Origin of the sequence: Siminovitchia sp. FSL W7-1587, assembly GCF_037963795.1 — a bacterium.
Taxonomy (GTDB): domain Bacteria; phylum Bacillota; class Bacilli; order Bacillales; family Bacillaceae_C; genus Siminovitchia; species Siminovitchia thermophila.
The window spans coordinates 4,318,005-4,375,675 of sequence record NZ_CP150169.1; the positions used below are offsets into that span (position 1 = coordinate 4,318,005).

57 protein-coding genes (1 of these 57 only partly in view) are annotated in these 57,671 nt (G+C 43.7%); 50 read left to right on the forward strand and 7 right to left on the reverse strand.

The annotated features are described in order from the left end of the window. The first annotated feature begins 210 nt into the window (after positions 1-210). Both NST31_RS20280 and NST31_RS20285 read left to right on the forward strand, forming a co-directional pair. A complete protein-coding gene (locus tag NST31_RS20280; protein ID WP_077111367.1) occupies positions 211-2,766 on the forward strand; it encodes a vitamin B12-dependent ribonucleotide reductase in 2,556 nt (851 codons plus the stop codon). A gap of 248 nt (positions 2,767-3,014) precedes the next feature. Further along, complete coding sequence (locus NST31_RS20285; RefSeq protein WP_339162906.1) at positions 3,015-3,899, forward strand: patatin-like phospholipase family protein; 885 nt, start codon at positions 3,015-3,017, stop codon at positions 3,897-3,899. A 21-nt stretch (positions 3,900-3,920) separates the two neighbouring features. On the opposite strand, the gene NST31_RS20290 is transcribed toward NST31_RS20285, so the two are convergent. Next, the gene (locus NST31_RS20290; protein WP_083717470.1) at positions 3,921-4,274 is read right to left on the reverse strand and encodes an SA1362 family protein; all 354 of its coding nucleotides are present in this window, start codon (positions 4,272-4,274) and stop codon (positions 3,921-3,923) included. Between the two features lie 569 nt (positions 4,275-4,843). Between NST31_RS20290 and NST31_RS20295 the strand changes: the two genes are divergently transcribed. The 4 genes from NST31_RS20295 to aroD all read left to right on the forward strand — a co-directional run bounded on the left by NST31_RS20295 (position 4,844) and on the right by aroD (position 8,527). Next, positions 4,844-5,326 carry a YqhR family membrane protein gene (locus tag NST31_RS20295; protein WP_077111363.1) on the forward strand — a complete coding sequence of 161 codons (483 nt, stop codon included), beginning with the start codon at positions 4,844-4,846 and terminating at the stop codon, positions 5,324-5,326. Between the two features lie 106 nt (positions 5,327-5,432). Next, entirely contained in the window at positions 5,433-6,494 is a 1,062-nt protein-coding gene (locus NST31_RS20300; protein ID WP_339162908.1) for a Xaa-Pro peptidase family protein, read from the forward strand. 21 nt (positions 6,495-6,515) lie between these two features. Continuing rightward, positions 6,516-7,073: an elongation factor P gene (gene efp / locus NST31_RS20305; protein WP_077111360.1), complete on the forward strand. Its 558-nt coding sequence runs from the start codon at positions 6,516-6,518 to the stop codon at positions 7,071-7,073. A gap of 701 nt (positions 7,074-7,774) precedes the next feature. Continuing rightward, positions 7,775-8,527: a type I 3-dehydroquinate dehydratase gene (gene aroD, locus NST31_RS20310; RefSeq protein WP_339162911.1), complete on the forward strand. Its 753-nt coding sequence runs from the start codon at positions 7,775-7,777 to the stop codon at positions 8,525-8,527. A gap of 386 nt (positions 8,528-8,913) precedes the next feature. Here aroD and NST31_RS20315 read toward each other — a convergent pair whose 3' ends face one another. Beyond that, positions 8,914-9,462: a shikimate kinase gene (locus NST31_RS20315; RefSeq protein WP_339162913.1), complete on the reverse strand. Its 549-nt coding sequence runs from the start codon at positions 9,460-9,462 to the stop codon at positions 8,914-8,916. 277 nt (positions 9,463-9,739) lie between these two features. On the opposite strand from NST31_RS20315, the gene spoIIIAA reads away from it, so the two are divergent. From spoIIIAA to NST31_RS20435, 24 genes are all read left to right on the forward strand, one after another. Beyond that, complete coding sequence (gene spoIIIAA, locus NST31_RS20320; protein ID WP_339162915.1) at positions 9,740-10,654, forward strand: stage III sporulation protein AA; 915 nt, start codon at positions 9,740-9,742, stop codon at positions 10,652-10,654. Next, the gene (gene spoIIIAB, locus NST31_RS20325) at positions 10,647-11,162 is read left to right on the forward strand and encodes a stage III sporulation protein SpoIIIAB (RefSeq protein ID WP_205178656.1); all 516 of its coding nucleotides are present in this window, start codon (positions 10,647-10,649) and stop codon (positions 11,160-11,162) included. The genes spoIIIAA and spoIIIAB overlap by 8 nt, the downstream gene beginning before the upstream one ends. Positions 11,163-11,177: 15 nt before the next feature. Beyond that, positions 11,178-11,381 (forward strand): stage III sporulation protein AC, encoded by a 204-nt coding sequence (gene spoIIIAC, locus NST31_RS20330; RefSeq protein ID WP_057983258.1) that lies wholly within the window; start codon positions 11,178-11,180, stop codon positions 11,379-11,381. 21 nt (positions 11,382-11,402) lie between these two features. Further along, the gene (spoIIIAD, locus tag NST31_RS20335) at positions 11,403-11,789 is read left to right on the forward strand and encodes a stage III sporulation protein AD (RefSeq protein WP_077111354.1); all 387 of its coding nucleotides are present in this window, start codon (positions 11,403-11,405) and stop codon (positions 11,787-11,789) included. A 27-nt stretch (positions 11,790-11,816) separates the two neighbouring features. Then, positions 11,817-13,004, forward strand: coding sequence for a stage III sporulation protein AE (gene spoIIIAE / locus NST31_RS20340; RefSeq protein ID WP_339162921.1), 1,188 nt, complete (start codon positions 11,817-11,819; stop codon positions 13,002-13,004). Between the two features lie 13 nt (positions 13,005-13,017). Continuing rightward, positions 13,018-13,626, forward strand: coding sequence for a stage III sporulation protein AF (gene spoIIIAF, locus NST31_RS20345; RefSeq protein WP_077111352.1), 609 nt, complete (start codon positions 13,018-13,020; stop codon positions 13,624-13,626). Between the two features lie 3 nt (positions 13,627-13,629). Next, positions 13,630-14,286 (forward strand): stage III sporulation protein AG, encoded by a 657-nt coding sequence (spoIIIAG, locus tag NST31_RS20350; protein WP_077111351.1) that lies wholly within the window; start codon positions 13,630-13,632, stop codon positions 14,284-14,286. After that, positions 14,287-14,814 carry a SpoIIIAH-like family protein gene (locus NST31_RS20355; RefSeq protein ID WP_339162924.1) on the forward strand — a complete coding sequence of 176 codons (528 nt, stop codon included), beginning with the start codon at positions 14,287-14,289 and terminating at the stop codon, positions 14,812-14,814. Between the two features lie 163 nt (positions 14,815-14,977). After that, complete coding sequence (gene accB, locus NST31_RS20360) at positions 14,978-15,496, forward strand: acetyl-CoA carboxylase biotin carboxyl carrier protein (RefSeq protein ID WP_077111349.1); 519 nt, start codon at positions 14,978-14,980, stop codon at positions 15,494-15,496. Between the two features lie 12 nt (positions 15,497-15,508). Beyond that, a complete protein-coding gene (gene accC / locus NST31_RS20365; RefSeq protein WP_339162925.1) occupies positions 15,509-16,864 on the forward strand; it encodes an acetyl-CoA carboxylase biotin carboxylase subunit in 1,356 nt (451 codons plus the stop codon). A 15-nt stretch (positions 16,865-16,879) separates the two neighbouring features. Beyond that, positions 16,880-17,296, forward strand: coding sequence for an Asp23/Gls24 family envelope stress response protein (locus NST31_RS20370; protein ID WP_077111346.1), 417 nt, complete (start codon positions 16,880-16,882; stop codon positions 17,294-17,296). An 823-nt stretch (positions 17,297-18,119) separates the two neighbouring features. After that, positions 18,120-18,524: a transcription antitermination factor NusB gene (nusB, locus tag NST31_RS20375; RefSeq protein WP_339162927.1), complete on the forward strand. Its 405-nt coding sequence runs from the start codon at positions 18,120-18,122 to the stop codon at positions 18,522-18,524. Beyond that, the gene (folD, locus tag NST31_RS20380; protein ID WP_339162928.1) at positions 18,521-19,375 is read left to right on the forward strand and encodes a bifunctional methylenetetrahydrofolate dehydrogenase/methenyltetrahydrofolate cyclohydrolase FolD; all 855 of its coding nucleotides are present in this window, start codon (positions 18,521-18,523) and stop codon (positions 19,373-19,375) included. Before nusB ends, folD begins: the two co-directional genes overlap by 4 nt. A 98-nt stretch (positions 19,376-19,473) precedes the next feature. Continuing rightward, positions 19,474-20,826, forward strand: coding sequence for an exodeoxyribonuclease VII large subunit (xseA, locus tag NST31_RS20385; protein WP_339162931.1), 1,353 nt, complete (start codon positions 19,474-19,476; stop codon positions 20,824-20,826). Next, on the forward strand, positions 20,823-21,053 hold the full coding sequence (gene xseB, locus NST31_RS20390; protein ID WP_077111341.1) for an exodeoxyribonuclease VII small subunit: 231 nt from the start codon (positions 20,823-20,825) through the stop codon (positions 21,051-21,053). Before xseA ends, xseB begins: the two co-directional genes overlap by 4 nt. Continuing rightward, positions 21,050-21,934: a polyprenyl synthetase family protein gene (locus NST31_RS20395; RefSeq protein ID WP_236016957.1), complete on the forward strand. Its 885-nt coding sequence runs from the start codon at positions 21,050-21,052 to the stop codon at positions 21,932-21,934. Before xseB ends, NST31_RS20395 begins: the two co-directional genes overlap by 4 nt. Positions 21,935-22,610: 676 nt before the next feature. Further along, positions 22,611-23,216, forward strand: coding sequence for a hypothetical protein (locus NST31_RS20400; RefSeq protein WP_077111339.1), 606 nt, complete (start codon positions 22,611-22,613; stop codon positions 23,214-23,216). 15 nt (positions 23,217-23,231) lie between these two features. Continuing rightward, positions 23,232-25,124 carry a 1-deoxy-D-xylulose-5-phosphate synthase gene (gene dxs, locus NST31_RS20405; protein ID WP_077111338.1) on the forward strand — a complete coding sequence of 631 codons (1,893 nt, stop codon included), beginning with the start codon at positions 23,232-23,234 and terminating at the stop codon, positions 25,122-25,124. A 3-nt stretch (positions 25,125-25,127) separates the two neighbouring features. Beyond that, a complete protein-coding gene (locus NST31_RS20410) occupies positions 25,128-25,955 on the forward strand; it encodes a TlyA family RNA methyltransferase (RefSeq protein WP_077111336.1) in 828 nt (275 codons plus the stop codon). 108 nt (positions 25,956-26,063) lie between these two features. Next, positions 26,064-26,513 (forward strand): transcriptional regulator ArgR, encoded by a 450-nt coding sequence (gene argR / locus NST31_RS20415; RefSeq protein ID WP_077111335.1) that lies wholly within the window; start codon positions 26,064-26,066, stop codon positions 26,511-26,513. Between the two features lie 13 nt (positions 26,514-26,526). After that, complete coding sequence (gene recN / locus NST31_RS20420; protein WP_339162934.1) at positions 26,527-28,200, forward strand: DNA repair protein RecN; 1,674 nt, start codon at positions 26,527-26,529, stop codon at positions 28,198-28,200. Positions 28,201-28,321: 121 nt separating this feature from the next. Continuing rightward, on the forward strand, positions 28,322-29,614 hold the full coding sequence (spoIVB, locus tag NST31_RS20425) for a SpoIVB peptidase (RefSeq protein WP_077111394.1): 1,293 nt from the start codon (positions 28,322-28,324) through the stop codon (positions 29,612-29,614). Positions 29,615-29,882: 268 nt separating this feature from the next. Beyond that, complete coding sequence (spo0A, locus tag NST31_RS20430; protein ID WP_077111333.1) at positions 29,883-30,671, forward strand: sporulation transcription factor Spo0A; 789 nt, start codon at positions 29,883-29,885, stop codon at positions 30,669-30,671. 64 nt (positions 30,672-30,735) lie between these two features. Beyond that, complete coding sequence (locus tag NST31_RS20435) at positions 30,736-31,467, forward strand: glycerophosphodiester phosphodiesterase (RefSeq protein WP_077111331.1); 732 nt, start codon at positions 30,736-30,738, stop codon at positions 31,465-31,467. A gap of 54 nt (positions 31,468-31,521) precedes the next feature. Here NST31_RS20435 and NST31_RS20440 read toward each other — a convergent pair whose 3' ends face one another. Further along, on the reverse strand, positions 31,522-31,758 hold the full coding sequence (locus tag NST31_RS20440) for a DUF2627 domain-containing protein (RefSeq protein WP_077111330.1): 237 nt from the start codon (positions 31,756-31,758) through the stop codon (positions 31,522-31,524). 172 nt (positions 31,759-31,930) lie between these two features. Here NST31_RS20440 and NST31_RS20445 point away from each other — a divergent pair, with 172 nt between their 5' ends. From NST31_RS20445 to NST31_RS20515, 15 genes are all read left to right on the forward strand, one after another. Continuing rightward, positions 31,931-33,028, forward strand: a complete 1,098-nt coding sequence (locus tag NST31_RS20445) for a Glu/Leu/Phe/Val dehydrogenase (RefSeq protein ID WP_077111329.1) — start codon at positions 31,931-31,933, stop codon at positions 33,026-33,028. Positions 33,029-33,091: 63 nt separating this feature from the next. Further along, on the forward strand, positions 33,092-34,516 hold the full coding sequence (lpdA, locus tag NST31_RS20450; RefSeq protein WP_077111328.1) for a dihydrolipoyl dehydrogenase: 1,425 nt from the start codon (positions 33,092-33,094) through the stop codon (positions 34,514-34,516). A gap of 21 nt (positions 34,517-34,537) precedes the next feature. Then, on the forward strand, positions 34,538-35,551 hold the full coding sequence (locus tag NST31_RS20455) for a thiamine pyrophosphate-dependent dehydrogenase E1 component subunit alpha (protein ID WP_339162937.1): 1,014 nt from the start codon (positions 34,538-34,540) through the stop codon (positions 35,549-35,551). After that, positions 35,548-36,531, forward strand: coding sequence for an alpha-ketoacid dehydrogenase subunit beta (locus tag NST31_RS20460; RefSeq protein ID WP_339162938.1), 984 nt, complete (start codon positions 35,548-35,550; stop codon positions 36,529-36,531). The genes NST31_RS20455 and NST31_RS20460 overlap by 4 nt, the downstream gene beginning before the upstream one ends. A 204-nt stretch (positions 36,532-36,735) precedes the next feature. After that, the gene (locus NST31_RS20465) at positions 36,736-37,989 is read left to right on the forward strand and encodes a dihydrolipoamide acetyltransferase family protein (protein WP_077111322.1); all 1,254 of its coding nucleotides are present in this window, start codon (positions 36,736-36,738) and stop codon (positions 37,987-37,989) included. A gap of 647 nt (positions 37,990-38,636) precedes the next feature. Continuing rightward, entirely contained in the window at positions 38,637-39,026 is a 390-nt protein-coding gene (locus NST31_RS20470; protein ID WP_339162940.1) for a MerR family transcriptional regulator, read from the forward strand. Beyond that, positions 39,023-40,543 (forward strand): long-chain-fatty-acid--CoA ligase, encoded by a 1,521-nt coding sequence (locus NST31_RS20475; RefSeq protein WP_339162941.1) that lies wholly within the window; start codon positions 39,023-39,025, stop codon positions 40,541-40,543. The genes NST31_RS20470 and NST31_RS20475 overlap by 4 nt, the downstream gene beginning before the upstream one ends. Before the next feature lie 27 nt (positions 40,544-40,570). After that, positions 40,571-42,241, forward strand: a complete 1,671-nt coding sequence (locus NST31_RS20480; protein WP_339162943.1) for an acyl-CoA dehydrogenase family protein — start codon at positions 40,571-40,573, stop codon at positions 42,239-42,241. Between the two features lie 218 nt (positions 42,242-42,459). Further along, complete coding sequence (locus tag NST31_RS20485) at positions 42,460-42,669, forward strand: helix-turn-helix transcriptional regulator (RefSeq protein ID WP_339162945.1); 210 nt, start codon at positions 42,460-42,462, stop codon at positions 42,667-42,669. 28 nt (positions 42,670-42,697) lie between these two features. Further along, positions 42,698-43,087, forward strand: a complete 390-nt coding sequence (locus NST31_RS20490; RefSeq protein WP_339162947.1) for a hypothetical protein — start codon at positions 42,698-42,700, stop codon at positions 43,085-43,087. Positions 43,088-43,380: 293 nt separating this feature from the next. After that, positions 43,381-45,234 (forward strand): methylmalonyl-CoA mutase family protein, encoded by a 1,854-nt coding sequence (locus NST31_RS20495; protein WP_339162949.1) that lies wholly within the window; start codon positions 43,381-43,383, stop codon positions 45,232-45,234. Further along, positions 45,227-47,398: a methylmalonyl-CoA mutase gene (gene scpA, locus NST31_RS20500; RefSeq protein ID WP_077111313.1), complete on the forward strand. Its 2,172-nt coding sequence runs from the start codon at positions 45,227-45,229 to the stop codon at positions 47,396-47,398. The genes NST31_RS20495 and scpA overlap by 8 nt, the downstream gene beginning before the upstream one ends. Continuing rightward, the gene (gene meaB, locus NST31_RS20505) at positions 47,370-48,413 is read left to right on the forward strand and encodes a methylmalonyl Co-A mutase-associated GTPase MeaB (RefSeq protein ID WP_083717466.1); all 1,044 of its coding nucleotides are present in this window, start codon (positions 47,370-47,372) and stop codon (positions 48,411-48,413) included. Before scpA ends, meaB begins: the two co-directional genes overlap by 29 nt. Positions 48,414-48,621: 208 nt before the next feature. Next, positions 48,622-49,059, forward strand: a complete 438-nt coding sequence (locus tag NST31_RS20510) for a BrxA/BrxB family bacilliredoxin (protein ID WP_077111309.1) — start codon at positions 48,622-48,624, stop codon at positions 49,057-49,059. A 387-nt stretch (positions 49,060-49,446) separates the two neighbouring features. Then, complete coding sequence (locus NST31_RS20515) at positions 49,447-49,932, forward strand: L,D-transpeptidase (RefSeq protein WP_339165633.1); 486 nt, start codon at positions 49,447-49,449, stop codon at positions 49,930-49,932. 37 nt (positions 49,933-49,969) lie between these two features. On the opposite strand, the gene prli42 is transcribed toward NST31_RS20515, so the two are convergent. Further along, positions 49,970-50,065, reverse strand: a complete 96-nt coding sequence (prli42, locus tag NST31_RS20520; protein WP_171973878.1) for a stressosome-associated protein Prli42 — start codon at positions 50,063-50,065, stop codon at positions 49,970-49,972. 120 nt (positions 50,066-50,185) lie between these two features. Here prli42 and mce point away from each other — a divergent pair, with 120 nt between their 5' ends. The 4 genes from mce to NST31_RS20540 are packed head-to-tail and all read left to right on the forward strand — an operon-like array spanning position 50,186 to position 54,524. Next, a complete protein-coding gene (gene mce / locus NST31_RS20525) occupies positions 50,186-50,599 on the forward strand; it encodes a methylmalonyl-CoA epimerase (RefSeq protein WP_339162952.1) in 414 nt (137 codons plus the stop codon). After that, complete coding sequence (locus NST31_RS20530; protein WP_339162954.1) at positions 50,600-52,150, forward strand: acyl-CoA carboxylase subunit beta; 1,551 nt, start codon at positions 50,600-50,602, stop codon at positions 52,148-52,150. A 28-nt stretch (positions 52,151-52,178) separates the two neighbouring features. Beyond that, positions 52,179-53,309, forward strand: a complete 1,131-nt coding sequence (locus tag NST31_RS20535) for a M20/M25/M40 family metallo-hydrolase (RefSeq protein ID WP_339162957.1) — start codon at positions 52,179-52,181, stop codon at positions 53,307-53,309. 12 nt (positions 53,310-53,321) lie between these two features. Further along, complete coding sequence (locus NST31_RS20540) at positions 53,322-54,524, forward strand: DNA polymerase IV (RefSeq protein ID WP_339162959.1); 1,203 nt, start codon at positions 53,322-53,324, stop codon at positions 54,522-54,524. On the opposite strand, the gene NST31_RS20545 is transcribed toward NST31_RS20540, so the two are convergent. After that, a complete protein-coding gene (locus NST31_RS20545) occupies positions 54,519-54,974 on the reverse strand; it encodes a YueI family protein (RefSeq protein ID WP_339162960.1) in 456 nt (151 codons plus the stop codon). The genes NST31_RS20540 and NST31_RS20545 overlap by 6 nt on opposite strands. Before the next feature lie 111 nt (positions 54,975-55,085). Between NST31_RS20545 and rnz the strand changes: the two genes are divergently transcribed. Beyond that, positions 55,086-56,021 (forward strand): ribonuclease Z, encoded by a 936-nt coding sequence (gene rnz / locus NST31_RS20550; RefSeq protein WP_339162962.1) that lies wholly within the window; start codon positions 55,086-55,088, stop codon positions 56,019-56,021. A gap of 5 nt (positions 56,022-56,026) precedes the next feature. On the opposite strand, the gene namA is transcribed toward rnz, so the two are convergent. Beyond that, on the reverse strand, positions 56,027-57,043 hold the full coding sequence (namA, locus tag NST31_RS20555) for an NADPH dehydrogenase NamA (RefSeq protein ID WP_339162965.1): 1,017 nt from the start codon (positions 57,041-57,043) through the stop codon (positions 56,027-56,029). Positions 57,044-57,110: 67 nt separating this feature from the next. Continuing rightward, a protein-coding gene (gene proC / locus NST31_RS20560) for a pyrroline-5-carboxylate reductase (protein ID WP_339162967.1) crosses the window boundary here: on the reverse strand, positions 57,111-57,671 show its 3' portion. The gene runs 267 nt beyond the window's last position; only the last 561 of its 828 coding nucleotides appear in the window; its start codon lies beyond the right edge, outside the window; it ends in the stop codon at positions 57,111-57,113.

Below are 57,671 nucleotides of genomic sequence, written 5' to 3' on the forward strand. Positions count from 1 at the left end.
TCTTTTATCTCCCGGAATCTCTTAATTTTAAATTTGACAAATGACGATTGTTTAGCTCCGAAACACAATATATAGTAGAGTTGTTTCAAAATAAAATCAATATATTGTGTTTAAGGATTGATTTTCTGGATAAATATATGGTAACGTATCTATGACAGATACATAAGTAAGGTAACTTACCCGAAATGTTTTTGAGAAGGAGTTGGCAAAATGTCTGTTGCATTTACGAAAAAACCGAATCTAAATATTGAAAGGCTTAATGAAGACATTCAATTATTTAAGCATGTTCATCCTATCACACCTGATATGCGAATTACCCACAAAGGGGTCTCAAGACTTGTCATGATTGACAGGTATGCATATAAAGATACCGAAAAAATCACTTTGAGTGAAGGTGACTTCGTCGTGTTGACGATTAAAGAAGACCCGAAGTTTCCGGCAAGGGGATTGGGCTTCATCCAATCCATTGATTGGGAAGAAAAGACAGCCGAAGTGATTGTCGAAGAGGAGTACCGAAGTGCCTTGGAGGATGAGGTAGAGAGAGAAACAGGCATCATTGTCCGTCCTCTTGATATTATAGAAAAACCATTGGAAGTTTTTTACGAGCAAATTGCAAAAAGAAATGCAACAGGTCTTGCCTCCGTCGAAAAAACGGAAGAGAAAAGACAAGAATGGTTCGAAAAATTTTATGAAGAGCTGGTTAATTTGCATTTCGTCCCTGCCGGACGAGTCTTATATGGAGCGGGCTCCGGTACGGATGTCACTTATTTTAACTGTTATGTGATGCCATTTGTCGCTGATTCGCGCGAAGGTATTTCCGAACATAGAAAACAAGTAATGGAAATTATGAGCCGCGGTGGGGGCGTCGGAACAAATGGATCGACATTGAGACCGCGCAATACGTTGGCTCGCGGAGTAAACGGAAAATCTTCCGGCTCTGTTTCTTGGCTGGATGATATTGCCAAACTGACACATCTCGTCGAACAGGGAGGATCTCGTCGGGGCGCGCAAATGATCATGCTTGCCTCTTGGCATCCTGATATTGTGGAATTTATCATCTCCAAAATGCAAAATCCGCGTATTCTGCGCTTTTTAATTGAAAACACCACGGACCCGGTCATCAAAAAGCACGCAAAAGATAAATTGAAATTCACCCCGCTTACACAAGCGGAGGAAGCTATGTATCAAGGTGTCCTCAACTATCGAAATATACCCGGCCATGGCGGTTTCAACGAAGAAATATTCCAAAACGCCGAAGAAAAATTAAGGGAAGGCGGAACATATTCAGTTCATAATCCTGAATTTTTAACAGGAGCCAATATTTCGGTATGTATTACAAAGGAGTTTATGGAAGCTGTAGAAAAGGACACCGAATATGAACTTTGTTTCCCAGATGTCGAGAATTACGAAGAGGAAGAAATGACCATTTACAATGAACAGTGGCACAAGGTGGGAGATGTTCGCGAGTGGAAAAGACTTGGCCACAAAGTGCGTGTTTACCGTAAAATGAAAGCCCGCGAACTGTGGAACCTTATCAATATTTGTGCGACGTATTCTGCGGAACCAGGCATTTTCTTTATTGACAATGCAAACGAAATGACGAATGCGCAAGCATACGGACAAAAAGTGGTAGCGACCAATCCTTGCGGTGAGCAGCCATTGGCTCCTTACTCCGTATGTAATTTGGCGGCTGTGAACCTAGCGCAAATGGCTGATAAAAAGAAAAAGGAAGTCGACTTTGAAAAATTAAGACAAACAGTAAAAGTCGGCGTGAGAATGCAGGATAACGTAATTGATGCAACACCATACTTCTTGGAAGAGAATAAAAAACAGGCACTTGGCGAGCGCCGGATCGGTCTTGGTGTCATGGGATTAGCAGATTTGCTCATCTATTGTGAAAAGGAATATGGCTCCAAGGAAGGAAATGAGCTTGTAGATCAAGTGTTTGAAGTCATTGCAACAACCGCCTATGAAGAGTCTATTGAATTGGCAAAAGAAAAGGGCAGCTTCCCGTTTTTAAGAGGAGAAACAGAGGCGGAGACAGCCAAGCTTCGCGAGGCATTTACCAACACCGGCTTTATGAAGGGAATGCCAGAAGAAATTCGTGAATCGATCAAAGAGCACGGCATTCGCAACTCGCACCTTCTGACTGTAGCTCCAACTGGCTCCACCGGAACAATGATTGGCTGCTCAACAGGGCTTGAACCATACTTCTCCTTTACGTATTACCGCAGCGGCCGCCTCGGAAAATTCATTGAAGTGAAGGCCGACATTGTGGAAGAGTATCTGAGGGAGCATCCGGAAGCAGATAAGGACAAATTGCCGCATTGGTTTATTACGGCAATGGATCTTTCCCCTGAAGCTCATGCGGATGTACAGTGCATCATCCAGCGTTGGATTGACAGCTCCATATCCAAAACGGTCAATGCGCCGAAAGGATATACCGTCGAGCAGGTCGAAAAAGTGTACGAGCGGTTGTATAAAGGCGGAGCCAAAGGTGGTACCGTATATGTTGATGGCAGCCGTGATTCACAGGTGCTCACATTAAAAGCAGAGGATAACAGCTTTGAGGAAAAGCAGGAAACCGAGCAGCCGGAACGCCCTGTCGTATTAGTTGATACCATTCAAGATGTCCGTTCGACGAGTGTGACGATCGGCTCCGAATTGGGGAATACATGTCCAGTCTGCCGCAAAGGACAGGTAAAAGAGATCGGCGGATGCAATACTTGTGATAATTGCAACGCTCAGTTAAAATGTGGACTATAACCAACATAGTCGGCTGACCCGTTTATTCGGGTCAGTTTTTTTTAGGGATTGTCATCAGTTTCCAACATTCCAACAATTTGTTCTAATTCCCGTTTTATCAAACATATATCAATATAAGTGAGACTTATGGGGCTTTTCGCACTGGTTGTTAGTTGAACCATCGGGCTTTTACAGCGGCTGATCTCCTTGTTGAAGTGGGCGGCTTCAGTTAAGGCGGATAAACAGCATTGAGAAAGGCGGGCAAAACAATGGAAATTGACGGGGTGTTTTCGGGAGGGGGCATAAAGGGTTTTGCTTTGCTTGGGGCACTTGAAATACTGGAGGAGAGGGGATTCACATTCAAGCGGCTTGCAGGAACAAGTGCGGGAGCGGTGATTTCCGCATTAGCGGCAGCCGGCTATTCCAGCAAGGAAATGATTGATTTGATGAAAAATGTAGATATGAAAATATTCCTTGATCGCAGAAAAACTCTCTTGCCTTTTCAAATGGCCAAGTGGCTGTTACTTTACTTTCGAATGGGTATTTACCGGGGCGATTTATTGGAGGACTGGCTCGGAAAAAAACTTGCACACAAAGGTGTCTATACGTTTAAAGATTTGCCTCCTGATTCATTGCGGGTCATTGCGTCTGATCTATCAGCGGGCAGATTGCTTGTCCTTCCGGATGACTTGGGAAAATATGGGGTTCCAAAAGAAACGTTTCCAGTGGCACGAGCCATTCGGATGAGCTGTGCGATCCCTTATTTTTTTGAACCCGTTAAACTCCGCTCATTATCCGGAACCAATATGATCGTGGATGGAGGCCTATTAAGCAATTTCCCCATTTGGCTGTTTCAAAAGGACGGGAAAAAACCAAAAAGACCGATCATCGGGGTAAAACTGAGCCATCATACAGAAGAACAGCCAGAAAGAAATATTCAAAACGGGCTGCAGCTCGTTGAAGCATTATTTACTACGATGAAAGATGCGCACGATGCAAAATATATTTCCCGGAAACATGAAAAAAACATTATTTTTATCCCCATGAACGAAACGTTTTCGATTGAATTTTCCATTGATAACCAAAAAAAAGAAGCCCTTATTGAAAAAGGGCGCGAGCGAGCCAGGATGTTTTTAACATCTTGGGTATACTAAGTATTCATCAGACAGCGTCGATTAAAAAATCGCTCTGTCTTTTTTCTTGCTTTTCTTTCCTTCAATAACGGTTAAATGGGCAGTAGATCTTCTACGCAACGGCCTGTTTCGCAAATGGCTTTTTGCCTTCATTTGGCTTTTACGCCGTTTTGCCCGTAATTTAGATTGCCTTGCCGCTTTGGCAAATGCATTTCTTTCTCTGCGGCTCGGTAACCGATTGCTCACAAGCCGAAAGATCAGCAAAACAATAGCAACCGTAATCGCGATAATGAACAGTTGCCTAAACAGACCTGCCGGGTTGGTGAATAAATAGGAACCGAGTCCCACGACAGCCAAGAGAAAGATTCCTCCTATAATCCAATTCCGTACATTCAAGAGCGCCACCTCCTTGGGAGTAATGGACATCTTTCCCAAAAAGCAATGCATTTATACATAATGAACAACAATTTACACTCATACTTATCTCACTTTTCTTTTCCACATCGGCAAATCTTTAAACGAAGGACCGAGATGTTTATTTGACAAAATCCCGACATTTTTAAAAAAACGCCAAGGGTAAATGGTAAAAACTTACATCAATGACCTAGTTTATGGTAAAACTGAGAGTTCCTGCAGGATTGCTTGTATCAATTCTTTTCCGGTGCGGATGTTCAGGGTGATCTGTTCAGCCCGCGGGAATTCGGAGAGCAAGGTTTAAAAGCCTGTGAGCCTTACGAATTCAGGGGCGTTATGGTTACAAAATTGACGACGCATATCTATTGTTGTTTTATGTTTCCGTAAAAGTAACGATGCTGGCAGATTGTGACATTTCTATTAAGAAAAGTGAGGCGTGGCAACTTTGTTCTTTACATATATTTTACTAAATAAAAGAAAATATAACCAGATAAATGATCCGCGTGAAAAGAATTGAAAAGTCAGGACATGATAGTAGTGGAGGTGTTTTTATGGAAAACGAAACGTATTATAATATATCCCTTTTGACATTGGCGATTGTGACAGGATTGACGGCCGGCATATTCGGATGTTTAATGGGTTACGCCTTATATTATTTGAACTTTACGGAAATTCGTCCAAACATCATTTTGACTCCCGTAGCCGGAGGATGGAAAAGCAACTGGGCAGAGATTATCATTGTTTCTATGGTGTATGGGCTCATCTCCATTGTTCCCGCGCTTATTTATTATGCTTTATTGAGAAAAAAGAAATCATTTGCATGGGGAATTTTATATGGCGCAGTACTGTTTGTCGTCGTTTTTTTTGTACTGCATCCGTTATATCCAAATGCAAAGTTACTCATAACATATGAGTTAAATACGGTTTTGACTGGACTGACCTCCTTTCTTTTATATGGGGTTTTCATCGGCTATTCGATCTCCTATGAGTACGAAGAATCGATTTATGTAAAAAAACTAAAAGGACATTCTTGAACAATGTTTTTTCTGGATTTATATGTTAAACTGATCACATGCTGAATAGGTGAGACGAGACTTCATAAAAGATCCATTCCAAAAAATCGGGACGGGAGAGATCGGGATGGCAAGATTAAAAAAAGTACAGCAATTATTACCGCAGTATGGAATTGACGGCATACTCATCATGAGTACATATAATCGCCGATACGTGACAAATTTTACCGGTTCGGCCGGTGCCGCGTTAATACTTTCAGACAATGCCTATTTTATTACAGACTTTCGTTACGTAGAACAGGCAAAATCTGAGACAAGCGGGTACGACATTATCCAGCACAACAGATCGCTTATTGAGGAAGTAGCCAATATCGTAAATGAGTCGAAAATCGGAAAGCTCGGCTTTGAAAAGGACCATATTACTTATTCAACGTGGGAAAAGCTTGATCAATCAATAGAGGCTGAGACGGTTCCTGTATCTAACATGATTGAACAACTCCGCATGGTCAAATCTGAAGAGGAAATCAATACGATCAAAGAAGCCGCAAAAATTGCGGACAATGCTTTTACTCATATTCTTAACTACATGAAACCAGGCGTGGCAGAGTTGGATATAGCCAATGAGCTGGAATTTTTCATGCGAAAAAATGGGGCTGCTTCATCGTCATTTGATATTATTGTCGCCTCAGGCAAACGATCCGCCTTGCCGCATGGAGTGGCAAGCGACAAATTGATTGAGAGCGGAGATTTCGTCACGTTGGATTTCGGCGCATTGTATCAAGGGTATGTTTCCGACATTACCCGCACAGTTGCAGTCGGAAATCCGTCTGAAAAATTAACGGAGATATATCAGATTGTGCTGGAGGCCCAAGTTCAGGCCGTGGATCAAATCAAACCTGGCATGACAGGACGGGATGCCGATGCGATTGCCCGTGATTACATACGTGAAAAAGGATATGGAGACAATTTTGGGCACTCGCTCGGCCACGGTATTGGCCTTGAAGTGCATGAAGGGCCTGGTTTGGGGAGCAGGTCTGAGACGACACTAGTTCCCGGGATGGTAGTAACGGTTGAGCCAGGCATCTACTTGCCGGAAATTGGCGGGGTCCGTATTGAGGATGACATAGTCATGACTCAATACGGGAATGAAACATTAACACATTCACCTAAAGAATTAATCATTTTATAACATGTATCAGGAGGAAGACATATGATTTCAGTAAACGACTTTCGAACAGGCTTGACAATTGAAGTAGATGGGGGAGTTTGGCGCGTCTTGGAATTTCAGCATGTTAAGCCGGGGAAAGGTGCTGCCTTTGTCCGTTCCAAATTAAGAAATTTACGGACAGGCGCAATTGCTGAAAAGACGTTTCGAGCCGGGGAAAAAGTCAACCGGGCCCAAATTGATAATAAAGCGATGCAATACTTGTATGCAAGCGGGGATCAGCATGTATTTATGGACCAGGAAACATATGAACAAATTGAATTATCGGCAGATCAAATTGAGCATGAATTAAATTTTCTGCTTGAAAATATGGAAGTTCACATCATCATGTATAACGGGGAAACACTCGGAGTCGATTTGCCAAATACTGTACAATTAAAAGTTGTTTCCACTGAACCCGGCATTAAAGGCGATACTGCTTCAGGGGGATCAAAACCGGCAACACTTGAAACCGGGCTCGTTGTTCAAGTTCCGTTTTTTATCAATGAAGGGGATACGTTAGTCATTAATACTTCAGATGGGTCATATGTTTCCAGGGCATAAATTTTCACAAAGAGACTGGGACATAAGCAAATACGACCGAACAATTCATTTATAATTGTTCGGTTTATTTGTGTGAAAAAATCCCTATCATGACTACGTAAAAATATTCCACTTTCCGCAGGTCTCTTCAGCTTCCTCGGAAAGCAAAGGTCGCTTTCCTGCGGGATCTTCAGCTCGAGCTATTCCCGCAGGAGTCTACATATGCTGACGACGCTAAAAGCTTGCGTATGATACACTGGGACCATTTATCCCGCATGTAAGGTGCCGTAACTCTCCCACTTCAAAATCTTGGGTGAATACAAAAGGTCTAAGTGGGAGAAAACGGCACCTAAATGCCCGATTGGTTCAACTAACGTTCAGTAGGAGCCCTACTGAATGAAGTTTCACTTTATCCCGCATGTAAGGTGCCGTAACTCCCACTTCAAAATCTTGAGTAAATATAAAAGGTGTAAGTGGAAGGAAACGGCACCTAAATGCCCGATTGGTTCAACTAACATTCAGCAGGAGCCCTCATGGAGAAAATCGCTTACACCGCTATGAATCCTCCTTACTCGCTTACATCTGATAACCATTCAAAGGTCACCCAACCTGCAGACGAAAGTTCATTCGTGCATGAAATAAATTTGGGAAGGAATTTCAGAGGAAAAGGTATATAATTGATGTATTCTTGCAGAACATAGAATCATAGAGGTGGTCTTACGTTGAACTCGTTATTTCAAGGAAAAGATATCCCCTATATATGTACGCCTCTGGTTGGACGTAATAGGGACGACATTATGGAAGAGCTTGAAAAAATCATTCCCAAAAATCCTGATTTAATTGAATGGAGGGCAGATTTTCTGACAAATATTCATGACACTGAATATGTCATCTCCTTATTGAAAGAAATTAAATTCAAGGCGGGTCTTCCCATCTTGTTTACGATCCGTTCAGAAAAAGAGGGGGGAGAGCCCATTCCGTTATCTGAACATGACAAAGTGGCTTTGCTATGCCAAGTAAGTAAAAGCCGGAATGTTGATATCATTGACTATGAAGTGTCTAATGAACCTGCATTTATACAGAAAATAAGAAAACAGACCAAAGACAACAACAAAAAGCTTATACTTTCTTACCATAATTTCGACTGCACTCCGGGTAATCAAGAAATCATCAAAAAGCTCTTTTTATGTGAATTTTACGGAGCCGACATGGCAAAAGCAGCGGTTATGCCGAACAATAAAGATGACGTCCTGAGACTTTTACAAGCGACGAAAGATGCTGACGATGTATTAACCATTCCGGTTATAACCATGTCGATGGGCGGCCTGGGGGCACTCAGCAGAGTAATTGGATGGGTGTACGGATCCGTTCTCACTTTTGGATTGGGCGTTCACAACTCCGCTCCCGGCCAGGTTCCAATTGAGCGTTTACAGCAAATGATCACAAAAATGAAAGAGTCAATGGGTTATCAATAACAATCTAACCCATTTGGAGTTCTTAGCTTGAGTAAAAATAGTTTTGAGTCGATAAACGGATTGCCTGTTTGCAACCCTGTATATTGGCTAAGTTGAAGGCAACTTCATGTTTCCATCAGGAAGGAGAAAAGGACAACACAAAAATAAGGGACCGGGACAAAACCCTGTAAAAATGAAACAAACCGCATGGAATCAAGTTTCAAAACCTTGATTTCACGCGGTTTTATTCTCAGATTTCACGAATATCAATCAGCTTTCAACTTATGTCCATCAGCATATTTAGTTATGGCTCAGCCCCTCGCTTTTTATTGTTGGGCAAGCGTACGATGTCAAATAGTTTTGATTTTAAGGCATGATAAGCACACGAATTCCAGTCTAATTCCAAATCATGGATGGATTTTCCAAGCCGATTGCAAACAATCAACGATATCATCCGCCACTTCTGCGGCTGATTTAGCATCTATTGTTACTTTTAAGTGGTGTGCCGCGTAAATTTTTTGGCGTTCGTCAAAAAGCTTTCGTATTTCGTCTAAGGTGCGACCTTGTAATACAGGCCGGGAGTCAATCAGCATGTGCAACCTTTTTTTCCACTCTTCCCACGGTATATCAAGATAAACAACCAGACAGTTTGATAGGCACGCTTTCCTGACCTCCTCATTTAAAAAAGCGCCTCCTCCGACCGAGATGATTTTCCATTTTTGTTTGCAATAAGAAATGACAGTTTCTTTTTCATATTTTCGAAATGTTGATTCTCCGTATTTGTTGAAGATTTCAGTCGTGGGCATGCCGAAGTCGCTTTCAATCACCTGGTCAATATCAACTAAGCTCCTGTTTAGCTTTTGGGCAAGTAGCTGCCCAACGGTTGTTTTTCCAACACCCATAAAACCAATCAATACGATGCTTTTTTCCCTTATATCCATATCTCTATTTATCACGATTAAACACTCTTTTCAATTTGTTGTTAAAAATGTATTATATCAGGAATGATCGCGAACGTCTCCAATCCACATAGTCGAATATATAAAAAATTCCTGAGCGGAAGAGAACTTTAAACAGCATTTCCGAAAGAATCATATTTATAATCCATACACAGTAAAGCTCCCATGCTATAAAAAAACGGGAGCTTTTTTGACGATTAATTATTGTCCAGTGTTCTATTCACTGCTTGGGCGAATACATATTAGTAGCGAAAGGCGGAGAAGGAGGATTGGGATGGATGCCATATTTCGTGTTTTGCCGACCCATATGAAAGATTTATTACAAGGGCTTTCCAAAAGTATTTTGGAAGAAACGGAAGAAATTCGGTTAAGAGTGAATCGGCCTATTGAAGTTTCATCCAGGGGAATCCCTCATTTTCTCCCATATCTATTTACCAAGAGTGATGCGGAACAACTCATTAGCAAACTGGCTAATCACTCTTTTTATACATTGGATGAAGAGCTCAAAAGAGGATATGTCACCATTGAAGGCGGACACCGGATCGGGCTTGCCGGGAAAACCATTTTGGAAAGCGGACACGTAAAAGCCTTGAGACATCTATCTTCCTTTAACATTCGAATAGCGCGAGAAAAAATCGGTTCTGCAAATCCGTTGCTCCCTTTTTTATTTGATGGAAATTGGAAGCATACGATGATTATCGGGCCTCCGCAATCGGGAAAAACGACTTTATTGAGAGATATTGCCCGGATCATATCTGAAGGGTGTCCTGAAAAGGGGATACGGGCGATGAAGGCGGGGATCGTGGATGAAAGATCGGAAATTGCAGGGTGTTTACAGGGAGTACCCCAGCTTCAGTTTGGCCCCCGAATTGATGTGCTGGATGCCTGTCCAAAAGCTGAAGGAATGATGATGATGATCAGGTCGCTCAGTCCCGATGTTTTGATCGTGGATGAAATTGGCAGACAGGAGGATAAAACAGCCATCATGGAAGCTGTGAATGCCGGTATTACTTTAATGATGACGACGCATGGCAATAACTTGGAAGATATAACAAAAAGACCGCTATTAAAAGACATTATTGATCAACAAGTGTTTGAAAGATTTCTTGAGTTATCTTCCAAAGGTGATCCCGGCAAGGTGTATTCAATCAAAGACATGCATGGACAGGCAGTGGGAGTCCATGTTTAAACTGATCGGGGCAGTGCTCATTATATGTGCGACAACTTGGGTGGGGATTGAATCTTCCAATCATTTTATCAGGCGCACGAAGCAGCTTCGGATGGTCAGGGAATCTTTGCAAGCACTTGATGCGGAGATCATGTACAATCATACGCCGCTTCTGGAAGCGAGCAGAAAACTGGGAGCGCAGCTCCCCCACCCTATCGGCACTTTCTTTACAACCTTTTCCGATCAATTGAAGGAACCTGAGGTTATGGTAAAAAACGCCTGGCGGGAAAGCTTGGATAAAATATGGGACCAAACAGACCTGAAACAAAGTGAATATGAAATACTCGTCCAATTTGGGGAAAATCTCGGAAAACATGACCGGTTTACTCAGCAAAAACATATACTTCTTACTCTGACCCATCTGGAAAGGGAAGAGTCGGATGCTCGTGAAAAACAAAAGCAATATGAAAAATTAATGAAGAGTCTCGGTTTTTTGTCGGGCCTGCTATTCATTATTTTGCTTTTGTAAGTGGGAGGAGATGTAATGGGCATTGAGGTGGATGTTATTTTTAAAATAGCGGGCGTTGGCATTGTCGTTGCTTTTCTGCACACCATTCTGGATCAGGTAGGGAAAAAGGAGTATGCGCAATGGGTGACCTTATTCGGTTTCATCTACATTTTGTTTATGGTTGTAACGATTGTTGACGGGCTTTTTCAAAAAATAAGATCAGTGTTTTTATTTCAATGATGGGAGGGGAAAGCCATCGCAATGCTGCAAATAGCTGGCCTCGCCCTGATTGCTACTTTTCTTGCCTTGATTATTAAAGAACAGAAGCCCACTTTCGCTTTTCTGCTGATCCTGTTTACGGGCTGTTCTATCTTTTTATATTTGGCAGACCAAATCTACAACATTATTATGCTGATTGAACATTTGGCTGCCAGCGCAAACGTCAATACCGTTTATGTCAAAACAATCTTAAAAATTATCGGCATTGCGTATTTAGCCGAATTTGCCGCCCATATTAGCAAGGACGCCGGAATGGGAGCCATGGCAGCGAAGGTGGAACTTGCCGGAAAAATTCTCATATTGGCGATGGCCGTACCCATTTTGACTGTATTAATAGACACTGTGATCAACTTATTGCCAGTCAGATAAAAATCTGTTCCAATCGGGGTGAAAAGGATGCGGCGAACACTACTGATTTCTTTCTTTTGCATTTTTTTATTTTCGGGACCAGCCGTTTCCCAGGCCCAAGACGAGGATCCAAAAAGCAACGATATATTATCAAATATCGTAAGAGAACAAATGGAGACACTTGGGCTGGATGATTTGAAAAGCCACTGGGAACAGATTATGGACGAATATGGCGGATATTTGCCCGAAAGCCAGAGGGGAACCCTTATCGAGTTTTTGCAGGGGGACAAGTCCTTTTCGATCAAAGGGTGGTTCACGGGGATAGTTGCATTTGCGTTTCAAGAGCTGACGATGAATGGGAAGCTGCTTGGGACACTGTTATTGTTAACGATTTTTAGCGCGTTTCTCCAATCGCTTCACCACGCATTTGAAAAAAGTGCTGTATCAAAAGTCGCCTACTCTGTTATTTTCATGGTGCTCATCATATTGGCCTTGAACAGCTTCCGGGTGGCAGTCGATTATGCCATTGGGGCGATAGATTCCATGACTCAATTTATTTTTGCGCTGATTCCACTTGTTCTTGGTTTAATTGCTTCGTCTGGAGGCGTCACTTCATCTGCTTTATTTCATCCATTATTGGTTTTTTTAATCAATACAAGCGGCTTGCTTGTCAAAAATATCGTTCTTCCGCTTTTATTGTTGGCGTTAATTCTGCAGATTGCCAGTTCGCTGAATGAGCAATATAAAGTTACACAACTGGCGGGATTGTTAAAAAAAATCAGCATCGGTCTCCTTGGAATTTTTATGACTGTACTGCTTGGGGTTATTTCCCTGCAAGGAACAGCTTCAGCGGTTGCAGACGGGGTCGCGATCAGGACGGCAAAATTTGTAACAGGGAACTTTATACCGGTTGTGGGCAGGATGTTTACAGATGCAGCCGACACTGTATTAACAGCAAGCCTGCTATTAAAAAATGCCGTGGGTCTTGCCGGAGTGGCCATTGTTTTGATCATAGCGGCATTTCCGGCAGTCAAAATTTTAATGATTGTCTTTATATATAAATTGGCCGCGGCGTTGCTGCAGCCAATTAGCAACGGGCCAGTCATCTCATGCCTTGACGCAATCAGCAAAAGCATGTTGTACGTGTTTGCCTCTCTGGCAATCATCTCCTTCATGTTTTTTTTGGGCATCACCATCGTTATCACTTCCGGCAACATTACAATGTTTATCCGGTAGAGGAGGGGCGGCATTGGCATTTTTAACAGAGTGGATCACCAATATCGTCATTTTTATCATGCTTGCTATGATCGTCGATATGCTTCTGCCTGACTCGAGCATGAGGAAATATGTCAAGCTCGTAACCGGGCTGTTGCTTATAACGATCGTCATAACTCCTGTTTTCAAACTATTTTCTGCTGATGTGGAAGACCTCATTGCCGCCTTTTTTGATCCTCATGATGAAACCGGGGCCATTCTTCAAGAAAAAACAGAAGAGAAAAAAAAAGAAATAGAATCATCAAACGATGCATATATATTAAAGCAAATGGCTGTCCAAATGAAAGAATTAGTAGAGAAGGAGATGATCAACCGATATGGAATGGTCATAACGAACATCAATATTAAAAGCAAACCCGGCGCGGAAGACATGCCAGAAAACATCCAAAAAATTACGGTTCATCTGGAACCGGAAACAAAGACGGGAGAAATCAAAAAGGTACAGGAAGTAACGGTTGACCTCGAACAACAGTCGACAGACCGGCTTCCGGAATCAGCAGAAGACATGATAGCCATGCTGTCACAGTATTGGGATGTACCAGCGGAAAAAATAGAAGTTGCAGGCGAGGGGAGGAACCAATAATTTATGAAAAACGGTCCTCTTGATTGGTTGAAAAACATATTTGACGGAAATAAAAAAGATGGCCGTAATAAAAATAATAAGTTTTATTATGCGGCCATACTGATTCTGGCCGGTGTGGCGCTGATGATCATTTCTGATCTCGCAAAACCTGATAAAAATCATGAGCCGGCAGCCGTGTTAAAAGAGGAAGAAGCAAATGAGAAATATACAGAAACTTTCGGCTCCACTAAAGATGCCGAGGAGACAATCAAATTACTGGAAAAACAGTATGAAGACGAAATGAAGGAAGTGTTGAACGAGATTGTCGGAGTCCATGACGTCATGGTCTTTGTCAATATAGAAGCTACAAAGAAAAATGTCTATGAAAAAAACATGACACTGAAAAATCAAACAACAGTAGAGGAAGATAAAGAGGGAGGAACAAGGAAAGTAGAAGACCAGTCAACCGAAGACGAACTTGTCCTCATTCGGGAAGGTGATAAAGAAGTGCCACTTATTTCGGAGACGAAAAAGCCTGAGATTAAGGGCGTTTTGATTGTGGCGGGAGGAGCTGAAAAGTTGCAAGTGAAAAAATGGATTGTAGAGGCGGTAACAAGGGGACTGGATGTCCCCAGCCATAAAGTGGCTGTCATGCCGAAAAAGTCAAAGGGGGATTCGTAAATGTTGTTGAAAAAACAAACAGTTTGGTTGTTGACGATGCTGAGCCTTGTAGTGGTATTGTCTGTTTATTATGTAACATCCGATCCGGCAAAGGAAGATATCGCCGCCACTAAAAATAGCACCGAGGAAAAAGGGGAAGCGAGTAAACAAGACATGAAAGTACTTACTGAAGCGGCGGGGGATGAAGCATTTGAAGCCGCCCGGCTTGACATCCAGGATAAAAGAGGCAAAGAAATAGCCGACTTGACAAACAAGGTGGCATCCCCTGATTTATCTGCAGATGAGAAAAATGAGCTGGTGACAAAAATGAACGAGCTGACCGCACTTGATACAAAAGAGAAAACCTTGGAAAGCTTAATCAAGACACTTGGTTATGAAGATGCCTTAGTCAGAGCGGAAAATGATCAATTTTTAATTACTGTAAAAGCGAAAGAACATTCCCGAGCCGATGCGGCCCGCATTTTACAAATGGTCAGAGAAGAGCTCGGAACGAACACGGTAGCCACAGTAGAATTTCAGACGAAATGATAGAAAGACGGAGGGAATCAATCCTGTCCGTCTTTTTATTTTCCATACATATTGGTTTGTCGCAGTAAAAAGTTCGCGGCTTCTTTCTGTCTTTCATTGAATTTATGGCACCTGTTATATTATGATATTAAGAGCTATCCATAACTTTGAAGGAGTGTCGTACATGTTGAAGGTACAGGAAATACGTGAAATCATTAAGTTAGTAAATCAATCGGATATTGACGAGTTTGTTTATGAACATGACGGTTCAAAAATCAAGTTGAAGAAAAAAGGCTATAAAACTGTACAAGAGGCACAATCCCAGGCACCAGTCCAACCGCTTCCAGAACAGCAGATTATTCCAAGTGAAGCGCCACCTGTGCAGCCTGCACCTGTACAGACACAAACAGAAGCCGACTCGGTGCAGCCAGCTACTGCTCAGGAAGCCGACGATGAGAGCAACTTACATAAAATTACTTCTCCAATGGTCGGAACGTTTTACCAGGCTCCTTCACCTGACAGTGAACCTTACGTAAAAGTGGGATCCAGTGTAAATGAAAATACCGTTGTCTGCATCGTTGAAGCGATGAAACTCTTCAACGAAATTGAAGCAGAAGTCGAAGGGGAAATTGTACAAATATTAGTGAAAGATGGTGAACTCGTAGAATACGGCCAACCATTGTTTTTAGTGAAGCCTAGGTAAGGAGCGAATGAAATGATAAAGAAAGTATTAATTGCCAACAGGGGAGAAATTGCTGTCCGTGTCATCCGTGCCTGTATGGAAATGGGGATAGAAACGGTAGCGGTTTACTCGGAAGCGGATAAAGAGGCATTGCATGTACAATTGGCGGATGAGGCTTATTGTATTGGTCCGAAGGCGTCCAAAGACAGTTACTTGAACTCGGCAAATGTGGTGAGTGTCGCTAAACTGACGGGCTGTGACGCCATTCATCCCGGTTACGGATTTCTGGCGGAAAACGCAGACTTCGCTGAACTATGCCGTGAATGCAATATCACTTTTATCGGCCCGAGCCCGGAAGCTATTTCAAAAATGGGAACAAAAGATGTGGCCCGCGCGACAATGAAAGAAGCAGGCGTCCCGATTGTTCCCGGATCTGAAGGTATTGTGGAAAGCACGGAAGAGGCGATCAAGATCGCAGAACAAATTGGCTACCCGGTTATCATTAAGGCTACAGCTGGCGGAGGCGGAAAAGGAATCAGGCCCGCGCACAGCGAAGAAGAATTGATCAAGGGAATGGAAGTCACCCAACGCGAGGCGTTAACTGCTTTTGGAAATCCAGGAGTCTATATTGAAAAATATATCACCGATTTCCGGCATGTAGAAATACAAATCATGGCTGATAATCATGGAAATGTGATCCATTTGGGAGAAAGGGATTGTACAATCCAGCGCAGGCTGCAAAAGCTGCTGGAAGAAACGCCGTCCCCCGCACTCAATCAGGAATTGAGGGAAAAGATGGGGCAGGCTGCCATCAATGCCGCAAAAGCAGTTGATTATTCCGGAGCGGGAACAGTGGAGTTTATTTTTGACCATAGGGAAAATACATTTTACTTTATGGAAATGAATACAAGAATACAGGTTGAGCATCCTGTCACGGAAATGGTAACGGGTGTTGATTTAATTAAGGAACAAATCAATGTGGCGGCCAATCATGAGCTGTCGCTTACCCAGGAAGAAGTGGCGTTGAAAGGGTGGTCGATAGAGTGCCGAATTAACGCGGAAAATCCGGAAAAAAACTTCATGCCCTCAGCAGGTACAATTGACATGTATTTACCTCCAGGTGGTATGGGTGTCCGGGTGGATTCCGGAGTATATCCGGGCTATACGATCCCCCCTTACTACGATTCCATGATTGCAAAGGTGATCTCTTACGGAGCCACCCGGGAAGAAGCCATCGCGAGAATGAAAAGGGCGTTGGAAGAGTTTGTCATTGAAGGTGTTCATACGACCATTCCGTTCCATTTAAAGCTTTTGGAAAACGAAGCGTTTGTGAGCGGTGACTTCAATACGAAGTTTCTTGATCTGCATCCGATCATGAATGAAAAATAAACGGAGGTGTTACAAGTGGAAGAAAACGTAAATATGTTGGAAATGAATCAGGACGATGATCAGGCTCACGGAAAAATCGAAATTGCCCCTGAAGTAATAGAGGTAATTGCCGGGATTGCGGCTTCTGAAGTAGAAGGGGTCGCCCAAATGCGCGGCAGCTTTGCGACTGGTGTAGTGGAACGACTTGGCAAGAAAAACCACGGAAAAGGCATTCGTGTTGAACTGGCCGAAGATGGCATAAAGGTCGATGTGTATTGCTTGATGAAATTTGGCGTTTCCATCCCGACAGTAGCTCAAAAGGTTCAAGATAATATTAGGCAGGCACTTTTGAACATGACTGCTCTGGAAGTCGAAGAAGTGAACATTCACATCGTTGGAGTGACATTTGACAATCCTAAACAAGAGCCGGAACAAGATTATCAAAACCAATAAAAAGAGCCAGAGGTGAAATCCCTTTGGCTTTTTCGTTGTTGGGAAATAGAAAAAATAATTCGATATTTTCACGAGGCTAATGCTCGGTTTTGTCTGACATCACTTTTGAAAAACGTCGCATTTTTTACAGGAAATATGCATTGTTTATTGCCGCAATGAACATATTCATTACCCGTGTACAATTACAGCGAGCAACGGTTTCCTTAACACAAGCTTTTTTAACAAAAAAGGAAAGCTCCTCTGTTGTATGACTATGCCTACGAAAATGGGCGTTAAACCATTGTCAGCGTTTCGTCTTCTCTCCGCGAAAAAGCCCCCGCTTTTTTTGCGTGGTTTTCTTTTAAGAGGAAGTAAGTTCAGAGCATGACGATAAGCAATAAAAAAGTTCCTGCGACATCGCTTTTTTTCGTAGAAGCTTTGTTCAGCTTGGCGCAAAAGTCCCACAAAGCTTATTTTGAAGAGCAAATACAGACTATTTTGGCTCGTTCGTCCCCGCTTTAACTCAGCGATCACCCGCTGCTAGAAATTTTGCCTTATCCCGCTTTAATTGGCAGTAAGGCGGCCTCCTTTCAAGGCATCGAGGTAAAACGAGAAAAGGAATCGGGCTCCAACTTCCAAGCGCCCGATTGGCTCAGCTAGCAACCAGCGGGCAAAAAACAGGAAAAACAGCCGCTATTAGAAGTTTCGTGGCGTGTCCCAGCTTTACGTTGTTAAACGAAAAGCTTGTGCTTTTTCTCATGGAAGACGGCTTGATTTTCGCCCGTTGTGGTAAAATAAAAATAAATAAAATGGCCATTCGTTGAAAAAGGAGTTTTAGAAAAAGATGAAAAGAAGATTGGCGCGTGAAAAGGCGCTGCAGGCACTCTTTCAGATCGACATGAGCGGTGCCGATACAAAGGAAGCATTAAATCATGTTCTTGATGAAAGTCCCTCAGATGCATTTTTAGAGGAGCTTATATTTGGTACCGTTAAAAACATCGGGAACATCGATAAAGAAATCAGCAGACACTTGGAACGCTGGTCGATTGAGAGGCTGGCAAAGGTGGATTTAAACATTCTCAGGATCGGAACGTACGAACTGAAGTACTCTAATGTTCCTCCAAATGTAGCGATTAATGAGGCCGTTGAAGTGGCGAAAAAATTTGGGGATGAAAAATCGGGGCAATTTATTAATGGAATTTTATCAAAAATAAAAGGAGAGAAACTGGGGCGGGAGGAATCAACATGAATAATAAGACAATAAATGGAAAAGACATATCGAAGAAAATAAGGAGCGAATTGGAAGAAGAAGTGGCAGCCCTTATCGAAAAGGGCGTAAAGCCAGGGTTGGCAGTCATTTTAGTGGGGGATGACCCTGCATCCAAAACATATGTCAAATCCAAGCAAAAAAGCTGTCGAGAAATTGGCATGGAGTCCCTCTTAATCGAATTGCCTTCTGATACACCTGAAGAAACATTGTTGGCTGAAATTACAAAACTGAACGAAAATGATGCGATTCACGGCATTTTGGTACAACTGCCGCTCCCATCTTATATTTCAGAAATGAAGGTAATCGAAAAAATTTCACCGGAAAAAGATGTCGATGGATTTCACCCCATAAATATTGGCAGAATGATGACTGGCCAGGACACTTTCCTGCCTTGTACACCGTTTGGGGTAATGGAAATGTTAAAGCACACGGGAATTGATCCGGAAGGCAAACATGCTGTCATTATCGGCCGGAGCAATATTGTCGGAAAACCGATGGGACAGCTTTTACTCCGGGAAAATGCCACCGTGACTTACTGCCATTCCAGAACGGCAGATATGAAATCATTGACAAATCAAGCCGATATTCTCGTCGCCGCGGTCGGGAAGCCTAAAATGATCACAGCGGATTATATCAAAGAAGGAGCTGTTGTTATTGATGTCGGGATTAACAGGGATGAAAATGGCAAGCTATGTGGTGATGTCGATTTTGACGATGTAAAAGAAAAAGCCGCTTTCATTACACCCGTACCCGGAGGCGTTGGACCGATGACGATTACCATGTTGATGTACAATACCGTTAAATCAGCAAAAAGGACTTTAAATCGTTAGCAATCAACAAGCAGACATTGTAAAATGAACATATGGATTGCACGGAAAGCTGTCACATTCATAAGGACAGCTTTTTTGCTGAAATAGGGGTAGAAAAAATGGGAAAACCAACATATTTAACGATTAAAGCTCTAACGAAATATATAAAGCGCAAGTTTGATGCCGATCCACATCTTAAGGACATTCTCGTCAAGGGAGAAATATCCAATTTTAAAAGGCATTCGAGCGGTCATATGTATTTTACGTTAAAAGATGAGCACGCCCGCATTAATGCCGTCATGTTTTCCAGATTTGCTTCCAGCTTGAAATTCACACCGGAAAACGGCATGCATGTCCTTGTCAAAGGGAGCGTTACTGTCTATGAAATGAGTGGGCAGTATCAAATGTATGTAGCTGAAATGCAGCCGGACGGAATAGGGGAACTATATCTTGCTTATGAACAATTAAAAGAAAAGCTTGAAAAAGAAGGACTGTTTCATGAGGAGAAGAAAAAAACACTTCCCGCTTTTCCCGAGACGATCGGGGTCATTACATCTCCAACTGGAGCCGCAATCAGAGATATTATCACAACTTTGAAACGCCGCTACCCAATCGGAAAAATCATCGTGATTCCGGCAATGGTCCAAGGCGTAAATGCCTCGGGCTCCATTGCTCACGCCATTAGAAAAGCAAATGATAAAAATATTGCCGATGTACTTATTGTCGGACGTGGCGGAGGCTCTATAGAGGAATTGTGGGCTTTCAATGAAGAAATTGTGGCTAGGGAAATCGCGGCCTCGCATATTCCCATCATTTCAGCAGTAGGCCATGAAACGGACTTTACCATCGCAGATTTTGCGGCCGATGTAAGGGCGGCTACTCCGACAGCGGCCGCAGAACTCGCTGTCCCTCACATAAATGATTTGCTGGATCAGTTAATGCAGCGCAAAACAAGGCTATACCAAAGCATGTCGGCAATTGTTAAAACAGGAAAAAGCAAGCTGAATTATTTGGAACAATCATATTTGTTTAGAAATCCCGAAAGAATATATGAACAAAAATGGCTTCATTTGGACAGATTGACAGAGAAGCTACATCATGCCCAAAACCATATTCTCCTCAAAAAAAAGCATCGTTACGAAGATCTAAGCAATGGACTTTCCAGGTATCATCCACTGTCAATCGTGAAGTCTGGAAAGGAAAGAATTTTGCGGGCCGAACGAAGGCTTGCATTGGAATCCAAAGCTGTTTTTAAATCCAAAGCTGGTGAGTTTTCTGGAAAAGTGGCCACATTGGCAGCTTTAAACCCGTTAAATATATTGAGAAGAGGGTTTAATATAGCTTATACAGAGGAAGGGAAGCTGCTCAAAAGCATCCACCAATCGGAAAAGGGGGACAACTTGGCGATCCAGCTTGTGGATGGCAAGCTGTTTTGTACGATAAATGAGAAGGAAAAGGGGGCAAAAGAATGAGTGAGAAACTGACGTTTGAACAAGCTCTCGAAGAGCTGGAGGCTATTATCGTCCGATTGGAAGAAGGGGATATTCCCCTTGAAGAAGCTCTCGAAATGTATCAAAAAGGGATGGCATTATCTAAAATATGCCATGACAAATTAAAATTCGCGGAAGAAAAATTGACGAAAGTGTTGACGGAAGAAGGCGAAAAAGAGTTTCACATTCATGAGGAGGAGCAAGATTGACCACAGATTTGAACCAATTTATGGACACGCACAAGGAATTATTAAACGAACAGTTGTTATTGAAAATCTCGGAACTTGAAGCTCCTCCCAAACTGAAGGACGCGATGTCGTACTCTTTAAAAGCCGGGGGAAAAAGAATCAGGCCCCTTTTATTATTTGCTGTCATTAAGTCATTTGGCAAAGATCCGATACTTGGGCTTCCCGCCGCCTTGGCCCTGGAAATGATTCATACCTACTCTTTAATTCATGACGACCTTCCAAGCATGGATAACGATGATTTAAGGAGAGGGTTGCCAACCAATCATAAAGTGTATGGAGAGGCGATGGCCATTTTGGCCGGAGACGGTTTGCTTACATATGCTTTTGAATTGATCGCCGCTGATACTTCTTTAAATCCTGCCACACGGGTCAGCATGATTCACTTACTGGCCCAATGCGCAGGTCCCGAGGGAATGGTAGGCGGCCAAGTGGCTGATATGGAAGGTGAAAACAAATCCCTGACAATAAATGAACTTGAAAATATCCACCACCGTAAAACAGGAAAATTATTATCGTTCGCCATTTTGGCCGGGGCCACAATCGGCGGGGCCGTGGAAGATCAAATCAGATCATTCCAACAATTTTCATATCATCTTGGCCTAGGATTTCAAATAAGTGATGATATTTTGGATGTTGAAGGCGATGAAGACGTATTGGGGAAACCGGTGGGAAGTGACACCGGCAGACAAAAAAGCACTTATCCTTCTTTACTTACGATGGAAGGAGCCAAAAAGCAGCTTCAGTACCATATTCATGAAGCGAAAGCGGCGTTAAGGGAGACGAAGCTGTCGACTGGCTTGCTCGAACAAATGACTGACTTGATTGCGGTTCGCACTTATTAGAAATCAGTTGGATCATTTGATATGAAAAAGCGATTATGTTATAATTTCTTAAGATTATCGGATGGTGCAGTATTCTAGTCATCCTACCGGTTCTGAAGGTGAGCCTAAAAATTCACTAAAGGGCACATCGATGAAGTTCCTTGTTTCGGCTTGAGGCGCCCAGCCTTGGGTTGGAGCTGGGAGTAAAGGTTTAAGGGCGATCCACAAAGGCATGTGGGCGTGGACCCTTTGCCGCGGAGGCTCCGCAGTCACTATATGTGAGAAAAAGCGGAGTATAGACCTGCAATGTGATGTGGGGCATCACTAGCAGCGTAGCCTGCCTTGCGTGAAGTTTGAGGGGATTATGGTTATAAGAATACGGAACGGTTGGCCATCGTCCCGTTTTCTTCCGTCCATATGAAATCAGCTTTGCAAAAGAGGCTAAGAACTTGGTTAAAGGTTGTTGAGGAAATCTCCTAGACTGTTCCAAAGGATATGATAAGGGGATTACAGTGCGGACTGAGTGGCAATCCAGTCTGACAGCTGGCGACACTGTCAAAGCGGGCTTAAAGGGAAACCGCCGCCATGGCGACATGCGGTACCTGCTTGGGAAAACCTACTGGACCTAAGCCGTAAACTTTACTCTTATGATAACCATCCAAACTAATTCCTATAAACGGTGAATGACAAACATATTATGAATCATCTGATAAAAAATTCTATAAAATGGAGTATAAGCATTGCCGTTATCACTTTTGTGTTAGCGGCTATTTTTTCAATTGCTTCAAACGGCATTTTGATCGGAGTGCCTTGGACTTTGGGCCTTCTTGTTGTTCTTGTAATTGTATGCATAGGAATCCTTTTTGACATGATAGGGATTGCAGCGGCTGCTGCCAATGAAACGCCCTTTCATTCAATGGCGGCAAGAAAGGTGCACGGGGCAAAGCATTCCATTTTAATTGTAAGAAACGCGGACAGGGTGGCAAGCTTTTGCAATGACGTCATTGGAGATATTTCCGGCATTATAAGCGGAACAGCATCTGCCCTTGTCGTTATTCAAATTGCCCAGTCCATTCATCTTCAGGCTACATCGGTTGAATACGCAATCAATGTGGGATTAGCGAGTTTTATTGCCGCTATAACCGTTGGCGGAAAGGCGTTAGGAAAATCCTTTGCGATTACATACTCGCGTGATATTATTCTCCATGTGGGTAAAATTTTGCAGTTCCTTGAAGATAGATTCCATCTGACAATCATCAAAGATCATAAGAAGAAAAGGCCGAAGCAAAAATCCAAGAAATGAAAGTGAGTGATCCGTTTGGATCTCATGTCAATTAAAGATCCCTCTTTTCTAAAGGAACTTGATATATGGCAGCTAGATGAACTTAGCGAAGAAATCCGGCGTTTCCTGATAGAAACATTATCCAGGACAGGGGGCCATATCGGTCCCAATTTAGGTGTAGTAGAGCTGACGATTGCCCTTCATAAATGTTTTGACAGCCCCAAAGATAAAATTATTTGGGATGTCGGGCACCAATCATATGTACACAAGATTTTAACGGGGAGAGCGTGCCAATTTGACACTCTCCGCCAATATAAAGGGTTGTGCGGCTTTCCTAAAATGTCCGAAAGCGAACACGATGTTTGGGAAACAGGACACAGTTCAACATCTTTGTCGGCGGCGATGGGCATGGCCATTGCACGCGATGTCAAAAAGGCAAATAATTTTGTGGTTCCCGTCATTGGCGACGGGGCTCTAACTGGCGGTATGGCCTTGGAAGCTTTAAACCATATCGGCCATGAACAAAAGGATATGATTGTTGTTCTCAATGATAACGAGATGTCCATTGCCCCCAATGTCGGCGCATTGCATAACGTGCTCGGAAGGCTAAGGACGGCAGGGAAGTACCATTGGGCAAAAGAAGAACTCGATTACCTGTTGAAAAAGATTCCGGCTGTTGGCGGAAAATTGGCGGCAACAGCGGAAAAGGTAAAAGATAGTCTGAAATATATGCTTGTTTCAGGTGTGTTTTTTGAAGAACTCGGGTTCACTTATCTCGGACCCGTTGATGGTCATGACTTCGACTCATTGTTTGAAAACATTTCATATGCCAAGAAAACAAAGGGTCCCGTTTTATTGCATGTGATTACAAAAAAAGGGAAAGGGTACGAACCCGCTGAACATGACAGAATCGGAACTTGGCACGGAACGGGCCAATATAAAATAGATACGGGAGACTTAATCAAGCCAGTCAATGCTCCGCCATCGTGGAGCTCATTGGTAAGTGAAACCGTCAGAAAGCTTGCCCGCAAGGACGAGCGTATTGTAGCCATTACCCCGGCGATGCCGGTCGGATCCAAGCTGGAAGGTTTTGCGGAGGAATTCCCCGATCGAATGTTTGATGTGGGAATTGCCGAGCAGCATGCGACAACAATGGCTGCCGGTCTGGCAACGCAAAAAATGAAGCCGTACTTGGCGATCTACTCTACCTTCTTGCAAAGAGCGTATGATCAGGTCCTTCATGATATCAGCAGGCAAAATCTGAATGTTTTTATCGGGATCGACAGGGCCGGTCTGGTGGGGGCAGATGGAGAAACACACCAGGGCGTATTCGATATCGCTTTTTTAAGGCATCTGCCGAACATGGTCATTATGATGCCAAAAGACGAAAATGAAGGCCAGCATATGGTCAATACAGCCATTCAATATGATGATGGGCCGATCGCTCTCCGTTTTCCCCGGGGGAACGGATATGGCGTCTCAATGGACTCTGAATTGAAACAAATACCAATCGGTTCGTGGGAAGTATTAAAACAGGGAACAGACGCAGCGATTCTGACATTCGGCACGACCATCCCGTTGGCCCTTGACGCCGCAAACAGGCTTGAAAAACAAGGCATTTCCGTTCAGGTCGTCAACGCCCGTTTTATCAAACCGCTTGATGAACAACTTTTGCATGGCCTGTTACGGAGAAATATGCCGATATTGACGATTGAGGAAGCCGTATTACAGGGTGGATTTGGCAGTGCGGTGCTTGAGTTTGCGAGTGAACACGAATACCGCCATGCTTTTATTGACAGAATTGGCGTGCCCGACCGCTTTGTAGAGCATGGCAATGTGAAGGAACTGCTAAAAGAAATCGGGATGACACCTGAAAATATTGTCATGAAAATAAAGGCGCTCATGCCAAAAAAACAAAAAAGGGCGTAAGACATGAAAGTGAAGAAGACAAGGCTTGATTTGCTCTTGGTAGAAAGAGGCTTGATTGAAACAAGGGAAAAAGCGAAAAGAGCGATTATGGCGGGAATTGTATTTACAAACGAAACGAGGCTGGACAAACCCGGTGAAAAGGTCGAGATTGACATTCCCCTCACTGTTAAGGGGAATGTCATTCCTTATGTGAGCCGAGGCGGCTTAAAGTTAGAAAAAGCTATACAGCAGTTTCAATTGAATTTGAAAGATAAAGTTTTGCTGGATATTGGCGCTTCGACGGGCGGCTTTACGGATTGTGCGCTTCAACACGGGGCAAGACTGTCTTATGCCTTGGATGTGGGTTATAATCAGTTGGCGTGGAAGTTAAGACAGGATGAACGTGTTGTTGTAATGGAAAGGACAAATTTTCGCTATGTAACGCCTGATGCATTTCCCATCAAGCCTGAAATGGCAGTGATAGATGTCTCTTTTATATCATTAACCTTAATCTTGCCTGTTTTAAAAAACATACTTGTCCCCAAAAGCGATGTCATCGCATTGATCAAGCCTCAGTTTGAAGCAGGCAAAGACCAGGTTGGTAAAAAAGGCATTATACGAGACGCGAAAATCCATGAAGAGGTCATTATAAAAATAAAAGAGTTTGCCATATCCGAAGGCTACGATGTCAAAAACCTTGCTTTTTCTCCTATTACCGGCGGTGAAGGAAACATTGAGTTTCTCATTCATTTACGATATGAAGGTGAAAAGGAGACAGGAAGTGACGATACCAGCGAGGAAGCGGCGGATATTGTACAACAGGCGCATAGTCAATTGAACAAGCCACAATGATTGGGCAATCTGTTATAGATTGCCCTTTTTTCAATGAAAAATTATAATACTAAATAATGATGGATAGCATAAAAATGCGATTTCATGTAAAGGTAAGAGGTGGAAAATATGAGCAAGGCACGGCGCCATTTAAAAATCCGGGAAGTGATCGGAAAAAAGGAAATTGAAACGCAGGACGAGCTTGTCGATTACTTGAAAAATCAAGGCTTTAATGTTACGCAGGCAACCGTATCAAGGGATATAAAAGAGTTGCATCTGGTGAAAGTTCCCCTTCCGGACGGCCGGTATAAATACAGTCTTCCAGCCGATCAGCGGTTTAATCCGTTGCAGAAATTAAAGCGGTCTTTGACGGAGTCTTTTATCGGAATAGATTATACAGAAAACTTTATAGTATTAAAAACACTTCCGGGTAATGCCCAGGCCGTCGGCGCACTGATCGATAACCTTGATTGGGAAGAAATAATGGGGACGATTTGCGGAGATGACACATGTTTGATTATTTGCAGGACACCCGAATATGCCGAGACAATCAATGAAAAGTTTATCAACATGCTTTAAGGGGAGGAATTCTTTGTTACAGGAATTGTCGATTAGAAACTTTGCCATCATTGATAAAATATCGATTTCTTTTTCGGAAGGGTTAACTGTCTTAACCGGAGAAACGGGGGCAGGAAAATCGATTATTATTGATGCGGTCCATTTATTGGTTGGCGGGCGGGGATCAGCGGAGTTTGTGCGGCATGGTGAAAAAAAAGCGGAAATAGAAGGCTTGTTTTTTATACATGATGAACATTCCTGTATTAAAAAAGCGTCTGAATATGGAATTGATGTAGAAGAAGGAATGGTCGTTTTGCGCCGGGAGATTTCAAACACCGGTAAAAGCGTTTGCCGGGTGAATGGAAAGCTCGTCACGATCGCTACAATGCGTGAGATCGGCAGCTCGCTCATCGATATCCATGGACAGCATGAGCATCAGGAATTAATGAATGATGCCTTACATGTATTGCTTTTGGATCAATATGGAAAAAAAGAAATCGTTCCTGCCCGGGAGCGTTACACAAATGTTTATGAAAAATACTTGGAAGTACAAAATAAAATCAAAGAGCTAAGCAAAACGGAGCAGCAAATGGCCCATCGTCTCGATTTACTGCAATTTCAAATGCGGGAAATTGAAAAGGCAAACCTTAAAATGAATGAAGATGACCTGCTTGAAGAAGAAAGAAAGCGGCTCGTTAATTTCGAAAAATTGTTTGGCTCTTTAAAAGACGGATACGAACAGCTTCAGGGAGATCAACGCGGCCTTGACTCTATAGGCCGTGCTATGAGCATGCTGGAAACAGCGGCTGAAGTTGACAGCAAATACCAATCCATCAAAGAGTCAGTGTCGAACAGTTATTATATGTTGGAAGATGCTGTTTTAACCATTAGAACTGAGCTTGATATGCTTGAATACGATCCAATGCGATTAAATGAAATTGAGTCGCGCTTGAATGAAATCAACCAGTTAAAAAGGAAATACGGTTATACAGTAGAACAAATTTTGGATTATTATGAGAAGATTAAGGAAGAAGCCGAATCGATTCTCAATAAGGAAAGCCGCCTCGAAGAGTTACAAAAGCAGCTGGACAAGTTGAAAAAACAACTGATGGATATAGGCAATCATTTGACTAAAATCCGGAAAAAATGGGCAAACAAATTAACAAATGCCATTCATCGAGAATTAAAAGAACTGTACATGGACAAGACCGTTTTTGAGGTTACTTTTAACGAACAGCTCCCAAGTGGAAACGGGTTGGACAACATTCAATTTTACATTTCAACCAACCCCGGAGAGCCGTTAAAGCCTTTGTCCAAAGTCGCTTCCGGTGGAGAACTGTCGCGCATTATGCTGGCGCTCAAGACGATATTTTCGACAAGAGTCACTTCCGTCATATTCGATGAAGTGGATACGGGTGTAAGTGGCCGGGTCGCGCAAGCAATGGCAGAGAAAATGTACAAAATATCCGTTAATTCCCAAGTCCTTTGTATTTCCCATTTACCGCAAGTTGCTGCAATGGCGGATCATCATATGCTTATTGCCAAAGAGATCATTCATAAAAGAACACGAACAACGATTAAAAACTTGACTGAAAAAGAAAAAATAAAAGAAATTGGCCGCATGATTTCTGGAACCGAGATAACTGACATTACAAAAAGGCATGCCAAAGAATTGCTTCAATCTGCCTATACCATAAAAAAGCCTTAAAAAAAATGAAAAGCTATCCTTCATTGGACATCTTTTTTTCTCGCCCCCAGTTATAAATGCACGTTCTGGAGGTCACATTATAACTGTGGACTAGAAGGCGAGGAGAGTGAAAAAGAAACTGATGAAAGAGCGCTTAAGAAAAATAACAGGTGTAATTCTCCTTGTATCTCTAATCATGATTGGCTTTTCCAAGCCGTTTCAACAATATGTTCACATACCTCTAAGTATCACGATGTTCGAAGGGGATAAGCAGGCATTTCCAAAGTCGGGTGCTGTTGCAGCTTCAGCTGATGCGGTAGACACGTTTACGCTTGAGGATCAAGATGAGGCTGTATCCCTAAAAGGGGAAAACAGCGGAAAAGATGAAATGATCCTTCAGCTTGCGGGTTTGCCCATGAAAAAGGTAAACGTGAATGTATTGAAACAGTTCAAAGTACTCCCGGGCGGGCAGTCCATTGGCGTCAAAATGAATACGCTGGGTGTCCTCGTTGTCGGACATCACCTTGTCACCAACAATGACGGGAAATTTTCTCCTGGGGAAGAGGCCGGCATCAAGGTAGGCGATATGATCACTGCGATTGACGGAAACAAAATTAAAAGCATGAACGAAGTGGCCCGTTATGTGGAAAATGCCGGCGAGAATGGAAAGCCGCTTAATATGACGATTCGCCGAGAACAGGAACAATTTGAGACAAAACTTGTCCCGATAAAAGACGAAAAGGAACAGGTCTTTAAATTGGGTTTGTATATCAGAGACTCCGCTGCAGGCATTGGAACAATGACTTTTTATGATCCAAATTCGAAAAAATACGGTGCCCTCGGCCATGTTATATCGGATATGGACACGAAAAAGCCCATTATTGTAGAAGACGGTCAAATTGTTGAATCAACGGTAACTTCCATTGAAAAAGGAAAACATGGAGATCCCGGAGAAAAACTGGCTCGTTTTTCCGGCAATAAAGAAATCATTGGAAACATCACCTTAAACAGTCCGTTCGGCATATTTGGAACGCTAAAAAAAGACATTAAAAACGGCGTCATGGACACGCCGCTCTCCATTGGGCTGGCCCATCAAGTACAGGAAGGACCGGCCAAGATTTTAACTGTTACAGACGGGAATGAAGTAAAAGCGTACGACATTGAAATTGTCAGTACGATTCCACAAAAATTCCCGGCAACAAAGGGAATGGTCATTAAAGTAACAGATAAAGATCTGCTGAATAAAACAGGTGGAATCGTTCAGGGGATGAGCGGGAGTCCGATCATCCAAAACAACAAGCTGATCGGCGCAGTAACTCATGTATTTGTAAATGATCCGACTTCCGGCTATGGTGTCCATATTGAATGGATGCTGCATGAAGCGGGCATTAACATTTATGAAGAAGGTCAAGAAAAAATGGAAAAAGCTGGTTAAGGGGGCATATGCATAGCCCCCATTTTTTTGTATGTAAAAGGGCTATCACAGAAAATCAGTTTTCACTGACTTTCTGGACAGCCCTGTTTTTTATGCAAATAATGTTGGTTTATGACGAAATAGGTGGAAGAAAATAGCAAATATCAGCTTTCTTTGTCTTTTTCTCTTATTTTTGAAATATAAAAAGGATTTTACCTTTTCTTGGCGTAATTGTCTGTTAGAATAAATTTATAAATAAATCCGTTTGAGACTTAGGGAGGAACTAAAATTGAAGAAAATAAAAGTCGCACTTGTAGATGATAACCGCGAATTAATTTCTTTGCTTGTGGAGTACATGTCCACCCAAAGTGACATCGAGATTGTCGGAACTGCGCATAATGGGCAAGAATGCCTGAACTTGCTGGAGAAAGTTGATGTCGATGTGTTGATTTTGGATATTATTATGCCTCATTTGGATGGTCTTGGCGTATTGGAAAGAATTAGGGAGTCTGAAACAATTCCGTTTCCGAATGTTATTATGTTGACGGCATTTGGGCAGGAAGATGTAACAACAAAAGCAGTGGAACTCGGTGCATCTTACTTCATTTTAAAACCGTTTGATATGGAATATCTGGTGAACCATATACGCAATGTGAGCGGGAAAGGCACACGAGCCGTAAAATCCGCCACCACCCACACAAAGAAGCAAGGCGAGGATAAAGCGAAAAACCTTGAAGCAAGCATTACATCCGTTATTCATGAAATCGGTGTTCCCGCCCATATCAAAGGCTATTTGTATTTAAGGGAAGCAATATCAATGGTATATCATGATATTGAATTGCTTGGGGCCATTACAAAAGTGCTTTATCCAGATATCGCCAAAAAATACAATACGACAGCAAGCCGTGTTGAAAGAGCGATTCGCCATGCAATTGAAGTGGCATGGAGCCGCGGGAATATTGATGCCATTTCATCCCTGTTTGGCTATACGATCAGCATGTCCAAAGCCAAGCCTACCAATAGTGAATTTATCGCGATGGTTGCCGACAAGCTAAGGCTTGAACATAAGGCGTCATAATTATTTCTTCTTTATAACATTTTAAAAAATCATTAGGGTGTAGACCCTTTGAGGTGGTAAGCAGATGACATACATACTAGCACATCGAGGATCTGCGGGCACTCACCCGGAAAATACGATGGAAGCTTTTATTGCCGCGGAAAAGGCGGGAGCAGACGGGATTGAATTGGATGTCCAACTGGCGGCGGATGGAGAAATTGTCGTCATACATGATCTAACTGTCGACAGAACGACAAATGGCAGTGGCTATGTAAAAGATTTTACTTTTGAACAGCTCCGGAAATTAAAAGCGAATTTTCATTCTACCCATTTTTTTAAAAAAGCCGCACGCATTCCTTCTTTGCGGGAAGTGTTTGAATGGCTGGAAGGGAATGGCCTTATATGCAATGTGGAGTTGAAAAATAACGTAAAGGCTTATAAAGGTTTGGAAGAAAAGGTGATTAGTCTTATCAGGGAATTTTGCTTGGAAGGGCGGGTCATCATTTCTTCCTTTAACCACAATTCACTCGTTCATTGTATCCAATTGGCGCCTGATATCCAAACGGCTCCGCTGTATAAAGAAGTTCTTTTTCGACCGTGGGATTATGCCCGGACGCTCCAGGCAAGCGGCATTCATCCAAATTTCAAATGCATTTCCCCTGAAGACATAGAGGCAGCCATGGATTGCGGGATTGCGGTTCGGCCTTACACGGTCAATAAAGAAAAAGATATGAGAAAGCTATTTGCCATCAATTGTTCGGCCATTATAACAGATTATCCGAAAAAGGCATATCGAATCAGGAATCAATACCCATAAAAGGTCTGCATATACTGCAGATCTTTTATTAGGTAAAGTTGCCAGCTGTATAGGTTATCTTTTTTTGAAGCGTTCCTGTACCTTATTTCTTTTTCGGTCCCGATGTAAAATAAAACCTCCTATAAAACCTAAGCCGACAATAAAAAAAACAAGCCCGGCAAGAAATTGAATCCCCAAACTCGGAAAAGGAGACTGTAAAATTCCGAACAGCATATCCCTCATCAATTTGATGCCATAGCCAGCCAAAATCCCTGGGAGCAATAATATAATAAGTGCAATAATTCGTGCCATATACATCTCCTTGAAAAAATACTTCAAAAAAATCATATCCTATCGGTAACATTTGTCAAGCACCGAGCTTTTCGTTACAATCAATGATGATAAGTCTCATTCATATTTCCAGTACAGTCGGCAGACGGCTTCAATAAGCAACTTCATAAATAAGAAAGTGGGGGGTTGTCCGGTGAACATATTTCAAAACCTGGCAGAGCATGACTATGAACAATTGGTATTTTGCCATGATGAGCAGTCTGGGTTAAAGGCCATTATAGCTATTCATGACACTACTTTGGGTCCCGCCCTTGGCGGCACAAGAATGTGGACATACGATAGTGAAGAAGCGGCCATTCAGGATGCATTGCGGCTCGCAAGGGGAATGACTTATAAAAATGCAGCAGCCGGCTTAAGCTTGGGTGGCGGAAAAGCTGTGATCATGGGTGATCCGAAAAAAGACAAAAATGAAGAGATGTTCAGGGCTTTTGGGCGATACATACAAGGATTAAACGGGCGCTATATCACGGCAGAAGACGTTGGAACATCTGTCCAAGATATGGATCTCATCCATGAAGAAACGAATTTTGTTACCGGAATTTCTCCGGCATTCGGTTCGTCCGGAAATCCGTCCCCGGTCACCGCCTATGGCTGCTATGTCGGAATGAAAGCAGCTGCCAAAGAGGCATTTGGAACAGATTCGTTAGAGGGCCGAACAGTGGCTGTCCAAGGTGTCGGCAATGTTGCCTTTGAGCTATGCCGTTACTTGCACGAAGAAGGTGCCCGTCTTGTTGTGACGGATATTAATAAGGAGGCTGTAAATCGCGCAGTAGAAGCTTTTGACGCAAATACTGCTGATCCGAGTGATATCTATGGAGTAGAGGCAGACATTTTTTCTCCTTGTGCCCTTGGAGCCGTGATTAATGATGATACAATCCCGCAATTAAAGGTAAAAGTCATTGCTGGTTCCGCAAACAATCAGTTAAAAGAAAATAGGCACGGCGACATCATACATGAAAAGGGGATCGTTTACGCCCCTGATTATGTCATTAACGCCGGTGGGGTCATTAATGTGGCGGATGAACTTTACGGATATAATAAAGAGCGGGCGTTAAAGAAGGTGGAAACGATATACAACAATGTTGAGAAAGTGATCATGATCTCAAAACGGGATAACATCCCTACATATATGGCGGCTGATCGCATGGCAGAAGAAAGAATAGAAAAGCTAAAAAATTCCAGAAGTCAGTTTTTATTAAATGATAAGCACATTCTCCATCACCGGATTTAGACAAGTTTTTTTAGGAAAAGTTATGAGTGTCATGTCTGAAAATGGGGTATGAGGAGGTAAGAAATGGCAAAAGAGTATGACCTCGTTATTATCGGCGGGGGTACAGGGGGATATGTTGCTGCCATCCGCGCTTCACAGTTGGGTCTCAAAACGGCACTTGTGGAAAAAGACCGGATCGGCGGCACATGTTTGCATAAAGGTTGCATTCCGAGTAAAGCGCTGCTTCGCACCGCAGAAGTATATGCAACAGCTAAACGAAGTGAGGACTTTGGCGTAACTGCTGAAAGTGTCCATTTGAATTTTGCAAAAGCGCAAGAAAGAAAAAATGGTATTATCGCCACGCTGTACAAAGGTGTGCAGCATTTAATGAAAAAGGGAAAAATTGATGTTTATCATGGTATCGGCAGAATTTTGGGCCCTTCCATTTTTTCTCCACTGCCGGGCACTGTTTCAGTGGAAATGGACAGTGGTGAAGAAAATGAAATGCTTATTCCGAAAAATGTCATCATTGCCTCCGGGTCGCGACCAAAATCTTTGCCGGGGCTGGACATCGACGGTACATCTGTTTTAACGTCTGATGAAGCACTGGAATTAAAGCAGCTTCCAAAGTCTGTTTTAATTATTGGCGGAGGAGTGCTCGGAATCGAATGGGCTTCCATGCTATCGGATTTTGGGTTGGGAGTAACCATTATGGAATATGCAGACCGCATTTTGCCTAATGAGGATCGTGATATTTCCAAAGAAATGCAAAGAATTTTAAAGAAAAAGAAGGTCAAGGTAGTTGCCAATGCCAAGGTCCTTCCTGAAACAATACAAAAAATGAATGGTTCGATCGCCATTTCTGCCATTGTCAAGGGAGAGGAGCAGACTTTTGCGGCCGAAAAAATACTCGTTTCCGTAGGACGCCGGCCAAATACGGAAAATCTCGGTCTGCAAAATACAGATATCGAGCTTGACAACGGATTTATTAAAGTGAATAAAAACTACCAAACGAAGGAATCGCATATTTATGCGATTGGAGATGTGATTGGGGGGCTCCAGCTTGCTCATGTGGCTTCTTATGAGGGAATAAAGGCTGTCGAGCATATTACGCGCCAAGACCCATCACCTATTCAATATAAAGACGTGCCGAGATGTGTTTACAGCAATCCGGAAATAGCAAGTGTCGGCTTAACGGAAGAAGAGGCCAAGGAGCTGGGACATCAAGTCAAAACAGGAAATGTTTCATTCAAAGCAATTGGAAAGGCACTTGTGTATGGCGACACGGACGGATTTGTAAAAATAATCGCCGACGTAAAGACGAATGATATTTTGGGAATACATATCATTGGCCCTCATGCAACGGATATGATATCGGAAGCCGGGCTTGCGCGAATCCTGGATGCAACGCCATGGGAGGTCGCAAACTCCATCCATCCACACCCGTCATTAAGCGAAGCGATCGGAGAAGCCGCCCTTGCTGTTGACGGACAGGCTATCCATTCATAAATTACACGGGGGGGAAAATAAATGGCAAAAAATCGTCATAAAGAACTCGGATTAAGTGATCAGGAAGTATTGAACATGTATGAGGTAATGGTGCTCGCCCGGCGGATTGATGAGCGGATGTGGCTCTTGAATCGTTCCGGAAAGATTCCGTTCGTCATTTCATGCCAAGGCCAGGAAGCGGCTCAAGTGGGGGCGGCTTTCGCGCTTGATCGTCAGCAAGATTACATACTTCCTTACTATCGGGATCTTGCCGCCGTATTATCATTTGGCATGACACCAAAGGAAGTACTCCTTTCCGCTTTTGCCAAAGCGGAAGATCCCAATTCGGGAGGACGGCAAATGCCCGGACATTTTGGGCAAAAGAAAAACAGGATCGTGACAGGATCGTCGCCTGTTACAACACAAGTTCCCCACGCTGTTGGCGTGGCGCTTGCTGCGCGTATGGAGAAAAAAGATCTTGTTGCTTTTGTTACGTTTGGAGAAGGCTCATCAAACCAAGGTGATTTCCATGAAGGAGCCAATTTCGCAGGGGTTCATAAACTCCCTGTTATTTTCATGTGTGAAAACAACAAATATGCCATTTCAGTTCCGGTTGAAAAACAGCTCGCTTGTGAAAAAGTATCGGATCGCGCAGTTGGATACGGCATGCCGGGAATCACAGTTGATGGCAATGACCCTCTTGAAGTGTACAAGGTTATCAAGGAAGCGAGAGAACGGTGCATGAGAGGAGAAGGCCCGACATTGATTGAAACGATGTGCAACAGGCTTACTGCACATTCATCAGATGATGATGATCGCTTTTATCGGTCTCCAGACGAGGTCGCAAAGGCGAAAAGCCAAGACCCGATTATTTTGTTTGGAGCTTACTTAAAAGAAAGTGGCGTCATGACAGATGAAATGGAAAAAGAAATCAACGATCGGGTCATGAAACAGGTGAACGAGGCGACGGATTATGCGGAAGAAGCTCCGTATGCAGCCCCGGAACACGCCTTGAAGTATGTGTATTACGAAGGGGAGCAGGGGGAACTTTTATGACGGTAATCTCTTATATTGAAGCAGTTACGATGGCGCTGAAAGAAGAGATGGAGCGGGACGATAAAGTATTCGTGCTTGGTGAAGATGTCGGGAGAAAGGGCGGGGTGTTTAAAGCAACCCAAGGGTTGTATGAGCAGTTCGGAGAAGAACGGGTCATTGATACGCCCCTTGCCGAATCAGCGATTGCCGGCGTCGGGATCGGTGCTGCCATGTACGGATACAGGCCGGTTGCGGAGATGCAGTTCGCTGATTTTATTATGCCTGCCATCAATCAAATTATATCCGAAGCCGCCCGTATCAGGTACAGATCGAACAATGATTGGAACTGTCCGATTGTCATTCGCGCTCCATACGGAGGGGGAGTGCACGGCGCGCTTTATCATTCCCAATCGGTGGAAGCCATTTTTGCGAATCAGCCTGGCTTGAAGATCGTCATGCCTTCAACCCCATATGATGTGAAAGGTTTGTTGAAGGCAGCCATCCGCGACGAGGATCCGGTGCTGTTTTTTGAACATAAACGGGCATACAGGCTCATTAAAGGGCATGTGCCGGAAGAGGAGTACATCGTGCCTATCGGAAAAGCAGATGTGAAACGTGAAGGAGATGACATTACGGTCATCACATACGGATTATGTGTCCATTTTGCGCTTCAGGCTGCCGAACGTTTGGTGCAAGACGGTATTGAAACTCATATTTTGGATTTGCGAACAGTTTATCCGCTAGATAAGCAAGCCATTATTGATGCTGCATCCAAAACGGGAAAAGTTCTGCTTGTAACGGAAGATAATAAAGAAGGCAGCATCATGAGCGAAGTGGCAGCAATTATCTCCGAGCATTGTCTTTTTGATCTGGATGCTCCAATAAAGAGGCTTGCTGGCCCGGATGTTCCAGCTATGCCTTACGCGCCGACAATGGAAAAGTATTTTATGGTCAACCCTGACAAAGTCGAAAAAGCGATGCGGGAGCTTGCAGATTTTTAAGTATTCAATATAGTAGCCCCTACCATTTTTAATGGGGGAGGGCCGCTACTTAGCAGAGAAATACTATTAAGCTTCCGGCGGATGTTGCACATTTTTCACCGGGCTTATTGTCAAACAAATTCAAAATCCGGACGGTAATGATGCCGATGCGGAAATTGGTTGGGGCTTGACTCGAAAATCAAGCATAAAGGGAGCTGGTTCATTTTGGCTTTGAAAAATATTACAATGCCGCAGTTGGGTGAAAGCGTCACTGAAGGAACAATCAGCAAATGGCTCGTCAAACCGGGGGATCACGTCAATAAATATGATCCGATTGCTGAAGTATTGACAGATAAAGTGAATGCCGAAATCCCTTCTTCGTTTACAGGAACGATTAAAGAACTGATTGCCGAGGAAGATGAAACACTTGCTGTCGGGGAAGTTATATGCACAATTGAAACAGAAGGTGGAGGCGCTAAAAACAAGCCAGAGGCCGAAAGTGCACCTTCTGTTGCCAAGCAAGACACTTCCTCTCCTCAAAACACTGCGGACGAAAAGAAACCGAAAAAGCAAAGAGCCAAAGCGCGTTATTCTCCTGCAGTTGTCCGGATGTCCCAGGAATATAACATTGATTTGTCCCAAGTGACAGGAAGCGGTAGAGACGGCAGGATTACCCGCAAGGACTTGCAAAGATTGATCGATTCCGGCAACATTCCAAAAAGCGGAGAAGCGACAAAAGAGCCTTTCTTGCAAAAAACCGCAATACCGCATTCCACTGGGGATGTTGACATTCCTGTTACCGGCATTAGAAAGGCGATTGCCGCAAATATGGTGCGCAGCAAGCAAGAAATTCCGCATGCCTGGATGATGATCGAGGCGGATGTAACAGATCTTGTCAAGTACAGGGACGCTATAAAAGAAGATTTTAAACGCCAGGAAGGATTCAACCTTACTTATTTTGCGTTTTTTGTCAAAGCTGTTGCCCAAGCGTTAAAAGAGTTTCCAATGATGAATTCCATGTGGGCCGGAGACAAAATCGTCCAGAAAAAAGACATCAATCTTTCCATTGCTGTCGCAAGTGAAGATTCGTTATTTGTCCCGGTCATAAAACATGCAGACGAACAATCAATTAAAGGAATTGCCAAAGAGATTCATGAGCTGGCTGTCAAAGCGAGAACCGGCGCCTTACAAAAAGAAGATGTGGAAGGCGGCACTTTTACAGTGAATAATACAGGGTCATTCGGCTCTGTCCAGTCTATGGGGATCATTAATTATCCGCAGGCAGCGATCTTGCAGATTGAATCGATTGTAAAGCGGCCGATTGTCATAAGCAACAATGCCATTGCTATCCGTGACATGGTCAATATGTGTTTGTCACTGGATCACCGGATTCTTGACGGGCTCGTTTGCGGCCGTTTTTTAAAGCGTGTTAAGGAAATTTTGGAAAATATGTCGAAAGAAAATACTTCAGTATATTAAAGATTTTTCGAGTTTGGGACATAAGCAAATACGAAATAGCAAAAGCCGAACAATTCATTTATAATTGTTCGGTTTATTTGTGTTGAGAAAAACTTGGCTTGTCGCCAAGCTTTTAGCGAAAGCCATCGTTTTTCTTATACTATAAATCATAAACATTTTATACTCTCTTATAGTGTAAAAAAATTCCTATTATCGCTACGTCAACATATTTCGCTTTCCGCAGGTCTCTTCAACATCCTTGGAAAGCAAAGGTCGCTTTTCCTGCGGGATCTTCAGCTCGAGCTATTCTACATATGTTGAGGACGCTAAAAGCTTGCGCATTATACACAGGGACCATTTATCCGGCATGTAAGGTGCCATATACACTACTTCAAAATCTTAAGTGAATACAAAAGGTCCAAGTGTGAGAAAACGGCACCTAAATGCCCGATTGGTTCAACTAACATTCAGTAGGAGATACAGATGGAAGAAAACGCCTACTGAATGAAGTTTCACTTTATGGTTCGTTTTTTCATCAGCTGATTTAGTTGTGTCCTAGCCTCTTCTATTGAGCTTATTTTTTCGGAAAAAACAAAATATAGGTTGATGTTTACGTTAACGTCAATGCTACAATGTTACTATTAGAATTTCTTGCAAAGGTGGGGGATATGGAAACATATTCTATTTCGGAGCTTGCCAAACAATTTAATATTTCGACCAGAACGATACGTTACTATGAAGAGATCGGTTTGCTTGCACCAAAAAGAAGGGAGAACGGGCGGCGGATTTTTTCAAAAAGAGAGAAAATACGCCTGCAGCTTATATTTCGCGGGAAAAAATATGGCTTTCAACTGGATGAAATTCGCGAAATGCTTGAATTATTCCAAATAGATCGAACTGGAAAAAAACAGTTGAAACGAACGATCGAGTATGGCGAGGAAAAAATCATGGAGGTGAATGAACGAATAGCAGAGCTGGAAGAAATTCGTGGGGAAATGGAGCAATTGCTTGTGATGTTTCAAAAAAAATTAAAAGAATTGGAGTGCAGCGTAAGATGAATATACCCAATTTGCTGGCGGTTATGTCAGGAAAGTATCCGAATCACGAAGGGATCGTAACACCTGAAGAACGAATTACATATTCGGAATGGAACCGCCAGGTGAATCAGCTCGCCCATAGTTTGCGAAATATCGGGGTTAAACCGGGCGATAAAGTCATCTTGCATTTGCCGAACGTGAAAGAGTTTTTATATGCATATTTTGCTGTCCAGCGAATTGGCGCGATTACCGTTCCCGTTCATCCAAAGCTTGTTCGCCGGGAAATCGATTATATATTGGGGCATTGCGAAGCGAGTGTTTTTATCACACATCATATGCTTTTTGAACAGGTAAGCGGGCTCCCGGAGGAAACAGGCCTTTTATGCATAAAAACAGGTGAGACGGTTGGTGGCTGGCTATCTTTGGACTCGCTGATTGCCGAAGGGTCACCTGATGATATCGAATGCGGTTTGTCGGAAGATGATGAAGCATCCATACTGTATACATCTGGAACAACCGGGGAACCAAAAGGAGTGCTTTTTACTTATCGCAACATCTTGACGGTTGCTGTCACTATCAGTGTGGAAATGTGCTTAAAGCCAGAAAGCAGAATTCTTCACATGATGCCGTTAAGCCATTCAGCCCCGCTCCATTTATTTCTTATGGCGGGGACGTATGTGGGTGCCACACATGTACTCGTTCCATCGTTTACACCGGAATTATTGCTGGAAACCGTTCAGCGTGAGCAGACAACGCATTTTTTTGGCGCACCTATTGCATATCTTGCCAGTTCAAGGCATCCAGAAATATATAAGTATGATCTTTCATCGATGCAATATTGGGTATACGGCGGAGCACCATTGTCCGAGAAAGAGATAGCCCGTGTCCAAGCTCAATTTGGCACGGAGAATTTCACTTGTGTATACGGTCTGACCGAGGCGGGGCCCAATGGGACAATTTTAGGATTAGATGATCATAAGAGAAAGTCGGGAAGCATTGGCAAAAGAGCTGCGTTACATTGTGAAATCCGTTTGGTGGATGATCAGGGGAAAGATGTTCAACGAGGTGAAGTTGGTGAAATCATTCTTCGCGGGGCAGGAACTATGAAGGGGTACTACGAAGATGAGGGAAAAACGAGAGAGGTTGTAAAGGATGGATGGCTCTATACAGGTGATATGGCAAAGCAGGATGATGACGGCTTTTATTGGGTGATCGACCGTAAAAAAGATATCATTATTTCTGGCGGTGTCAATATATATCCGCAGGAAATAGAAAAAATACTGATCATCCATCCGAAAGTGGCTGATGTCGCTGTCGTGGGGGTACCCAATCCAGACTGGGGCGAAACCGTTAAGGCATTCATTGTTGCCAAGGAACCTTTTGCCGATTTAGCCGCTGAGTGCACGGAATTTTTACAAGGAAAAATAGCCGACTATAAAATTCCAAAACGATATGAATTATTGGAAGCGCTACCAAGAAACGCTACTGGCAAGTTATTAAAGAAACAACTTCGGGAGACGTATGAAAAAAGCTTGTAATCAATAATTCACCATGGGGGTGGGCTAATGGAAAATTTTTACAAAGAAGATCCCATTTTAAAGAGGCTGTTAAAGAGTTTACTGCCACCTGATTTTTTTCATTGGGCAGACAAGGAATTAGAAGATTACGGTGCTTTATGTGCCGGAAGCATTGATATCCGGGCTATTCATTCCGACCGGGATGGGGCGCCAAAACTGATTAATTATGACAAAATGGGAAATGAAGCTTCAAAGGTTTGGCTGAATGAAGGATATAAAAAATCTGTTGAAGAGACGTATCGTACCGGCGTTGTCGGCTATATCCACAAAGAGATTCCGGAATTAGGAATAAAGGGAAATTACGGCTATTCCTATGCGCTGAAATACTTACTTTCACAAGCTGAACCGGGTTTGGCCTGCCCTGTGACTCTTACAAAAGCCACCGCATATTTGATCGACCATTATGCTTCGGAACCATTGAAATCAACCTATTTACCGCATGTCATTTCAACCGGCGAAGTGGAGTTGTATGAAGGGGCGACTTTTTTAACAGAGCGTCAAGGTGGGTCTGATGTGGGCGCAAACGAATTGAAAGCGGTGAAAGCCGGTGATTCTTATCTCATTACCGGAGAAAAGTATTTTGCAAGCAATGCCGGTGTGTGCGGAATTGCGATGGTATTAGGCCGATTGGACGGTACGCCGGCCGGAACGAAAGGATTAAGCCTGTTCCTAATTCCTTGGGAAGAAAATAGAGCCCAAGGGCGGCTAAGAATCCGCCGTTTAAAAGATAAGCTTGGGGTAAGGGCAGTCCCTTCGGGGGAGGTGGAATTTAATAAAGCGATCGGCTATTTAGTCGGGAAAGAAGATAAAGGGTTTTCTTATATGATCGAAGCCTTGAATCTTTCGAGGGTGTCCAACGCTGTTGCGTCTGTCGGAATCATGCGCCGGGCGTTGCGGGAAGCAAAAAATTATGCATACAGGCGGGAGGCGTTTGGCAACCGTTTAACCTCATATCCTATGATCCAATGTACGCTAAGTCAAATGACTGCTAAGCAAGAGATAGAATTACAGGCTATTTTTGAAGTAATCAAGCGTATGGATGTCGTGATGGGACTGGAAACAAAAGATCAGGCTTCGCAAAGAGACAAAATATTATTCCGATTATATGTGGCTATTATGAAAAAGGAAACAGCTGAACAGGCGATCCGCTTTGCACATGAAGCCATTGAAATACACGGTGGAAATGGGTATATTGAAGACTTCGTAACACCGAGGCTGCTACGTGACGCACAGGTGTTGACTGTTTGGGAAGGTACTGCAAACATCCTTGGACTTGAAGTGTTGCGTTTAATCATGAAATATGAGGCTGATCAAATATTTGCGGGAGAAATGAGAAGGAAGTTGTCGGACATTAAAAAGAAAATCGTCCACCCAATAGCCACTTGGATTCCGTTAATGGAAAGACAAATAGAAGACTTATTAAAAAAAGTTGAACAGGTAAGAGAGCTTAATAGCGATTTACAAACATTTTATTGCAAAGCATTGGCGGAAAGGATGGCTATTCTTTTTGAAAGTGTCATAGCCCTCGAATCCTGTGCTCAAGGAGATGAGCGGCAAGAAGCCATTTTAGAGATTTACTTGCGTTCCGTATGGAAGCAAGATGAATTTCAGCAAAACCCTGTTGAATTGGCAAAGTTTCAGGAAGTGATTGCTTTGTAGCGGCAGCAGGGGAATCCATTCAAAACGGAAATGGAGATATTTTAGACTCCCGTTGACCCTATTCTATAATGGAGAACAACTTCAAGCTTGCAAGTATCGGTAAAGCGTACGGCAATCCCATGAAAAGACCAAGTGAATGTAAAGGTATCTTTACACTGACTTGGTTTTTTGCTATTGCGAATGTAAAGATAACTTTACATTCCGATGGGGGATTGATCATGAGGGTGATAAATCATATTCGAGAAATTCGCCAAAAAAAAGGCATCACTCAAATGAAAATGGCGGAAGATTTACAAGTGACACGTCAAACAATAAATGCTATTGAAAAAAACAAGTATAATCCCAGTTTAGGGTTAGCGTTAAAAATAATCGCCTATTTTAATATGCCCATTGAAGAAATCTTTATTTTGGAGGAGGATGACGAATGAATGTAAAAGATAGAAAAAATGGGGGGCGTTGTTAGAAAAGTGGACCCCATTTTTTATCATTGTTTGTACATTTACAGGTGCTGTTCTCAGCTCGTTTCTTTTTTATTATTTTCAGGGAGAATTTCCTTATGAAGTGTTTACAGGTGGTTTCATAGCAGCGATCATTTTAACAGTGATCCAAGTGGTGAAGCAAAGGAGCAAAAAAAATAACCTTCCTGAAGCAGATGAACGGGTTATTCACAATGTTTTCCGGTTTTTTTCATATGCGTCACACATTGCCCTAACTATTATATTTATAGCTGTGGCAGTTCTCACCCTTTTAGGCAATGAATCGGTTTCCATTTTTTACTTATGGATCATATTCTTTTCATATATTTGGGTTACAGCGATTGGGGTTTTTTTCATCAAAAGATCGTAACTGGCAATAGGAAAGCATCATTAAAAACGGAAAAAGTTGACTGAAGCATAATTGAAGTCGAAGGCCTTTTCGAAAAGGCGAAATCATTTTAAAGAATTCGTGCATCCTTCCCCATATCATAAAATCTATCAAGCCACAGTATCATGTTTTGCAAACAATAACGTGATTGCTTCAAAAATCTGTTATATAACAAAATGAGCGAGTTGTCTGATTGTGTCAATTATACTAATATAGATAGTATACAACATGATTTTCTGGCGTAATCAATGATGGCATGGGAAAGGAAGAGCTGCATGAATACGGAACAGGCAAGAAATACGAGATTTCAAAAAGCCGGCCGGGAAGAATGGGTGGAAGCGGCCAAAAAATCACTTAAAAAAGATACGATCGGCCATCTTTACAAAAAAACGTATGAAGGCATTACATTGAATCCCTTGTACACCAAAGCAGATGCTGTATGCGTAGATCAATATCCGGGCGAAGGTTCTTATGTGCGGGGATTTCATGCCGCAGAGCGCCAAAGATGGCGCATCTCCCAAAGAATCGCTCATTCCGATTGGAATGAGTTGAAAAAACAAATCGGTTTGGCGCGTCAACGTGGACAGGATACGATTTCTTTTGATCCGGATCAATTAAACAATATGGAAGAACTCAGTTTTACAGCATTAAATGACATTGTTGCTTTACATCAAGCACCTTTATTTGTTTTGTCAAAATCAAACTATCCTTTGATTGCCAGAAAGCTTTTGGAATATAAGGGGGGCGGGATTTACGGGGCTGTAGCCACTGATATAATCAGTTCCCACCTTCAGGCAGGCCGATTAGTCGATATGCAGGGAGAAGAAATAGATAGCTGGCTGTCTGCTGTTCAAGAACTGGATGAACAATACCCTGAAATAAAAACGATCTTGGTTGATGTGGAACCATACAATGCGGGCGGCGGGAACGCGGTTCAGGAATTGGGGACTGCTTTGGCAACTGCTGTATTTTATCTAGAAAAGATGAAAGAGATTGGCTGGCCGCCGGAAAAAACAGCTAGTAAATTGCTCTTTAACTTTGCCATTGGCAGCCAATTTTTTATAGAAATCGCGAAACTCCGCGCATTTCGGATGTTATGGAAAACGCTTTCGGGTGCATATGGAATGTCAAATGATCAGAATAAGGTTCTTGTCAGCGCCGAAACCTCGGAGTTCACGAAGTCTGCCATTGATCCGTATGTGAATATGCTCCGGGCCGGTAGTGAAGCGTTTTCGGCGGTCGTTGGGGGCGTTGACTTTTTGCATGTCGCTCCTTTTGACTATGTGACAGCCGAATGGAACAGCTTTTCGGAGAGAATAGCCAGAAATACGCAATTACTGCTGAAACATGAATCTTATCTGGATAAAGTGGCTGATCCTTCAGGAGGCTCCTATTATATCGAGTCGTTAACAAAGGGTTTGGTTGAAAAAGGCTGGGCTTTCTTTTTGGAGATTGATAAAAACGGAGACATCACGGAGTCTCTACAATCAGGCTGGCTACAAAAACAAATAAAAGAAACGGCACATCAAAGACTAAAAGATTCGGAGACCCGGAAACAATCCATCATTGGCGTAAATGTATATGCCGTTAGTACTGAAAATGTGGAAGAACCGCTTTCGCGAAAAAATCTTGGAACGGATTGCGACTCCATGCGTGTGGAACCACTGCCAAGACTGCGGCTTTCCCAAAGCTTTGAAAATATAAGAAAAAGGACGAAAAATCTGGCCAACAAAGGCTTTTTACCTGAAGTGGGCCTTATAGGTCTGGGGCCATTAAAAGAATATAAGCCGCGTGCCGATTTTGCAGACGGGGTGCTTGCCGCAGCCGGCATCCGGGCGCAATGGAGCAATGACTGTCATTCGCTTGACGATATGAAGGCCTTTATTAAAAAGAAACAGTATAAATACTACTGTCTTTGTGGGTCGGACGCCATGTATCAGCGATTGGCCGCCCAAATAGCGCATTGGTTGAAGGAGCACATTCCGGGTGTCCACGTAGACATAGCAGGGCGTTATGCAAATGAAGAACTGGCAGCACTCGGATTGGACGGAACCCTTTATTCGGGCCAAAATATGTACGAAAAACTGTCCGGGCTCCTCAGCAGCTGGGAGGATGAGATCAATGGATAAAAAACCGGAATTCCAAACCATTCAGCCAATATTTCAATATGAAAATACTACGGCTGAAACATTCAGTATTGAAAATGCTTTTGAAACAAATGAGCATATTAAAGTGAAGCCTTTATATACAAAAGAGGATCTGGCCGGATTGCGATTTGTGGACACGATGCCCGGGATAGCTCCTTATACAAGAGGACCTTATCCAACCATGTACGTGAATCGCCCTTGGACGGTTAGGCAATATGCCGGATTTTCCACCGCCGAAGAAAGCAACGCCTTTTACCGGCGGAATTTAGCGATGGGTCAAAAAGGCTTGTCGGTGGCTTTTGATCTGGCGACGCACCGCGGATATGATTCAGACCATCCACGGGTGGAAGGCGATGTGGGAAAAGCGGGAGTTGCCATTGATTCCATTCTTGATATGAAAATATTGTTCGACGGAATTCCGCTCGATCAAATGTCGGTATCGATGACGATGAACGGTGCGGTTTTGCCGATCATGGCTTTTTATATCGTAACGGCGGAGGAGCAGGGGGTCAAAAAAGAGCAGCTTGCCGGAACGATCCAAAATGATATTTTAAAAGAATATATGGTGCGGAACACATATATTTATCCACCCGACATGTCCATGAGAATTATCGGAGATATTTTTGAGTATACGTCCAAGCATATGCCCAAATTCAACAGCATCTCGATTTCCGGCTACCATATGCAGGAAGCCGGTGCTCCCGCGGACATTGAACTTGCCTATACGCTTGCGGATGGTTTGGAGTACGTAAGAACAGGCCTTCAAGCGGGCTTGGATATTGATTCCTTTGCACCGCGCCTTTCGTTTTTCTGGGGCATTGGGATGAATTATTTTATGGAAGTGGCAAAGTTGCGGGCCGCCAGAACGATGTGGGCCCAGCTTATGAGTCCGTTTCAACCGAAAAATCCGAAATCATTGGCGTTAAGGACACACAGTCAAACGTCCGGATGGAGTCTAACGGAGCAGGATCCTTTTAACAATGTCATCAGGACGTTAATTGAAGCTCACGCAGCAGTGATGGGGCATACCCAATCCCTCCATACAAATGCGCTTGATGAGGCAATCGCCTTGCCGACAGACTTTTCGGCGCGGATCGCCCGGAATACGCAATTGTTTTTGCAGGAGGAAACGGGTATTACAAATGTCATTGATCCTTGGGGCGGTTCTTATTATGTCGAATCTCTCACCCAGGAGCTTATGGATCGGGCGTGGCAACATATCAACGAGATAGAAGATTTGGGCGGCATGACGAAAGCAATCGAGACCGGTCTTCCGAAAATGAGAATTGAAGAAGCCGCAGCAAGAAGGCAAGCCTATATCGATTCAAAGAAAGAAACGATTATCGGTGTTAACCACTATCCAATCGACGAAGAAGAAGAAATTGACATATTGGACATTGATAATGAAGAAGTACGAAGAAGACAGCTTGAGCGCATTCAGCAGTTAAAACAAAATCGATCTGAAGAAAAAGTCCAAGCGGCTTTACGCATGTTAACCGAATGCGCGGAAAAAAACGATGCCAACTTGCTTGAGCTTGCCGTGGAAGCCGCCCGGGCAAGAGCAACCCTCGGTGAAATCTCTGGAGCCATTGAAAAAGCATGTGGCAGGCATAAAGCGGTGATCCGCTCGGTATCTGGCGTTTACAGCTCCCATTATTCTAATGAAGAAGAAATCAGGGTCGTCAAAAAGATGGCGGATGAATTCCTGGAAAATGAAGGGCGAAGACCACGCATACTAATCGCCAAAATGGGGCAGGACGGACATGACCGCGGGGCAAAAGTGATCGCGACCGCCTTTGCAGACCTTGGTTTTGATGTAGACATCGGACCATTGTTTCAAACACCGGAGGAAACAGCCAAACAAGCGGCAGAAAACGACGTTCATGTGATCGGTGTCAGTTCATTGGCTGCCGGCCATAAAACACTTCTGCCCAAGCTGGTAGAGGAATTAAATAAGTTGGGGAGAGGGGATATCGTTGTTGTCATTGGCGGAGTCATTCCACCAGGGGATTACGAGTTTCTCAAAAAGCAGGGGGCATCCGCGATTTTTGGACCGGGTACGGTCATACCAGTGGCCGCTCAAAAAGTAATTGAGGAAATTTACAGGCGTCTTGGATATGAGGAAGTGGTCGAGATCGATGGATGAGCGGAAATATAGGAAATTTATCAAGCGAAGCCAACTGGAACCAAATGTGGATGAGTACTGCAACAAGGTACTTGACCGTGACCGGATGTTTCTTTCAAAGGCCATTACGTTAATTGAAAGCAATGCGCCCCGCCATGAAAGATCGGCTGGCGAACTGCTCCAGCGTTTGCTTCCCCATACTGGAAATTCGATCAGAATCGGGATTACGGGTGTGCCAGGGGCAGGTAAAAGCACTTTTATTGAAGCATTTGGTCTCATGCTGTGCGAGCTGGGCCATCGTGTAGCCGTGTTGGCGGTTGATCCCAGCTCAGCGATCCGGGGAGGAAGCATTCTGGGGGATAAAACAAGGATGGAACAACTGTCCAAACATCCCAACGCTTTTATTCGCCCCTCGCCTTCCGAAGGCACACTTGGCGGTGTACACCGTAAAACTCGGGAAACGATCCTTGTCTGTGAAGCGGCAGGGTATGATGTCATTCTGGTTGAGACGGTCGGTGTCGGGCAAAGTGAAGGAATTGTAAGGGGAATGGTTGATTTTTTCATGATGCTTGCGATTACCGGGGCGGGAGACGAGCTTCAAGGTATGAAAAAAGGCATCATGGAACTCGTTGATGCTATTATAGTCAATAAAGCGGACGGGGATAATGTGGAACTTGCCAAGAAAACAGCAAGAGAATTTAAGCAAATGTTGCACTTCGTTCAATCTCCAACCAACGGCTGGACTCCACGGGCGCTTCCGTGTTCTTCATTAAAGGGGACCGGAATGGAAGATGTATGGGAGATCATTCAACAATTTGCAAAAGAGACGAAGTCATCAGGTGTTTTTGAAAGCAGACGAAAAAAGCAGGCAAAAGACTGGTTGTACTCGCTCATTGATGCACGGCTGCAAAAGCTCTTCTTTGAGCATGCGGAGATAAAAAAACTATTGCCAAAAATGGAGCATCAAGTGATGAGTGAAGAAATAACGGTTAAAAAAGCCTGCGATCAACTTTTTACTGTTTTTAATGGAAAATAGGATAAGCTTCAACTGTTCGCTCCTTCAATAAAAAACGGACAGCGGCTTGCTGTCCAAAAGACATCTAGGGAGTTTAGGGGTATGGATCTAGATGTATTTATATCTTACCCGCTTTACAAAAAATTAAACCAAAAGTTTCAGCAGTTGAAAAAATATTGAACGAATTGTTATGATAGGCAATAGAAACCCCCAAAAAGGAGCGACAAAAATGAGTATGGATTTTAATATATTTATGAATGATGTAGTTCAAAGAGCGCGTGAAGAAATGGAACAAGCAGGTTATGAGCAGCTAAGAACCCCTGAAGATGTGGAAAAAGCGCTTGGCCGAAAAGGTACAACGTTGGTTATGATTAATTCCGTATGTGGTTGTGCGGGAGGAGTGGCTCGTCCGGCTGCTGCCCACGCCATTCATTACGATAAGCGCCCTGACCATCTTGTAACGGTTTTTGCAGGACAAGATAAAGAGGCTACTGCAAAAGCAAGAAGTTATTTTACCGATTATCCGCCTTCTTCTCCGTCTTTTGCATTGCTTAAGGACGGGAAAGTTTGCACGATGGTTGAGCGTCACGAAATTGAAGGCCACGACCCAATGTCTGTTGTCAACAAACTTCAAAGCTATTTTGATCAATATTGTGATGAAGTTTGATTTTAGTAAAGATGCATGAGTCTTCACCCTCAGCGCAAACTAACAAAAAAGCGTGAGCTCCTCGTTCATCGGCGTCTAGGCTGGCGCACCCCGAATTGGCGACAGGCGTTCTCGACCTGTTTGCGAAAGGGGAGGAACGTCTTTTGCCGATAATGAACTGTCCGTTGGCAGATTCAATCGGTGGCGTCCAGCCGCATCACCTGCACTAGAACGTCCTGTTCGTCGGCAGGTTCAATCGGCGGCGTCCTGTCGCATCACCTGCACTAGAAGTCCTGTTCGTCGGCAGGTTCAATCAGCGACGTCCTGTCGCATCACCCGCACTAGAACGTCCTGTTCGTCGGAGCTGGCAAAGAAAAAAGGTGAAGGCTTTTGCACGCGGTTTTTGTTTTGTGTTTGCTGGCCGGGTCGATCTTTTGGCCTTTCGGGGCGGAAGTGTTACCCGGAGATACGCTCATAATTGTCAATAAAAGAACAAATGAACTGGCTTTAGTAGATCGTGGACAAATTGTTTTGGCTTCTAAAGTGGCAACAGGGGCAAGGAATGAGCTGACTCCTGAAGGGTTGTTTACGATTAAGGTAAAAGCGGTCAATCCATATTATCGTAAAAAGAATATTCCTGGGGGAGATCCGCGTAATCCGCTTGGTTCCCGCTGGATTGGATTTGATGCATGGGGTACGGACGGTAGAACCTATGGTTTGCATGGTACAAACGATCCTTCTTCAATTGGAAGGTATGTGTCCCAAGGCTGTATTCGTATGCGGCGTAAACCGCTTGAAGAGTTATACGAAAAGGTGCAAGCCGGAACAAAAATTTGGGTCGTTCATTCCGACAAATCAATGGAACAGCTTGCTCGCGAAAGCGGGGCAATATAAATCACAAGGCCTCCCCAGGTGCAGGCCTTGTTTTTCATTAGAGCATGAATGACAGCCCGGCCATAACAGTAGTGGTAAGCATGGCTAACAGCATGAGAAAAATAATGACACGCTGGACTTTTTTATTGGACAAGTGTTTTCACTCCTTGAAACCGATTCTAATATTATTTTATAACCTATGACTCATTGAGACAAGCATGGTTGATTTTTTTCCAAAGTAAGTCCGGACAAAAAATGATGTGAGAGGTGCGAAATGAATAAAGTAGACCACATCGGAATAGCGGTCCAGTCGATTGAAGATGCCCTGCCTTTTTACACGGAACAACTCGGCCTCCAATGTATGGCCATCGAAGAAGTAGTGTCCCAGAAGGTGAAAGTTGCGTTTCTTGATGCCCATAATGTTAAGATTGAACTGTTGGAACCGCTTTATCAAGATGGTCCCATTGCCACATTTCTGAAAAAGCGCGGTGAAGGAATTCATCATATCGCATTTGGTGTAAGTTCGATTCAGGAGCGTATTAACGCTTTGAAGGAGAAGGGGATTCGGATGATAGACGAGTCGCCCAGAAGGGGAGCCGGCGGAGCGCTCGTTGCCTTTATGCACCCCAAGTCGGCGCATGGAGTGTTGTATGAACTTTGTGAAAAAGAGGATCAGGGGGAGAGGTAAATGGCTGATATATACGACAAAATAAATGAACTGTATGATCGGCGCATGGATGCGCAGCTTGGCGGGGGAGATGAACGGATCGCAAAGCAGCATCAGAAAGGAAAGTTGACCGCACGAGAAAGAATCGAGCTGTTATTGGATCCCGGGACATTCGTAGAGTTGAACCCCTTTACTGAACACCGTTCATCTGATTTTGGCCTGGAGAAAACAAAATATCCGGGAGATGGTGTTGTTACAGGATATGGTAAAGTCAATGGCCGTCCCGTGTACCTTTTTTCTCAGGATTTTACAGTTTTCGGCGGGGCTTTGGGCGAGATGCATGGTGAAAAAATCGCCAAGGCGATGGATCTTGCCGCCCAAAACGGGGCGCCATTTATCGGGTTAAATGATTCAGGAGGCGCCCGCATCCAAGAAGGAGTCGTCTCTCTGAATGGCTACGGGCATGTTTTTTATCGGAACGCCATTTATTCAGGGGTGATTCCGCAAATTTCCGTGATTATGGGTCCGTGTGCCGGTGGTGCTGTTTACTCACCAGCCATTACTGATTTTGTGTTTATGGTCGATAAAACGAGCCAAATGTTTATTACCGGCCCAAAAGTGATCGAAACGGTGACAGGTGAACAGATTTCATCCGAGGATTTAGGTGGATCAAAGGTACATAATACGATTAGCGGAAATGCCCATTTCCGCGGAAAAAGCGAAGAGGAAGTCTTGTCAATGGTGAGACAGCTTCTTTCCTACTTGCCTCAAAATAATGAAGAAGCACCTCTTCAAAGTGCTTGGGATGAATCGGATGATTATTGCCCGGATTTGGCTGATGCTGTTCCCTATGATGCCATCAGACCGTATGACGTCCGAAATGTGATCAGCCAGGTTGTGGATGAAGGGACTTTTTTTGAAGTGCAAAAGGAGTTTGCCAAAAATATTGTCATTGGCTTTGCCAGGATTCGGGGAAAAGTGGTGGGACTTGTTTGCAACCAGCCGAAATTTCTGGCCGGAGGGCTTGATATTGACTCATCGGACAAAGCGGCGCGGTTTATTCGCTTTTGCGACTCATTCAATATTCCGATCATCACATTTGAAGATGTGACTGGATTTTTCCCGGGGATAAAGCAGGAGCACGGCGGAATCATTAGGCACGGAGCCAAAATTTTATACGCCTACTCTGAGGCGACGGTTCCTAAAATTACTGTTATTTTAAGAAAGGCATATGGTGGTGCCTATGTGGCGCTCAACAGTAAATCGATAGGTGCCGATCTCGTATTTGCCTGGCCGAATGCGGAAATTGCGGTCATGGGCCCTCAAGGCGCAGCAAACATTATTTTTGCCAGGGAAATCGAGCAAAGTGATGATCCGGAAGAAACGAGAAACAAGAAGATTTCGGAATACAAGGAGAAGTTTGCCAATCCTTATGTGGCAGCGGCAAGGGGAATGGTCGACGATGTCATCGACCCGCGCGAAACACGTATCAAAATCGTTCAAGCATTGGAAATGCTCGGCAATAAACGGGAAGAAAGGCCAAAGAAAAAACACGGTAATATTCCTTTGTAATATAAACTAGTAAACGGAGGCCATATAAATGACAAAAGTGAATGAAAAACGGCTGCTGGATGAATTTATAGAGTTGGTCCAAATTGATTCGGAAACGAAAAATGAATCCGCGATCGCCCAAGCGCTCACTAAAAAGTTTCAAGATCTGGGCGTAGAGGTGTTTGAAGACGATGCGGCAAAGCTGACAGGCCATGGAGCCGGAAACTTGATTTGTACATTACGGGGAACAAAGGATGAAGCAGACCCGATATATTTTACTTCACATATGGATACAGTTGTGCCGGGCAATGGAGTAAAACCATCCGTTCAAGACGGGTATGTGGTCACTGATGGAACAACTATCCTTGGAGCGGACGATAAAGCCGGGCTTGCGGCAATGCTGGAATCCATTCGGATTTTAAAAGAAAACAACATTCCCCATGGGGATATTCAATTTATTATTACGGTTGGAGAAGAATCCGGTCTCGTCGGTGCAAAAGTGTTGGATCCAACGCGTATCAAGGCAAAATACGGCTTTGCTTTGGACAGTGATGAAAAAGTCGGCAATATCATTGTTGCCGCGCCTACCCAGGCAAAAATAAAAGCCGTTATCCATGGAAAAACAGCCCATGCCGGAGTGGCGCCTGAAAAAGGGGTTTCAGCCATCACGATTGCCGCAAAAGCAATTGCCAAGATGCCTCTTGGCCGTATCGACAAAGAAACAACTGCCAATATCGGGCGATTTGAAGGAGGACAAGCGACGAATATTGTTGCGGACCGGGTAGATATTTTGGCTGAAGCCAGGTCGCTTGTGGAAGAAAAAATGCTTGCTCAAACGGAAAAAATGAAAAGCGCTTTTGAAACAACCGCTGAAAAAATGGGTGGAAAAGCGGAAGTTGACATTGAAATCATGTATCCCGGTTTTAAATATTCGGACGGAGACCATGTTGTAGAAGTGGCTAAAAAAGCGGCTGTAAGCATCGGCAGGGAGCCCAAACTGTTGACGAGCGGCGGTGGAAGTGATGCCAATGTGATTGCCGGATTTGGCATTCCCACTGTCAACTTGGCGGTTGGCTACGAGGAAATTCATACAACGAATGAGCGGATGCCCATAGCGGAGCTGGTAAAACTGACTGAAATGGTTGTGGCCATCGTTCAAGAAGCGGCTGAAACCTGTTAAAAGCTGATGGAGATGAGGGAGTTTTATCCGAAAAAAGGTCGCGTCATTTTACATGTCGACATGAACAGCTTTTATGCATCGGTTGAAATGGCATACGACCCATCCCTAAAAGGCAAGCCGCTCGCGATTGCCGGAGATGCAAAACAGCGGAAAGGCATTGTTGTAACATGTAGCTATGAGGCCCGAAAATATGGTGTCAAAGCGCCGATGCCAATTTGGGAGGCGAAAAAGCTGTGCCCGCAGTTGATTGTGAGAAAGCCGAACTTTGACAGGTACAGGCTTGTATCCAAAGCGATGTTTGATATTTTACGCACATTTAGCATGCTAGTGGAGCCGGTATCGATAGATGAAGGCTATATCGACATTACTCATGGTCATGAGTTGGGGACCCCCGTGCAAATAGCTAAAAAAATTCAAACGAAGATCACGAATCAATTGGACTTGCCTTGCAGCATTGGTATTGCTCCCAATAAGTTTTTGGCCAAAATGGCATCAGGCATGAAAAAGCCGCTTGGCATAACGGTCCTCCGGAAAAGAGATATACCGAGTGTTCTTTGGCCTTTGCCCGTCATCGAAATGCACGGAATCGGCGAAAAAACCGCGGAAAAACTGGCTTCCATTAAAGTTTTTACGATCAAAGATCTTGCACATGCACACGACATGCAATTGCAAGCAGCGATCGGCATCCGGGGCATCCAATTGAAAGAGCGGGCAAACGGTGAAGACACAAGAAAAGTGGATCCGAAGGCCATGTCCCTCCACAAAAGCGTCGGAAACTCGATGACGCTTCCCAGAGACATATCGAATCAAGCGGAACTGTTAGGCGTTCTGAAGAAGCTTGCGAATAAAGTCGCTAGCCGGTTAAAAAGAAAAACATACGTGACGAACAATATAGCGATCATGATCCGCTATAACAATTGGGAAACGGTCACAAGAAGCTGTACATTGCCCAACCCGGTCTCTGCGGCCGGAGATGTTTACCAGGCGGCAAAAACACTGTTCATCAAACATTGGAATGGGAATCCGGTCAGGCTGTTGGGGATCACCGGCCAGGACGTCATAAAAGCAGATCAAGCATTCGAACAGCTTGATCTGTTTTCCTACGAAAGAGAAGCAAAAAAGGAGCCCCTCTATGACGTGATCGATGAAATAACGAAAAAGTATGGGCCCTCCAGTATAAAAATGGGGATAGATCAGGAAAAAGAGGAATCATGACCTTCTTCTTCCCAACCATTTTTTAATGAGTGAAAGGAAAAATCTTTTTTTCTTTTTTGGTTGTTTGGGAGCTTCTTTTGATTTTTTGGTAATATAAATATGTTCCTTGTCGATGGCATATGGATAGGCAAGCACCAGTCCGATATTTGTGCGGAACTCTTTGTTATTTACGATTGAATAGGAGATGTTTTGTGCGCGTGCCGCTTTCACATAATCAGAGAGAAAAGAATAATTAAGCTCCCCGTTTAGTAGTAAAATTGCACTTGGATGTTCTTTCATGCATTGTATCAGTTCCGGGTATACGCCCGGCTCCATGACTTGGCTTTTGGTGAGGGCGACGATTACCCTTTCCCTGAGTGTTCCGAGAAACTTCTTTCTTTCTTCCGGTTTTGTATCTTTCGGGCCATACATTCCTTTTTCTAAATAGTCCTCTACTGTTGCACGTTTCAAAGAGCAACACCTCCACGATAATATATTCAGGCAGGGAGCCCCAAGTGCCAATGTATGGCCTGCTGCTTTGTTTATGGTAAACTATAGAAAAAATGAAAAGGGGGGCAGCCAATGGAACTGTTGTTTCTCGGTACAGGTGCGGGAGTGCCGGCGAAATTGCGAAATGTTTCATCGCTGGCTTTATTGTTGTTGGAAGAGAGAAATGCAATCTGGCTGTTTGACTGCGGGGAAGCGACCCAGCATCAAATTTTACATACTTCATTGAAACCAAGAAAAATAGAGAAAATATTCATTACCCACCTTCACGGGGATCATATTTTTGGATTGCCGGGCTTGCTTGGCAGTCGTTCCTTTCAAGGTGGTACCACCGCTTTAACTGTGTACGGGCCCAAGGGTATCAAAGCATATTTAGAGGCTGCTCTCCAACTGAGCGGAACCCATTTAAAGTACCCTCTTATTATTGTGGAAATGGAAGAAGGAATCCTTTTCTCCGATGACCAATTTACAGTGGAGACGCTTTTGTTGGATCACAATATAGCAAGTTACGGATTTAGAATTACTGAAAAAGACAAAAAGGGAACGCTTGATGCCGAGCGCCTCAAGGCAGAAGGAGTCCCTCCAGGACCTCTTTACAAGAAGTTAAAAGACGGAGAGACGGTAACGCTTGAAGACGGCAGAATAATCGCTGGAGGCGACTACGTGGGACCGCCGCAAAAAGGCCGCGTCATCGCCATATTGGGCGATACACGGCCATGTAACAATGCGGTTATTCTTGCGCAACATGCCGATTTGCTTGTACATGAAGCGACCTTTTCTGCGGACAGTGCCCAAATGGCCGGGGACTATTTCCACTCGACAACCGCTCAGGCGGCGGAGATCGCCCGAAGAGCAAAAGCCGAAGCACTCTGCCTGACTCATATTAGCTCACGCTATTCAAGGGAAGATTGGCAAGAGCTTGAAAAAGAGGCCCAATCCGTATTTCCGAATACGAAATTGGCTTCTGATTTTTTTAAAGTGAAAGTTGATACCCAAAAGACCACGCGGTGACAATTTTACCATCCGCGCTCATATGGGGTGGGTGGTGAAAGATCATAACCCAGTTCACGAGCGGCCGTCCGGGGCCAATATGGATCGCGCAGCAGGACGCGTCCTAAAAAAACGAGATCGGCTCTACCGTTTTGCAATATTTCCTCTGCCTGAATCCCGGCCGTGATCAAACCGACGGCCCCGGTTAAAATGTCCGCTTCCTTCTTAATTTGTTCGGCGAACGCAACTTGATATCCCGGGAACGGTTTTATTTTGGCCGGGACGACTGCGCCGGAACTGCAATCAATCAGATCAACGCCTTCGTCTTTCATCCATCTGGCCATTGTGACATAATCTGAAACTTGAAGCCCATCCGGATGATAATCCGATGCGGAAATTCGGACGAAGAGCGGTCCGTCCCAAACTGATTTCACCGTTGCCATGACTTCACTTAAAAAGCGATAGCGGTTTGCAAAGGAGCCGCCATATTGATCCTGCCGTTTGTTTGTCAAAGGGGAAAGGAATTCATTTAATAAATAACCGTGTGCGCTGTGTATTTCAATGACATCAAATCCTGCTTCTTTTGCGCGTTCTGCCGCTTTTCCAAATGCGGAAATGATCGAATGAATATCTTCGCCATCCATTTCTTTGGGCGTTTTCATCCCTTCTTTGTAAGCAATGGCGGAAGGTGCGAGAATTTCCCCTTCCAGCATGGCTTTCCTGCCGGCATGTGCAAGTTGAATGCCGATGCTTGCGCCTTGTGCCTTTACCATTTCGACGAGTTTCTTCAATCCATCGATATGACTATCTTCCCAAATCCCCAGATCTCGGGGGCTGATCCTTCCTTCCGGAGAAACAGCAGTAGCTTCCACCATAATCAATCCGGCTTGCCCTACGGCCCGGCTTGTATAATGGACAAGGTGCCAGTCTTCGACTTTTCCATCCTCATGATGGCATGAATACATGCACATCGGTGACATGACAATCCGGTTTTTCAATGTGATGTTTTTTATCTCAAGCGGTTCAAACAATTTTATCGTCATTCAGGTAAACCCCTTTCATCACTTATCATCAGCCACTTTTCATTATAGCAAACGATGATGAAAGAGCTTAAACAATCTGTTTGGATTCATGCATGCCGCCTAATTTTTTCGATTGCTCCATTGCAGCTTTCACGCATTTCATAAAAGCCGTCTGTACATTTTCTTTTTGCAACACTTCGATCCCCGCCTCTGTAGTCCCGCCCGGGCTTGTGACATCCCGTCTAAGTTCCGCTGCTTCTTTTCCGGAGGTAAGGAGCATTTCCGCCGCACCGACGAGTGTTTGCAGGATCATTTTTTTCGCTGTGTCCGCATCAAGCCCGATTTCCGCAGCCGATCTCTCCATTGCCTCCACAACATAGTAAATATAGGCAGGGCCGCTTCCGGAAAGGGCGGTGATAGCATCCAGCTTATTTTCTTCTATGACCGTTGTCACACCGATGGAAGAAAAAACAGTTGTTGCAAGCTGTTTTTGATGTTTGGATACAGAGCCATTAAACGCAATGGCCGTCGCCGACTTTCCAACACTGGCGGAAGTGTTTGGCATTGCCCGCGCAATTGGCTGTTGCACATTCAGGCGATTTTCCATATAGGAAAGTGAGATGCCAGCCATGACAGAGACGAACAATGT

Coding starts and splice junctions, on each gene's coding strand:
- efp (WP_077111360.1), top strand. CDS start 6,516: ATGATTTCAGTAAACGACTTTCGAACAGGCTTGACAATTGAAGTAGAT.
- NST31_RS20285 (WP_339162906.1), top strand. CDS start 3,015: ATGGAAATTGACGGGGTGTTTTCGGGAGGGGGCATAAAGGGTTTTGCT.
- NST31_RS20400 (WP_077111339.1), top strand. CDS start 22,611: ATGAATCATCTGATAAAAAATTCTATAAAATGGAGTATAAGCATTGCC.
- NST31_RS20530 (WP_339162954.1), top strand. CDS start 50,600: ATGGCTGATATATACGACAAAATAAATGAACTGTATGATCGGCGCATG.
- spoIIIAB (WP_205178656.1), top strand. CDS start 10,647: ATGTTTAAACTGATCGGGGCAGTGCTCATTATATGTGCGACAACTTGG.
- NST31_RS20435 (WP_077111331.1), top strand. CDS start 30,736: ATGACATACATACTAGCACATCGAGGATCTGCGGGCACTCACCCGGAA.
- NST31_RS20440 (WP_077111330.1), bottom strand. CDS start 31,758: ATGGCACGAATTATTGCACTTATTATATTATTGCTCCCAGGGATTTTG.
- meaB (WP_083717466.1), top strand. CDS start 47,370: ATGAGGAAGTGGTCGAGATCGATGGATGAGCGGAAATATAGGAAATTT.
- NST31_RS20495 (WP_339162949.1), top strand. CDS start 43,381: ATGAATACGGAACAGGCAAGAAATACGAGATTTCAAAAAGCCGGCCGG.
- argR (WP_077111335.1), top strand. CDS start 26,064: ATGAGCAAGGCACGGCGCCATTTAAAAATCCGGGAAGTGATCGGAAAA.
- NST31_RS20300 (WP_339162908.1), top strand. CDS start 5,433: ATGGCAAGATTAAAAAAAGTACAGCAATTATTACCGCAGTATGGAATT.
- spoIIIAD (WP_077111354.1), top strand. CDS start 11,403: ATGCTGCAAATAGCTGGCCTCGCCCTGATTGCTACTTTTCTTGCCTTG.
- NST31_RS20470 (WP_339162940.1), top strand. CDS start 38,637: ATGGAAACATATTCTATTTCGGAGCTTGCCAAACAATTTAATATTTCG.
- spoIIIAC (WP_057983258.1), top strand. CDS start 11,178: ATGGGCATTGAGGTGGATGTTATTTTTAAAATAGCGGGCGTTGGCATT.
- spoIIIAG (WP_077111351.1), top strand. CDS start 13,630: ATGAAAAACGGTCCTCTTGATTGGTTGAAAAACATATTTGACGGAAAT.
- NST31_RS20410 (WP_077111336.1), top strand. CDS start 25,128: ATGAAAGTGAAGAAGACAAGGCTTGATTTGCTCTTGGTAGAAAGAGGC.
- NST31_RS20480 (WP_339162943.1), top strand. CDS start 40,571: ATGGAAAATTTTTACAAAGAAGATCCCATTTTAAAGAGGCTGTTAAAG.
- namA (WP_339162965.1), bottom strand. CDS start 57,043: ATGACGATAAAATTGTTTGAACCGCTTGAGATAAAAAACATCACATTG.
- spoIVB (WP_077111394.1), top strand. CDS start 28,322: ATGAAAGAGCGCTTAAGAAAAATAACAGGTGTAATTCTCCTTGTATCT.
- NST31_RS20510 (WP_077111309.1), top strand. CDS start 48,622: ATGAGTATGGATTTTAATATATTTATGAATGATGTAGTTCAAAGAGCG.
- NST31_RS20455 (WP_339162937.1), top strand. CDS start 34,538: ATGGCAAAAAATCGTCATAAAGAACTCGGATTAAGTGATCAGGAAGTA.
- folD (WP_339162928.1), top strand. CDS start 18,521: ATGAATAATAAGACAATAAATGGAAAAGACATATCGAAGAAAATAAGG.
- NST31_RS20535 (WP_339162957.1), top strand. CDS start 52,179: ATGACAAAAGTGAATGAAAAACGGCTGCTGGATGAATTTATAGAGTTG.
- NST31_RS20355 (WP_339162924.1), top strand. CDS start 14,287: ATGTTGTTGAAAAAACAAACAGTTTGGTTGTTGACGATGCTGAGCCTT.
- spoIIIAE (WP_339162921.1), top strand. CDS start 11,817: ATGCGGCGAACACTACTGATTTCTTTCTTTTGCATTTTTTTATTTTCG.
- NST31_RS20295 (WP_077111363.1), top strand. CDS start 4,844: ATGGAAAACGAAACGTATTATAATATATCCCTTTTGACATTGGCGATT.
- xseA (WP_339162931.1), top strand. CDS start 19,474: ATGGGAAAACCAACATATTTAACGATTAAAGCTCTAACGAAATATATA.
- accB (WP_077111349.1), top strand. CDS start 14,978: ATGTTGAAGGTACAGGAAATACGTGAAATCATTAAGTTAGTAAATCAA.
- scpA (WP_077111313.1), top strand. CDS start 45,227: ATGGATAAAAAACCGGAATTCCAAACCATTCAGCCAATATTTCAATAT.
- NST31_RS20280 (WP_077111367.1), top strand. CDS start 211: ATGTCTGTTGCATTTACGAAAAAACCGAATCTAAATATTGAAAGGCTT.
- mce (WP_339162952.1), top strand. CDS start 50,186: ATGAATAAAGTAGACCACATCGGAATAGCGGTCCAGTCGATTGAAGAT.
- xseB (WP_077111341.1), top strand. CDS start 20,823: ATGAGTGAGAAACTGACGTTTGAACAAGCTCTCGAAGAGCTGGAGGCT.
- accC (WP_339162925.1), top strand. CDS start 15,509: ATGATAAAGAAAGTATTAATTGCCAACAGGGGAGAAATTGCTGTCCGT.
- NST31_RS20460 (WP_339162938.1), top strand. CDS start 35,548: ATGACGGTAATCTCTTATATTGAAGCAGTTACGATGGCGCTGAAAGAA.
- NST31_RS20475 (WP_339162941.1), top strand. CDS start 39,023: ATGAATATACCCAATTTGCTGGCGGTTATGTCAGGAAAGTATCCGAAT.
- nusB (WP_339162927.1), top strand. CDS start 18,120: ATGAAAAGAAGATTGGCGCGTGAAAAGGCGCTGCAGGCACTCTTTCAG.
- NST31_RS20540 (WP_339162959.1), top strand. CDS start 53,322: ATGAGGGAGTTTTATCCGAAAAAAGGTCGCGTCATTTTACATGTCGAC.
- NST31_RS20485 (WP_339162945.1), top strand. CDS start 42,460: ATGAGGGTGATAAATCATATTCGAGAAATTCGCCAAAAAAAAGGCATC.
- rnz (WP_339162962.1), top strand. CDS start 55,086: ATGGAACTGTTGTTTCTCGGTACAGGTGCGGGAGTGCCGGCGAAATTG.
- spoIIIAA (WP_339162915.1), top strand. CDS start 9,740: ATGGATGCCATATTTCGTGTTTTGCCGACCCATATGAAAGATTTATTA.
- lpdA (WP_077111328.1), top strand. CDS start 33,092: ATGGCAAAAGAGTATGACCTCGTTATTATCGGCGGGGGTACAGGGGGA.